Origin of the sequence: Acetivibrio mesophilus (assembly GCF_004102745.1) — a bacterium.
GTDB classification, from domain to species: domain Bacteria; phylum Bacillota; class Clostridia; order Acetivibrionales; family Acetivibrionaceae; genus Hungateiclostridium; species Hungateiclostridium mesophilum.
The window spans coordinates 57,672-100,479 of record NZ_RLII01000011.1 but is presented as its reverse complement, the minus strand read 5'-3'; the positions used below and the strand labels follow the sequence as shown (position 1 = coordinate 100,479).

Annotated in this window: 39 protein-coding genes and 5 tRNA genes (1 of these 44 running past the window's edge); 10 read left to right on the top strand and 34 right to left on the bottom strand. The window is 38.7% G+C overall.

Annotation, left to right across the window (positions count from 1 at the left end; genetic code table 11):
- Positions 1–357 precede the first annotated feature (357 nt).
- Positions 358–867 (bottom strand): hypothetical protein, encoded by a 510-nt coding sequence (locus EFD62_RS09995; RefSeq protein ID WP_069194875.1) that lies wholly within the window; start codon positions 865–867, stop codon positions 358–360.
- 279 nt (positions 868–1,146) lie between these two features.
- Positions 1,147–3,030: an endo-1,4-beta-xylanase gene (locus tag EFD62_RS09990; protein WP_069194876.1), complete on the bottom strand. Its 1,884-nt coding sequence runs from the start codon at positions 3,028–3,030 to the stop codon at positions 1,147–1,149.
- Positions 3,031–3,305: 275 nt separating this feature from the next.
- On the opposite strand from EFD62_RS09990, the gene hydE reads away from it, so the two are divergent.
- Positions 3,306–4,346 carry a [FeFe] hydrogenase H-cluster radical SAM maturase HydE gene (hydE, locus tag EFD62_RS09985; RefSeq protein ID WP_128706056.1) on the top strand — a complete coding sequence of 347 codons (1,041 nt, stop codon included), beginning with the start codon at positions 3,306–3,308 and terminating at the stop codon, positions 4,344–4,346.
- A 103-nt stretch (positions 4,347–4,449) separates the two neighbouring features.
- Here the strand turns inward: hydE and cysK are convergent, their stop codons facing one another.
- The 12 genes from cysK to EFD62_RS09925 form a co-directional block, all read right to left on the bottom strand.
- Entirely contained in the window at positions 4,450–5,385 is a 936-nt protein-coding gene (gene cysK, locus EFD62_RS09980; protein WP_069194878.1) for a cysteine synthase A, read from the bottom strand.
- Positions 5,386–5,464: 79 nt separating this feature from the next.
- Positions 5,465–6,280, bottom strand: coding sequence for an ATP-dependent sacrificial sulfur transferase LarE (gene larE, locus EFD62_RS09975; protein WP_069194879.1), 816 nt, complete (start codon positions 6,278–6,280; stop codon positions 5,465–5,467).
- A gap of 5 nt (positions 6,281–6,285) precedes the next feature.
- A complete protein-coding gene (locus EFD62_RS09970; RefSeq protein WP_069194880.1) occupies positions 6,286–7,578 on the bottom strand; it encodes a homocysteine synthase in 1,293 nt (430 codons plus the stop codon).
- Between the two features lie 60 nt (positions 7,579–7,638).
- Complete coding sequence (locus EFD62_RS09965) at positions 7,639–8,088, bottom strand: RrF2 family transcriptional regulator (RefSeq protein ID WP_069194881.1); 450 nt, start codon at positions 8,086–8,088, stop codon at positions 7,639–7,641.
- Between the two features lie 46 nt (positions 8,089–8,134).
- Positions 8,135–8,596, bottom strand: a complete 462-nt coding sequence (locus tag EFD62_RS09960) for an RrF2 family transcriptional regulator (RefSeq protein ID WP_069194882.1) — start codon at positions 8,594–8,596, stop codon at positions 8,135–8,137.
- A gap of 46 nt (positions 8,597–8,642) precedes the next feature.
- Positions 8,643–9,560, bottom strand: a complete 918-nt coding sequence (gene metA, locus EFD62_RS09955; RefSeq protein ID WP_069194883.1) for a homoserine O-acetyltransferase MetA — start codon at positions 9,558–9,560, stop codon at positions 8,643–8,645.
- A gap of 78 nt (positions 9,561–9,638) precedes the next feature.
- Positions 9,639–11,030: a sensor histidine kinase gene (locus EFD62_RS09950; RefSeq protein WP_069194884.1), complete on the bottom strand. Its 1,392-nt coding sequence runs from the start codon at positions 11,028–11,030 to the stop codon at positions 9,639–9,641.
- A 15-nt stretch (positions 11,031–11,045) separates the two neighbouring features.
- A complete protein-coding gene (locus EFD62_RS09945; protein WP_069194885.1) occupies positions 11,046–11,759 on the bottom strand; it encodes a response regulator transcription factor in 714 nt (237 codons plus the stop codon).
- A 37-nt stretch (positions 11,760–11,796) separates the two neighbouring features.
- Entirely contained in the window at positions 11,797–14,031 is a 2,235-nt protein-coding gene (locus tag EFD62_RS09940; RefSeq protein ID WP_235832625.1) for a heavy metal translocating P-type ATPase, read from the bottom strand.
- Between the two features lie 40 nt (positions 14,032–14,071).
- Positions 14,072–15,571, bottom strand: a complete 1,500-nt coding sequence (locus EFD62_RS09935) for an urease accessory protein UreH domain-containing protein (RefSeq protein ID WP_069194887.1) — start codon at positions 15,569–15,571, stop codon at positions 14,072–14,074.
- A gap of 40 nt (positions 15,572–15,611) precedes the next feature.
- Complete coding sequence (locus EFD62_RS09930) at positions 15,612–16,100, bottom strand: DUF2318 domain-containing protein (protein ID WP_069194888.1); 489 nt, start codon at positions 16,098–16,100, stop codon at positions 15,612–15,614.
- Between the two features lie 147 nt (positions 16,101–16,247).
- Complete coding sequence (locus EFD62_RS09925) at positions 16,248–16,844, bottom strand: putative ABC transporter permease (RefSeq protein WP_069194889.1); 597 nt, start codon at positions 16,842–16,844, stop codon at positions 16,248–16,250.
- A 596-nt stretch (positions 16,845–17,440) separates the two neighbouring features.
- Here EFD62_RS09925 and EFD62_RS09920 point away from each other — a divergent pair.
- Positions 17,441–17,707: a TfoX/Sxy family protein gene (locus EFD62_RS09920; RefSeq protein WP_069194890.1), complete on the top strand. Its 267-nt coding sequence runs from the start codon at positions 17,441–17,443 to the stop codon at positions 17,705–17,707.
- Between the two features lie 128 nt (positions 17,708–17,835).
- On the opposite strand, the gene EFD62_RS09915 is transcribed toward EFD62_RS09920, so the two are convergent.
- From EFD62_RS09915 to EFD62_RS09840, 16 genes are all read right to left on the bottom strand, one after another.
- Positions 17,836–17,910 (bottom strand) — tRNA-Cys (locus tag EFD62_RS09915).
- A 53-nt stretch (positions 17,911–17,963) separates the two neighbouring features.
- Positions 17,964–18,038 (bottom strand) — tRNA-Gly (locus EFD62_RS09910).
- 3 nt (positions 18,039–18,041) lie between these two features.
- Positions 18,042–18,117: transfer RNA gene (locus EFD62_RS09905), tRNA-Phe, on the bottom strand.
- Positions 18,118–18,121: 4 nt separating this feature from the next.
- A tRNA-Asp gene (locus EFD62_RS09900) sits at positions 18,122–18,198 on the bottom strand.
- A 5-nt stretch (positions 18,199–18,203) separates the two neighbouring features.
- Positions 18,204–18,279: transfer RNA gene (locus EFD62_RS09895), tRNA-Val, on the bottom strand.
- A gap of 161 nt (positions 18,280–18,440) precedes the next feature.
- Complete coding sequence (hslO, locus tag EFD62_RS09890; RefSeq protein WP_069194891.1) at positions 18,441–19,313, bottom strand: Hsp33 family molecular chaperone HslO; 873 nt, start codon at positions 19,311–19,313, stop codon at positions 18,441–18,443.
- Positions 19,314–19,437: 124 nt separating this feature from the next.
- The gene (locus tag EFD62_RS09885) at positions 19,438–19,638 is read right to left on the bottom strand and encodes a cold-shock protein (protein WP_128706055.1); all 201 of its coding nucleotides are present in this window, start codon (positions 19,636–19,638) and stop codon (positions 19,438–19,440) included.
- A gap of 158 nt (positions 19,639–19,796) precedes the next feature.
- Entirely contained in the window at positions 19,797–20,105 is a 309-nt protein-coding gene (locus EFD62_RS09880; RefSeq protein WP_069194893.1) for an MGMT family protein, read from the bottom strand.
- A gap of 3 nt (positions 20,106–20,108) precedes the next feature.
- Positions 20,109–20,858 (bottom strand): class I SAM-dependent DNA methyltransferase, encoded by a 750-nt coding sequence (locus EFD62_RS09875; RefSeq protein WP_128706054.1) that lies wholly within the window; start codon positions 20,856–20,858, stop codon positions 20,109–20,111.
- 158 nt (positions 20,859–21,016) lie between these two features.
- The gene (locus EFD62_RS09870; protein WP_069194894.1) at positions 21,017–21,190 is read right to left on the bottom strand and encodes a small, acid-soluble spore protein, alpha/beta type; all 174 of its coding nucleotides are present in this window, start codon (positions 21,188–21,190) and stop codon (positions 21,017–21,019) included.
- 117 nt (positions 21,191–21,307) lie between these two features.
- Complete coding sequence (locus EFD62_RS09865; RefSeq protein ID WP_128706053.1) at positions 21,308–22,597, bottom strand: S41 family peptidase; 1,290 nt, start codon at positions 22,595–22,597, stop codon at positions 21,308–21,310.
- Between the two features lie 213 nt (positions 22,598–22,810).
- On the bottom strand, positions 22,811–23,938 hold the full coding sequence (locus EFD62_RS09860; RefSeq protein ID WP_128706052.1) for a murein hydrolase activator EnvC family protein: 1,128 nt from the start codon (positions 23,936–23,938) through the stop codon (positions 22,811–22,813).
- 68 nt (positions 23,939–24,006) lie between these two features.
- Positions 24,007–24,891, bottom strand: coding sequence for a permease-like cell division protein FtsX (ftsX, locus tag EFD62_RS09855; protein ID WP_069194897.1), 885 nt, complete (start codon positions 24,889–24,891; stop codon positions 24,007–24,009).
- Positions 24,860–25,567 (bottom strand): cell division ATP-binding protein FtsE, encoded by a 708-nt coding sequence (ftsE, locus tag EFD62_RS09850; RefSeq protein WP_069194898.1) that lies wholly within the window; start codon positions 25,565–25,567, stop codon positions 24,860–24,862. The genes ftsX and ftsE overlap by 32 nt, the downstream gene beginning before the upstream one ends.
- 160 nt (positions 25,568–25,727) lie before the next feature.
- Positions 25,728–26,813, bottom strand: a complete 1,086-nt coding sequence (locus EFD62_RS09845) for a PucR family transcriptional regulator (protein ID WP_128706051.1) — start codon at positions 26,811–26,813, stop codon at positions 25,728–25,730.
- Positions 26,814–26,988: 175 nt separating this feature from the next.
- A complete protein-coding gene (locus EFD62_RS09840) occupies positions 26,989–28,101 on the bottom strand; it encodes an ABC transporter ATP-binding protein (protein ID WP_069194900.1) in 1,113 nt (370 codons plus the stop codon).
- 373 nt (positions 28,102–28,474) lie between these two features.
- On the opposite strand from EFD62_RS09840, the gene argC reads away from it, so the two are divergent.
- The 8 genes from argC (at position 28,475) to EFD62_RS09800 (ending at position 38,818) form a co-directional block, all read left to right on the top strand.
- Positions 28,475–29,515 (top strand): N-acetyl-gamma-glutamyl-phosphate reductase, encoded by a 1,041-nt coding sequence (gene argC / locus EFD62_RS09835; RefSeq protein ID WP_069194901.1) that lies wholly within the window; start codon positions 28,475–28,477, stop codon positions 29,513–29,515.
- 43 nt (positions 29,516–29,558) lie between these two features.
- Positions 29,559–30,473, top strand: a complete 915-nt coding sequence (gene argB / locus EFD62_RS09830) for an acetylglutamate kinase (RefSeq protein WP_172406049.1) — start codon at positions 29,559–29,561, stop codon at positions 30,471–30,473.
- 133 nt (positions 30,474–30,606) lie between these two features.
- Positions 30,607–31,269 (top strand): PilZ domain-containing protein, encoded by a 663-nt coding sequence (locus EFD62_RS09825; protein ID WP_069194902.1) that lies wholly within the window; start codon positions 30,607–30,609, stop codon positions 31,267–31,269.
- Positions 31,270–31,810: 541 nt separating this feature from the next.
- The gene (locus tag EFD62_RS09820; protein WP_128706050.1) at positions 31,811–33,013 is read left to right on the top strand and encodes an acetylornithine transaminase; all 1,203 of its coding nucleotides are present in this window, start codon (positions 31,811–31,813) and stop codon (positions 33,011–33,013) included.
- Between the two features lie 58 nt (positions 33,014–33,071).
- Positions 33,072–34,145 carry a glutamine-hydrolyzing carbamoyl-phosphate synthase small subunit gene (gene carA, locus EFD62_RS09815; RefSeq protein WP_128706049.1) on the top strand — a complete coding sequence of 358 codons (1,074 nt, stop codon included), beginning with the start codon at positions 33,072–33,074 and terminating at the stop codon, positions 34,143–34,145.
- Between the two features lie 26 nt (positions 34,146–34,171).
- Entirely contained in the window at positions 34,172–37,375 is a 3,204-nt protein-coding gene (gene carB / locus EFD62_RS09810; protein ID WP_069194905.1) for a carbamoyl-phosphate synthase large subunit, read from the top strand.
- 33 nt (positions 37,376–37,408) lie between these two features.
- Positions 37,409–38,332: an ornithine carbamoyltransferase gene (gene argF / locus EFD62_RS09805; RefSeq protein ID WP_128706048.1), complete on the top strand. Its 924-nt coding sequence runs from the start codon at positions 37,409–37,411 to the stop codon at positions 38,330–38,332.
- 12 nt (positions 38,333–38,344) lie between these two features.
- On the top strand, positions 38,345–38,818 hold the full coding sequence (locus tag EFD62_RS09800) for a GNAT family N-acetyltransferase (RefSeq protein WP_128706047.1): 474 nt from the start codon (positions 38,345–38,347) through the stop codon (positions 38,816–38,818).
- Positions 38,819–38,957: 139 nt separating this feature from the next.
- On the opposite strand, the gene EFD62_RS09795 is transcribed toward EFD62_RS09800, so the two are convergent.
- The 4 genes from EFD62_RS09795 to EFD62_RS09780 form a co-directional block, all read right to left on the bottom strand.
- Positions 38,958–40,403: a dockerin type I domain-containing protein gene (locus EFD62_RS09795; protein ID WP_456236579.1), complete on the bottom strand. Its 1,446-nt coding sequence runs from the start codon at positions 40,401–40,403 to the stop codon at positions 38,958–38,960.
- Positions 40,404–41,121: 718 nt separating this feature from the next.
- Positions 41,122–41,991 (bottom strand): metallophosphoesterase, encoded by an 870-nt coding sequence (locus EFD62_RS09790; protein ID WP_128706045.1) that lies wholly within the window; start codon positions 41,989–41,991, stop codon positions 41,122–41,124.
- Between the two features lie 109 nt (positions 41,992–42,100).
- Positions 42,101–42,457, bottom strand: coding sequence for a hypothetical protein (locus tag EFD62_RS09785; protein ID WP_069194909.1), 357 nt, complete (start codon positions 42,455–42,457; stop codon positions 42,101–42,103).
- A gap of 140 nt (positions 42,458–42,597) precedes the next feature.
- Positions 42,598–42,808 carry the 3' portion of a hypothetical protein gene (locus EFD62_RS09780; protein ID WP_128706044.1) on the bottom strand. 122 nt of this gene lie beyond the right edge of the window, so only the last 211 of its 333 coding nucleotides appear in the window; its start codon lies off the right edge, out of view — the gene reads right to left on this strand; its stop codon occupies positions 42,598–42,600.

The window sequence follows — 42,808 nt, the reverse complement described above, 5'->3', positions numbered from 1 at the left end:
ATCACACCGAAACTTTGCAGAATCACTATTTTTATGCATGTACTGACAATTTTCGCATAAAATCAAAACTTAGTAATAAACATTATAGTATAAAATAGCAAATATGCCAATATAATTTTTATAAAAACACCAAAAGGTTATCTTCAAACAGCGTAAAACTTAAATACTTCCGCTACAATTCTTTTACTTCATCGGCTTTTACTGGATCATTGTAATGATTGATAAATACCTCCTGATTTAATGCACGCTTAAGCTAGAGGCAAATATGGTTCATTACAGTTTTATTCCAATATAAACAAAATCCCCAAAAGCCTTTAAATCAAGCTCTTGAGGACTATAATCAAAATTACTTAAAGTTTATCCCTGCTGGTAAAAACTCAACACATAGACTTTATTGCCGCACTGAAAGAAAAACTGCTCCCAAGCAAATTCATCAATCCATGCAGGTTCAGTCATTAACTTGTATACCTTCAAATCTTCATCTCCAAAAAACTCTTCCAATAACTTCAGTAATCCGTTAAAAACACCATTGCTCTCTCTGTGTTTTTGGGCCGGCATTGTGTTGCCATCTTCCTCCTGGATAGACACCTCAAAATTGCGCATGCTGAATATACTGAAAAACCAGTCACTGCATGACTCAAACAATTCGCTTTTCCAATCATCCAATTCTCTCATTCCCACAACGCTTGTGCCATGTTTATTGATGGGGCTTTCTTTGAAAAACCTCTCTGCACATTCATCTATATTATTTACGTTATCGTACTCAATAAACTTGTATGTATGTGAGTAGAGAACCCCATAGAAACTTATGATATTGGTCAATCCGTCCAAATAGCCCTGAATCCTGTTATACACCTCAACCCTCATAACTCATATTCCCCCTATAAATTATATAATTAACCAAAGTGCCTGACTTTAGCGAAAAACCGTGCCGGCACATTATCTATATTTTATATATCATTAGTTTACTACCAAGAACCAAAACAGTCAAGTTATAACAGTTTATGTCGCGTTCTGTAATGAAAAACTCCTTTAATAAAAGAAGTAATAATTCATTTTAATTGTTGAAAGCTCCAGAACCCTAAAGTCCCAGAGCTTTCTTGAATATCATTAAATTTTCTGTAGCCCAATGTTCTCCAGTAAAAACTACTTATTCTCTACCGGGAAAACGTCAATAACCTTTAGAAGGTATCTTTTCATTATTGTCACATCTGTTGAGTTTATATTACCATCCCCATTAACATCTGCTGCTATTTTTCCGTTCGGTGTCGGAAAATCAGATAATATTTTCAAAACGTATCTTTTTAAATAAGTGAAGTCAGTGGAACTCACAACACCATCCTCATTCACATCACCATACTTAACTTTTACTGGTGTTGGTGTCGGAAGCTGCGGAACATTATTAACGATTGAATAAAAAGCAGGCTTTGCCTTGTATTGTCCATCAAATAACAACGGATATCCTCCAAGCCAGCTTGTGGAATCTGTTACTCCCCAGAATACCAACGCTGTAATGTTTGCTCCTTCTTTTTTCAAATCGATGAGTTTAGTTACAAGTTGTTGATAACGAGTAGCTTGGCGCTCTAAGGCCGATGGATTATTATCCGGGTTCTTAATATCCAATTCGGTAAGTTGAATTTCCAATCCCAATGCAGCATATCTTTTGATGGATTTTTCAAACATACTAATACTTGGGTAATCCATAACCCAGTGGGATTGCATACCCATACCGTCTACCAAACCTTTCTCTTTAAGTTCGGTGAGAATTTCAATAATAAAATCGCATTTTCTGTCTTCATACTCATTATAGTCATTGTAGAAGAGTTTACAACCGGAAGGAGCATATTTTCTTGCATATTCAAAGGATTTAACAATAAAATCTCTTCCAACTGTTTGCATCCATAAGGAATTTCCCGGCGTCCTGTTATTCGAACCAGGGTTTCTCATACCGGTTGAAGTATTAGGATCAACAGCTTCATTTACAACATCCCATGCATAAAACTCAACAGTGGGATATTCAGTCTCCAAAGCTTCCATTACGTTCTTTATGTAGTTTTCCAATCTTTGTAACATGACTTCTTTGGACGCCCAAGGATCATTTTCATTTTTTGAGTAATTTTCCCTGAAGAACCAGTCCGGTGTCTGGCTATGCCATACAAGGGTATGTCCTCTTACAGGAATCTTATTTTCTTTTGCAAACTCCAGCAGTGGTCTCGCTGCTCTTAAAGTTATCTGAGGATTAACCTCATCTCCTCCATTTTCTTCCATATAAGCAATTGTAGCATCGTAGTCAAGCACACTGTCCGGTTTTAATTCATTTCCAAAGGTCAAGCTGTTATAATGCTTAAGTATCAGATCTCTTGCAGGCTTCGGTGCCAATTCAGACACAGTTGTAGCCCCACCTACTTTAAAGTAACCGGCAAAGACATCCTTTAAGCTTGGGATATCTTTCTCAATTTCAGGCATATTTACAGGTGTTGCTTTAAAATCATCGATATAAAAATCCATTAAATCTTGGGGATTTGGGGAAGTTTTGTATTCAGTTTCCACATATATTTTTACGTCCTGGGCATGTGGTGGAACTGCAAGCTCTCCCTCCAATAAAGTCCATGCTCCTTTATAAACGGTAGCCGTTTTTATATTTTGGTATACGTCCCCAACTCCGTCGTTATATTGAAGTTGCAAACTGAATCTTTGTTCGTTTGAATATGAGTTGCCCACATATTTTAAGTATACACTCAACTTATAACTTTCACCCAATGATAAAACATCGGATATGTCAACCATCGGACCATTCCAAGTTTCGGTACGGTCGCTAACCTTCAAACTGCTTTTTCCTGAGTAAGCTTCCTCTGTTGTAAGTTCAACAGTTTCCGGCCCCCTCGGTCCCCATCCGTTCAGGCCTGATTCAAAATCATCGTAAATCAGGTTAGCTGCGGATACTTTGGGTAATGTCAAAAAACTTCCGCAGACACTGACAGCCAATATCGCAAAGACTGTCAAAAGAGTAATCAACTTTTTCTTCAACATACTCTACCTCCCAAATTATTTAAAATTATTTATATATCCAAGCTTTGTACAAAGCTTGGCAAAAAACTTAGCCTAGAATTACTCTTTAAAGTTATATAATCAAGTTGGAATTTCTTCTCTATAATAAATTATAACTTATTTTGAACTGTTTGTCTTATTTTTTTTATATTTAGTAAATATTTTGATTCAATCCATCCTCTAATTGATAAATTATTAACAATATGATATCATTTAATTAGCGAACATAATTTCTAATATAGATATGGTGATGGCTTATGATAAAAATAATTGACAAACTCGCAACTGAACATAATTTGTCCTATGACGAACTGCACCGGCTTATTGAACACAGAAATGAGGAATTAGCCGAGTATCTGTTCGAAAAAGCAAGGCAGGTGCGTATCCTTCATTACGGACATGACGTTTATATGCGTGGCCTTATTGAATTTACAAATTACTGCAGAAACGACTGCTATTACTGCGGAATAAGGAAAAGCAATTGCAATGCTGACAGATACCGTCTTACAAAGGATCAGATACTTGACTGCTGTGCCGTGGGGTATGAACTGGGCTTTCGCACCTTCGTGCTTCAAGGAGGAGAGGACGGTTATTATACCGACGAAATTATGGCGGATATCGTGAGCAGTATTAAGTCAAAATATCCTGATTGTGCGGTTACACTCTCTCTGGGTGAAAAAAGCTATGAAAGCTATAAAATGCTTTACGAGGCAGGAGCCGACAGATATCTTCTTCGTCATGAAACAGCGAATGCCGACCATTATTCAAAACTTCATCCGTCGATTCTGTCCCTTGAGACCAGGAAACAATGCCTTTACAATCTCAAAGAAATAGGCTATCAGGTAGGCTGCGGGTTTATGGTTGGTTCACCGTTTCAGACCACAGAATGTCTGGTTGAAGATTTGCTGTTTATAAAAGAATTACAGCCTCATATGGTAGGAATAGGTCCATTTATTCCTCACAAAGATACACCCTTTGCCGATAAGACTGCCGGTACATTGGAGCTGACATTATTTCTTCTAGGCATCATACGCCTTATGTTGCCCTTTGTTCTGCTTCCGGCTACCACTGCTCTTGGTACAATCCACCCTAAAGGCAGGGAGTTGGGTATTCTTGCCGGCGCAAATGTGGTAATGCCAAACCTTTCACCAACGGATGTCAGAAACAAGTATCTTTTATATGACAATAAGATCTGTACCGGGGATGAGGCCGCAGAATGCAGAATGTGCCTAAACCGCCGTGTTGAAAGTATCGGATACAAATTGGTTGTTTCAAGAGGCGACTGCAAAATGAGATAATAATAAAGTTGAGCTAATAGCATAGTAAAAGCGGTGGAGTATCACTCTCCATCGCTTTTAACTTTTGCACAAAACATAGGAAGGGTAAATTTATTGAAAACTGTTAAGCATCCTGAAATAATGAGGTAGACAAATATCTTTCTCCTGTATCGGGAAGCAAAGCAACAATGACCTTTCCTTTATTTTCAGGTCTTTTTGCAATCTGCGTCGCAGCAAAAGCCGCCGCCCCTGAGGATATTCCCACTAATAGGCCCTCTGTTCTTGCGAGCTTGCGCGATGTATCAAAGGCCTCTTCATTTTTAACCTTATAAATTTCATCGACAACTTCCCGGTTGAAATTATCCGGTACAAAACCTGCCCCTATTCCTTGTATTTTATGAGGACCTTTGCTTCCTCCGGATAAAACCGGCGAATCAAAAGGCTCCACGGCAACAATCTTTACTTCCGGATTACGCTGCTTCAGAACTTCACCAACCCCGGAAATTGTTCCCCCTGTACCGACTCCTGCAACAAATATATCCACCTTGCCGTCAGTGTCTCTCCAAATTTCCTCGGCCGTTGTCTTTTTGTGCATCTCAGGATTTGAACGATTCACGAACTGTTGAGGTATAAAGGAATTAGGTATCTCAGAAGCCAATTCCTCAGCCTTTTTAATAGCTCCTCCCATTCCGTCCGCTCCCGGTGTAAGCACCAGCTCAGCTCCCAAGGCTTTCAAAAGATTTCTTCTTTCAATGCTCATAGTATCAGGCATTGTAAGTATAATTCTATATCCTCTAGCAGCCGCAACAAAGGCCAGAGCAACACCTGTATTTCCGCTTGTCGGCTCAATGATAACAGTGTCTTTGTTTATCAGGCCTTTTTCTTCTGCATCCTTTATCATTGCATAACCAATCCTGTCCTTTACACTGGATGCAGGATTGAAGTATTCCAGTTTTGCTATCAATACAGCTTCCAAATTATTCTCTTTGTTATAATTGGACAACTCCAAAAGAGGGGTATTTCCAATAAGGTCTGTAAGATTCTTAGCTATTTTGGACATTTCGTCACCTCCAGATTATTAATCCTAACCATTCATATATGTTTTATTGCTTTTATTTTATTACTTTTGCACATATTTGTCAATCCTTATTTGCTAATTCTTCATTCATACTGCCGGTTCTGTAGCCCATAAGATCAAGGGAAACATGTATAAAACCCAGTTCCTTAAATCTCAAATATACTGAATTTCTGATTTGCTTATCCATAAACCTGTCGAAGTCCTCATCCTTAACTTCAATTCTTGCGAGACTGCCATGATGCCTTACCCGAACCTGCCCAAATCCCAGATCGATCAGAAACTGCTCTGCTTTATCCACCCTTTGGAGCTTTTCCTCTGTTATTCTCTCTCCGTAGGGAAACCTTGAGGATAAACAGGCAAAAGAAGGTTTATGCCAGGTTTTAAGGCCCATTTCCTTTGACAGCAGCCGGATTTCATCCTTGGTCAGCCCGGCTTCTCGCAGGGGACTTGCTATTTCGAGCTCTTCTATCGCCTTAAGTCCCGGACGATAATCCCCGAGGTCATCATGATTTGAACCCTCGACTATGAATTTATATCCTTCTTCCTTGGCAAGCTGCTTTATTTTCTTAAACAGCTCCTTCTTGCACAAATAGCACCTGTCTGGAGGGTTCTGAGCAAATTCCTCCAAATCCAGCTCTTCTGATATTATAATCCTAAAGGGAATTTGGTATTCGGCGGCAAAATTTTCCGCCTCCCGAAATTCTCTTTCTGGGAACGAGGCCGACTTTGCTGTCACAGCAAGCACTTTATCTCCTAAAACTTCATGAGCTACCTTTAAAAGAAATGTTGAGTCCACTCCTCCTGAAAAGGCGACGATAACACTTTCCATTTCCTTTAATCTTGCTTTAAGTCTTTCCAATTTAGCTTTAGCATCCATAATCCTTATGCCCCCAATGTCTTTTCCAGTGCCTGTTCAATGTCATAAATGAGGTCATCGGCGTCTTCAATTCCAATTGAAATCCTTATCTGATCCGGTGTAACTCCGCAAGCCTTTTGATCTTCCTCTGACAATTGGGAATGGGTTGTTGATGCAGGATGAATAACCAAAGATTTTGCATCGGCAACATTGGCCAGAAGAGAGAATATTTCAAGGTTTTCAATGAATTTCTTTGCAGCTTCAAATCCACCCTTGACTCCGAAAGTAAATATGGAACCGGCTCCCTTCGGGAAGTATTTTTGAGCAAGGTCATAATACTTATTGCCCTTTACGCTCGGATAATTTACCCATGATACCTGTGGATGGTTTTGCAAGAATTCAACAATCTTTTTGGTATTGGCAACATGCTTTTCAACCCTTAGTGACAGTGTCTCCAATCCTTGAAGGAGAAGAAATGAATTAAATGGACTTATGGCAGCTCCAGTATCCCTCAAGAGTTGTACTCTAGCCCTGGTAATGTATGCAAGAGACCCTAGTGCCTCGGCATATTTCAAGCCGTGATAGCTTGGATCCGGCTCGGTAAGAACCGGAAATCTTCCGCTTGCGGCCCAATCAAAGTTTCCCGAATCAACAATAACGCCTCCGATGGAAGTACCGTGTCCTCCAATGAACTTCGTTGCAGAATGTACAACAATATCGGCTCCAAACTCAATAGGTCTGATAAGATATGGAGTCCCAAAGGTATTGTCCACGATAAGCGGCACACCGTTTTCATGGGCAATTTTCGCAACCGCTTCGATATCAACTATATTGATTCCCGGATTTCCAAGGGTCTCAATATAAAGAGCCTTTGTCTTTTCATTAATAGCTTTTCTAAAATTCTCAGGATCGTCAGGATCTACAAAAACAGTCTTAATCCCGAGCCGGGGTAAAGTTGCGGAAAAAAGGTTATACGTACCTCCGTAAAGTGTACTTGCCGAAACAATTTCATCTCCAGTCCCGGCGATATTAAGTATTGCATAGGTAATGGCTGCGGAACCTGAAGCTACTGCCAGCGCCCCAACTCCACCCTCTAAGGCCGCCATTCTCTGTTCAAACACATCGGTTGTCGGGTTCATAATCCTTGTATAAATATTACCGGATTCCTTTAATGCAAAGAGATTAGCAGCATGCTCCGTGCTATCGAATACATAGGAGGTGGTCTGGTAAATCGGGACTGCTCTCGATCCGGTCGTCGGGTCAGGCTTCTGACCTGCGTGTACCTGTAGAGTATCAAATTTCAATTTTCTTTCTGCCATAATTAATTCCCCTTTCAAATGCGATTTTTCTTATTGATTTTGTCGTGTTTTGTGTAAAAATTATATATAATACATTGAATTGTCAATGCCATTTCGTTTCCTGTAATCTTCAGCCAGATCTTCCAGGGTCACAGAATCCACCAGCTCATTGAGACTGTTATTCATTTTTTCCCAAACATTGATTCTGATACAGTTTCGTATACATGACTCATTTCCAGCCAAATTCTCATCGTCTTCATCTGTAACCGAAAGAGGACCCTCAAGAACCCTTAAAATTCTTCCCACCTTTATATCCGACGGACTTTCAGACAATACATAACCTCCCTGGGCACCCTTGGCACTTTTAACCAGCCCGGATTTTCTAAGTGCAGAAAACACCTGCTCCAAATAATTTGTAGAAATGCCCTGCCTTTCAGCAATACTGGCCAATGTAACATACTCGCCGTTTGAATATACCGCAAGATCAATCATTGCCCTAAGTCCATATCTTCCTTTGGTTGAGAACTTCAATTTATCCACCTCTTCCCTTGCAAAACCTATAGGTTTCAATTTGCTGCTAAATATAATATTCCAAATCTATACTTTGAGAAAAGCTACTGTTATAGCACTTTACCAAATCTTCGATGGTAATGGAATTTGCCACTTCGCTCAAGGTATTCATTACACTCTCCCAGAAATTACGTGCCGTACAATTATCAAACCTGTTGCAAGTGGTCTTCGCACGCTTAGATTTCTCTGCAATACAGGGTACCGGCGCCAATGGCCCCTCCAATACCGTCAGAATATCTCCCACTGTTATTTGCGAAGGATCCCGGGAAAGAACATAGCCCCCTTGAGCTCCCCTTATGCTATCAACAATCCCTGCTCGCCTTAATACTAAAAAAATCTGCAATATATATGCCTCAGACATTTCACATCTTTCGGCTATACTTTTCAAATTTACACGTCCCTCAGATGAATGAATTGCAAGGTCAACAATTGCCTCCAATCCATATCTGCCCTTTGTAGAAATTTTCAACCTGATCACTCCTATTATTTGTCTGTTACCTCTCCTACCCTCTATCTTATTTTATCTCATTTAAATCAAACGGTGTCTCCTGGTATACATAATAGTTCAGCCAGTTTGAAAACAAGAGATTGGCATGTCCTCTCCATTTGACAATCGGCGCTTTACTCGGGTCATCGTCCGGAAAGTAGTTCTTCGGTACCTTTATATCAAGTCCCTTTGACACATCCCTGTCATACTCCTCTTTCAAGGTAAATTGGTCATACTCGGAATGGCCGGTCACAAAAACCTGCCTTCCGCCGTCAGTCTTCATAATGTAAACACCCGCTTCTTGCGAGTCTGAAAGAATATCAATCTCTCCTACCTTTTCAATATCTTCTCTTCTTACCTCTGTATGCCTCGAATGGGGAGCATAAAAACATTCATCAAAGCCTCTCAATAGCATTGTGTTGGGCTTGCAAATGCGATGTTTAAAAATACCGAACAATTTATCCTGCAAAGGATATTTTTTTATACCGTAATGATAATATAACGCCGCCTGAGCCCCCCAGCATATGTGAAATGTGGAATACACATTGCTAAGGCTCCAATCCATTATTTTTTTCAGCTCATCCCAGTAATTAACCTCTTCAAAATCCATTTGCTCCACGGGAGCACCGGTAATTATAAGCCCGTCAAATTTTTCATCCTTCACTTCATCAAAGGTCTTATAAAACTTCGTGAGGTGTTCCTCCGGAGTATTCTTTGATACATGGGTCTTTGGATGCAAAAGCTCAATCTCTACCTGAATAGGCGTATTCCCAATTAAACGAAGAAGCTGGGTCTCTGTAGTGATTTTTGTAGGCATCAGATTCAATATTGCAATTCTAAGGGGTCTGACGTCCTGCTGTAGAGCCCTTTGTTCGTCCATCACAAATATATTCTCGTTGTTTAGTACTTCCTTTGCCGGTAAAGTATCAGGTATTTTTATTGGCATGTATCAAACCTCCTATAGATAATTTGCCCACATCTTTGTGTCCTATATATTACATTATTAATTGCAATTATAGCACGATTAAATACCTTTTTGCAATGTTATAAGAAATTCCGTTCCCTCATTTATTTTACTGGAAACCTCTATACGTCCATTGTGAGCTTCGATGATTGTCTTGGCAATGGTAAGTCCTATACCTGCCCCTCCCGTGAGCCTGTTTCGCGACTTATCCGCCCTATAAAGTCTTTCGAATACAAAGGGCAAGTCCTCTTCAGGTATACCCTGCCCATTATCCTTCACTCGGATTTCAACCGCACCCCCCCTACCCCGAGCGCTTATTCTAACCATACCTCCCTCTTGTGTATACTTCAAGGCATTCGATATAAGGTTAATAATTACCTGACTCATTTTATCTCTGTCTGCAAAAATCTCCTCAACCTCACCCTCAAAGGCAATTTCAATCCCTCTATTTTTAAATTCCGGCTCAAAATTACATACAATTCTTCGTATCAGTTCCGATATGTCAAACCTGACTTTATTCAATACAAGGCTTTCACTCTCATACTTTGCCAGCTTTTCAAGATCTCCCACCATCTTATTTATCCTGATTATTTCCTCATGACAGCTTTTAAGTCTGTCTGCATCCGGCTCCCATATGCCGTCTATCATAGCTTCCATATGGCTTTGCAATGTTGCAAGCGGTGTCCTAAGCTCATGAGCCACATCAGCACCCATCTTTTTGCGCAGTGCTTCCTGCTTCTCAAGGGTTTGGGCCAGGTTATTGATTGTTGATGTAAGCTGGCATATTTCTTCCGTTGTAGATTCTTCGGATATTCTATCGGAAAAGTATCCCCGGGAAATCGATTGCGCACTGCTTATAACCCTGGCTATAGGTAGACTCAACCTCCTTGCCATTATGCTTCCTAGCACCAGCGATAAAATCACTGAAAAAACACCCACTCCAATAAGAATCTTGTTTAAGGTGTTTATAAAAGCAAGGTCATTATCATTCAAATAGTATGGCCCATAAGAGCCCACCTCCACCAAACCGACATTTTCTTCATTATATTTTACCTCGTAGGGTATCTCCCTGTAGGCCCCTCCTACATCAGGATAACGACTGCTCACATTGTGTGCCATATGCTCAATAATCCGCTGGCACATTCCGTTATTATGGGCTGTCGCATCCCAGATTACTTTACCGCTGATATCCTTTACCTTTATTATCAAACCATTTTCAAGCGCACTGGTACCAATAGCCTCAATCATATCCGTATTCCATTTTCCGTCTCCCAGATACTGTTGGCTTACCGATGTAACAACATCACGGTTTCTCTGTTCCTGATTCCAATTGGCATATTTTCTGAAGTGACTGTCAAGAAACATATTGGTTAATGCCATTACAAGGGCAACACTTATTATGGCAACTAAAAGATAGGAAACAGATAGCTTTATCCTCAAACTGAATTTCATCACAAATCCCCTCTTCTAATCATGTGCTTCAGAACCCTGGAACCTATATCCGACTCCATGGACCGTCATAATATATTTCGGTGCTTTTGAATCGGTCTCAATCTTTTGTCTCAAATTTTTGATGTGGGTATCCACCGTTCTATCAAAGCCCTCAAAATCATCTCCTAACGCTATGTGGATAAGCTCCTCCCGCGTAAAAGTCTTCCCGGGATATTTAACTAAAGTCATAAGAATTTTATATTCCTTCGGGGTCAAATTCACTATATTATTGCCTTTTCTCACTTCATACTTCAAGCTGTCTATGACAAGATCACCGTTATTGAATGAATAAATATTTGAAAGTGGCACCGGGTCTTCGGATGTTCTTCTAAGTACCGCCGCAACCCTTGCAACCAGCTGTTTTGGGCTAAAAGGTTTGGTTATGTAATCATCGGCGCCGATATTAAGTCCCTTAAGAATATCCTCTTCTTCCGCTTTTGCTGTCAGCATTATAACCGGTACTCTTGACCTATTTCTTATAATCTTGCATATTTCTTCTCCGCCCAAATCAGGAAGCATCAAATCAAGCACTATGAGGGACAGAGGCACTTTTTCAAATACCTCCAGTGCCTCTTTTCCGGTATAGGCTTCAAATACCTCATACCCGCTATGTTCAAGATACGATTTTACCACTTCAACAATCTTTTTCTCATCATCTACTACCAGTATTCTTTTGGAATAGTTAAGCATATTGCAAGCCCCCTATCCAGGCCAAAACTTATATAATTTACTTTTCCGGGTTGTACCTTTTCAAGCTTAAAGAGTTGGTTACTACCGACACAGAGCTAAAGGCCATTGCGCCCCCGGCAATAATCGGGCTAAGCAATCCAAAGGCTGCAAAGGGAATACCGATTATATTGTATATAAATGCCCAGAAAAGATTCTGCTTGATCTTCCTCATGGTCCTCTTTGAGAGCTTTATAGCAGTAGGTATTGACCTTAAGTCTCCCCTCATAAGGGTAATATCTGCCGCTTCCATAGCAACATCCGTTCCAGTACCGATGGCCATTCCAATATCTGCTGTTGCAAGCGCTGGGGCATCATTAATGCCGTCCCCCACCATAGCAACAATCTTCCCCTGCTTTTTAAGCTTCTCAACTTCCTCTGCTTTGTTTTCAGGTAGCACTTCAGCCAATACATTAGTTATTCCTACCTGTTTTGCGATAGCCTTTGCCGTCCTTGCATTATCGCCTGTAATCATATACACATCAATCCCCATCTTCAATAGCTGTTCTATTGCTTCCTTGGAGTTCTCCTTCACTGTATCCGCAACAGCCAAGATTGCTTCGACACGCTCATTTACTGCCATAAGCATCGCAGTTTTGCCCTCATCTTCAAGCTTTGCAATATCGGACTCTATTCTAAAAATATTAATCCCTTTCTCTTTCATAAGTTTCCTTGTGCCTATATATATGGTCTTATCCTCGATTACCGCCGCAACACCCCTTCCGGGGATCGCTTGAAATCTTGACGGATCCGGTATGATACCAAATTTGCTTTTGCCCTTTTCAAATATAGCAACACCCAAAGGATGCTCCGATGCCTTTTCAGCAATCGCCGATAATCTTATAATTTCCAACTCATCCATATCCCCAAGAGGAATAATATCGGTAACCTCAGGCTGACCCTTTGTTATGGTTCCAGTTTTATCCAAAACAACAGAATTAAGCTTGTAGGCCAATTCCAAGTATTCTCCGCCCTTAATCAGTATCCCCTTTTCTGCTCCCTTGCCCGTCCCCACCATGATGGCAGTCGGCGTTGCCAGTCCAAGGGCACAGGGGCAAGCAATAACCAGTACCGACACAGCACTGACAATAGCCAAATTCAGTTCGCGGGTTACCAAGTACCATATAGCAAACGTTACAATAGCTATTACAATGACCGCAGGCACAAAAACACCGGATACCTGATCGGCGATTTTCTGAATAGGAGCCTTTGAACCCTGGGCATCTTCAACCATCTTAATAATCTGGGAAAGAACTGTATCCTTTCCAACTTTAGTAGCTTCAAACTTAAATGTTCCGAATTTATTTATAGTCGCCCCGGTTACAAAATCCCCAGCCTTCTTCTCCACCGGCAGGCTTTCACCTGTCAGCATTGATTCATCGATAGAGGAATCCCCCTCAATTATTTTACCGTCAACCGGAATCTTCTCTCCCGGCCTCACCACAATAATATCGCCGACTTGCACATCTTCCACCGGGATATCTTCTTCAACTCCATTTCTTATGACTCTTGCGGTCTTTGCCTTGAGTCCCATGAGTTTTTTGATGGCTTCCGAGGTTTTGCCTTTCGCAACAGCCTCAAGGTACTTCCCGAGAAGAATCAGCGTTATAATTGTGCTGCTCGCTTCAAAATACAGCTCTTTCATCATGCCCATCTCCATCGAATGAGCAAAAAAGGCATTGTATATGCTGAAAAAATAAGCTGCCGATGTTCCCATTGCAATGAGTACGTCCATATTGGCACTCTTGGCCTTTAAGGCATGATAAGCATTCTTGTAGAATCGAAATCCTATAATAAATTGAACCGGAGTTGAAATAATAAGCTGAAAATACTCATTGTGCAGGAAAGGAATATCAATATTTACAAGCATAAAAATCATGGCAGCTATCAGCGGAGAACTTAGAATCGCAGAAGCAATAAGCTCCATCCTTAGCCTCTTAATTTCTTTTTCTCTCTGTTCTCTTTCCCTATCCTGGGAAACATTTTCAATCCTTTCGGCCTTATAGCCAAGGTCATCTATGGTCTTAATCAAATCGGCTGTCTTGACCTTTTCCATGTCATATTCGATGTTGGCCCTTTCCGTTGCAAGGTTTACAGACGCCTTTGCCACTCCGTCAACTTTATTAAGCCTTTTTTCAATTCTCGCGCTACATGCAGCACAAGACATTCCTGTTATTTTAAGCTCTATCTTTGCCTTATTCTCATTTTCTACCAACAATTCTTTGCTGTTCATCATTGTCACACCCTTAAACTATATATTTATTTTTTATATTAAGTCAAAAACTACAACAACCTCCACCCAACGTTCCGGACAGCTTAAACCCTTCATTATTTTCATTAATGTCATCTTGATCTGCGGCATTAATATCATCTACCACTTTTATATACCCACGAATCATTCCCATCCAACATGAATAAACAAAATTACCTTCCTTATCCGGCGTAAATTCAATTATATTATCTCCAATTCCCAGCTTCTTATTGTCTATTCCAAACTCCCGGGCAACAATTGCGTTATTGCAGCCGTTCAGGTCTTCCTTATTGGCCTTTATTGTCCATTTAACTGGTATACCCTTTTGCACGATTATCGATTCATACCTTCCCGGCTCCAACTGGGTTGCAACAACCTGAATATCATTTTCAACTTTGGCAATGCTGGCGGACTTTCCGGAGGCAGCATAGAAAGGAGATAAATTATATCCTGAAAGACTAAGCCCTCTGTTCAACATAACAATTCCCAAAACCATTACCAAAACTGCACTTACTTTCATCATCTTCTTTGTAAACTTTCCGCTGACTATTGAGCTTATTGCCCCAAGACCAAGCATAAGAGGAACAGTCCCTAAAGAAAACATAAACATAGATGCCGCACCGGCAACAAAACTTCCCGTTCCTAGAGCGTACAGCTGCATCGCCTGAAGAGGTCCGCACGGCATCAGACCATTTAGAAGTCCTACAAGCAAAGGTCCCTTGTTTTTAACATTGCTTATCTTACTGCCAAAAATTTTAGGCATTCTGGGATTAATCTTTCTTAATATTGGAAAAAGATTCAACATATTTAATCCCATAATGACCATGAAGACACCGGATAATATTGCCACCGCACCCTTTGCGGCACCCGAAAAACTAATTACAGAGCCAAGTGCCCCCACAATACCTCCAACAACGGTATAGGAAATTACTCTTCCTAGGTTGTACAAAAGACTTGGCCTAAGCCGTGCAAATTCAATCGGCTTTTTTGCCTTGCCGCTTGTCTCACCGCAAGTCCCGGATTTATCGTCATCGCCTTTGTATTGCATACATACAGACATATTAATCCCACCGCACATCGCAATACAGTGAAGTGAGGTTAAAAGTCCCACAACAAAAAGCAGTCCATAGCTCATCGACGGGTCTATCTGCGGCATAAAATCAAGTACCTGAGAATTTTTTGTAATCATAACAAAGGCAAGAATGATAATGATAATGCCGACAATTTGCCCCGTTTCCGTTCTGTTTTCGTCTTTCAGCACCGGACTATCTTTTTTATCACGGCGTGTATCCGTTCCCTCTTCGATACCTTTTACTTTATAATCAAGCTTTTCAATAGCTTTAATTATATTTTCCGGCTGTATTCTTTTTATATCATAAGCCACATAAACAGTTGAACTGCTATATTTAGCCTTTACATCCGTCACTCCATCTAATTTTTTCAGCACATTCTCTATTCTCGTCTCACAGCCTGTACAAGTCATTCCGTCTATATAAAGTTTATTTACTGCCAACTTTTCTTCCATAGTATCCCTCCAGCACATATTGTTAGCTAGCCCTAAGCCTCTACTTTGATTTCCAATTGTCAGCAAATAAATCTTTATTCTCTAATATAAAATCTTTTGAAATAATAATGTTTGTGCCATCATCTGTTTTCTCGTCTTTTGTAATCGGTACCGGGTTGCAACCGCCTCTTTCCTGTTCAACCATATCCATTTTAAAGCTGTTTCCGCAGTTTTGGCAAACCAAAAACTCCCCCTGCTGCTTGAAATATGCCCATGGAGAGCCATTACATACCTGACAAGTGTTAAAAGCCGTCCTTATTGAACCGTCGCTGGCCTTGACAGCTAACACTTCCAATTTGGTTCCATCCGCATTATATGGATAGAATTTTACTTTTTCCGTAACCTCACTCTTGGGAATTATTAAATCTCCTGTTGATACGGTTTCGCGGCCACTTATGCTTCTTGCAACAAATGTCCCCCCTATTATGATTGCAGCAATACCAATGGTAATAAATATGCCTTTTTTTGAGCTTTGCTTCTTTTTACTCATATTCTCCCCTGCCCTTTAAATATATTATAGATAAATAATAGCAGGAATTTATGAAGATTTTATGGAGGCAAATAAAAAGCCTTAATCTACTACATCCGAAATGTATGATTAAGGCTTCTTAAATATCATTTTGAACTTTTTGTGAATTTACCTATATTCATGGCTAAGTTCCTCTTGTTCTTTCTGCTCAAAACAGCATTCAACATTATTATATTTTATAACTCTAAACGCATCTGTTCTAGCCAATGTCTTGGCAGTATCGACGATTATCAACCCAAACATCAGGATGGCGGCAACCTGTTTGAATGACGGGTCTATAGCATTTACATACATTGAGAGCATAGGATGCAAGAATGACAATAATAGATATGCAAATATTCCCCATAGTAGCGAAAATTTAGCACAAATACGCCCATGTAAATTTAATTCCTCATTGCTGTAATCCCATGCCTTGATATCAAAAAATTTCTCCAATATATATCCTGTTATGTACTCTAGAATAGTGGTAATCAGAATTGCCAAAGCTACACTCGCGTATACAGGCATAGTTCCGGGCTTAATGAACACATCAATTCCTAAAATGAAAAGAGCCCCAAATCCATAGATAGGACATATAGGTCCCGCAAGAACTCCCCTGTTTACAAATCGTTTTTCCAAATAAGCAGCATAAGCAACTTCAGAAATCCAACCAATAAATGAGTACAGAACAAAGTAGATAACAGTGTCACAGAAACCTGCCCACATACCTCTTCCCCCTTCCGCTTTATCACGGTAGTTAGGTCATTGAACCTGCAACGCATTAACACTTAAGCAATAAAAAAACGCTTTATGCTCCTTTTTGTTTTTAAAGATAAAATATCAATAACGAACAAACGCTGTTAATAAATATCAATAAAGTAAAAGGTATATAAAAACGTCACATTAGCACTCTCAAATATCGACTGCTAATACTATTTTACAAAGTAGCAATTTTTCTGTCAAGTTAGTTTTTTGTAGGTTTTAATTGATCTCCATTGCATTTTTCGATATTGTTAAAGATATAACACAACTTTCACATTTGATTTTCGAAATGCTTCCTTTTTCTCTATTATATTAATAATTCCGCACTACGTATGTAATTCCACATTTAAACAATTCCACGGTTCGGATTTTGAACACTACTATTTTCATGCAAGCAATGAATAATATTGAAGGCTAATATATACTTTGATATAATAAAAAATAAATTTTCTGCTATTGCCTTTAATAGGTAACTTTATATTTAAGCATCAAGTTTAGTTTACGGCACCACTTTGATGTCAAAATTATTCATACAGTCAATAATAAAGGAGCTTTAATCAATGGGAGATCTATCTAAATTGCCGAATATTGGAGTCAAGCTAGAAAAGCAACTTTTCGATGTTGGTATTACCACAGTAGAAGAGTTAAGAAGTGTAGGTAGCCGTGAAGTGTGGCTGCGTATTCTTCAACGCGATCCTTCTGCCTGTATTATGCGGCTATCAGCATTGGAAGGTGCGATTCAAGGTATAAGATGGCATAACTTGGACAGCGACACAAAGGAATCACTTAAAGAGTTTTATCACAAGCATAAAAGTGCAATAAAATAGTAAATTTACAAGATACCAATAAAAGCTCGGGACATCGAGTCCCTTCGCTTTAGCCTCTTTCATTTCACCCCAAGAGGCTAAAACAACAAAAAACCCTTCTATGAAGGGCTTCTCATTGTATTATAATTTGGAGGCGCCACCCGGATTTGAACCGGGGAATAAAGGTTTTGCAGACCTCTGCCTTACCACTTGGCTATGGCGCCATATTTAGAAGCTAAAGACTGGAAAATGAGTTCCCAGTCTTTAGTTCTTAATTTGGAGCGGGTTACGAGATTTGAACTCGCGACTTTCACCTTGGCAAGGTGACACTCTACCGCTGAGTTAAACCCGCATATGGTGCCCAGAGCCGGAATCGAACCAGCGACACGAGGATTTTCAGTCCTCTGCTCTACCGACTGAGCTATCTGGGCTAATTGGCGACCCGGAAGGGGCTCGAACCCTCGACCTCCAGCGTGACAGGCTGGCATTCTAACCAACTGAACTACCGGGCCATGTGTGGTGGGCACTATAGGGCTCGAACCTATGACCCCCTGCTTGTAAGGCAGATGCTCTCCCAGCTGAGCTAAGCGCCCACACTATCGTGTCGTTTTTGCGACAATTGATAGTATACAAAAAATATTGATCAAAGTCAATATCAAAAACTCGTATGATCTAAATTTATTTACTTATTGCTTTCAATATCTCTACAAATCTCACCAAAACAAACTATTACTAAATGTCTATCTCATTTATTTTACCCGTCTATAAGGTTTAATAAGTCCTGTTCGGAAAACTGGTACTTTTCATTGCAGAAATGGCATTGTGCCTCTGCTCCGTGGTTCTCGTTAATCAAACTCATTATCTCGTTCTTACCCAAACTTAATATATTTCTCTCCATCCGCTCCCTTGAGCAATTACAGAAGTATCTGCATGGAGATTTGTCAATTATCTTAATATCCTTTTCGGAAAGAATCATCTCAAGAATTTCCTCAGGAGTTTTACCTTGCGCCAGTAGCTCCGAAACCGGAGGTATTGAATTTATCTTATTTTCAATAAATGTAATTGTCTCCTCATCCGCCCCCGGCATCAACTGTAAAATAAATCCTCCCGAGCTTACAACAATTTGGGTTGCATTAGTCAACACACCCAGAGCTGTAACCGTAGGAATCTGTTCAGAATAAACATAATAGTACGTAATATCTTCGGCAATCTCGCCGGAAACAAGGTCAACATATCCTATATAGGGCTCCTTTAAGCCCAAGTCCTTTATAACGTTTAAGTATCCGCTTCCGACAGCACCGGCAACATCATACTTCCCCTGACTGTTTAGAGGCAAATAGACCAACGGGTTATGAACATATCCTTTTATATTTGCAGATGAATCAGATACCACAACAATCCCGCCAATTGGGCCATCTCCCTTGATTTGCACCGTTATAGCGGCCTTTTCCTCCTTCAATGTTGTAGACATCATAGCTGCGGCAGTCATTGTCCTTCCCAAGGCTACTGTGGCAAGCGGAGATAAGCCATGCACCTTCTGCGAATCTTTAACCATATTTGTTGTGACTGCTGCGACAGCTCTTATTGTGCCCTCTCCTGCAGTAGCCCTAACAATATAATCTTTCATCTATAAATCCCACCCTCTAAAAGCATATTTATCTATTTGTATAGCGTTTTCAGGTAATTGAAAACCCCGGTATTTGAATACCGGGGTATATGGCCATTTTTATGTTAAATCTTTTAAGACTTTATTAGGCCTTTGTCACATTTGAAGCTTGAGGTCCTTTTGCACCTTCAACAACTTCAAATTCGACTTCAGCACCTTCTTCCAGTGTCTTATAGCCATCCATGTTTATTGCTGAAAAATGAACGAAAACATCATTTCCGCCATCTCTCTCGATAAAACCAAAACCTTTTTCAGCATTAAACCGTTTTACTCTTCCTCTTTCCATCCTGCACTCCTCCTGAACTTGATACTTTAACTTAGCCCGCACATTTCCATGCTATTACTAAATCTATAATAGTTTATCATATTGTGCCACTGCTTGTCAATCTGATATTTTGCACTTATTTGCATTTAATAATAATAAATAACTTATTATTGCTGGAACTAATAAGGATTCCACAAATACTTGTTCAAGTTTATTTTCCCGCTTTCATCGAAAATTATGCCTTCTTGTTCAAGCAATTTTTTCTGCTCAAACTCGCCTCCAAAAGCAAATGCCGAGCTGATTTCACCGTTTCTGTTTACAACCCTGTGACAGGGAACCTCTCCATAATATGGATTTTTGTGAAGAGCCCATCCCACAATTTTTGCCCTCCTGGGCGTGCCCAACATTCTGGCAATCTGCCCATAGGTTGCAACTTTACCTACGGGAATCATTTTTACAACCTCGTACACTTTTTCAAAATAGGACATATTCTATCCCCCGTTCTTACAAACAAAAAAAACTCTTTCACTCTTTGGCAAAGGTCGATTGAGTGTCATACTGTCATAAACATTTACAAGAGTCATGCCGCTTGAAACTATGACTTTTTTCAATTCCTCTATTTCATAGCATCTCTCATAATGAACTTCATCATACCTGTTATAGTATTGACCTTCCTTAACAAAAAACGTTATGTCAAACTCGCAAATTTTCCTTTTGCTATCAAAATTATTTTGCCATACATAGGTAATCTCATCTGAAACATCATAAAATACGTTATCCTTAAGAATATTTTTAAACTTGTAAGGCGTATTTATATCAAATATAAAGAGTCCTCCGGGATTTAAATAGTTCTTTACAAGCTTCAAAAGCTTTTTTATATCTTTTATGTAAGTCAGATAGTTTATACTATCCATGAGGGACACAATAGCATCCACCGTCCCATACAGTTCAAAATCCGTCATATCTTGGTTAAGATAAAGAATGTTCCTTCCTTCGGATTTCTTTTTAGCACAATTTAACATATCCAAGGACGAATCTATACCTATCATTTCATAGCCCTTTTTGTCCATCTCAACACAAAAATTGCCTGTACCACACCCAAGATCGGCTATTAGAGACGGCTTAACTTCATATTCTTGGAAAATTTTCTCAATATAGTCTGCCCACTCTTTATAGTCCACATCATACATTAATTTATCATATATATAAGCAAAATCCCTATAGATATTTTCCACCCCCATGCAAATGGGCCTTTGAAGCTTTGGCCCTCCAGCAGAAATAATTATAGCATAAATTCTAAAAAAGCGTCAAAACGGGATGTATTTTTCTAATACATCCCGCCACAAAGGTCATAGAAGCTTATATTATGTATCCTTCCAAAGAATAAATTCTGCCCAAATTAAGCCTGCTGACTCTTTTCCATTTGCATCATCTTTTTCCTTTTGGTAATAAGGCCGCCAATGCGTCCCGTCTCCTTAGCCGTTAGGCTCTTCCAACCATTTTTACTAACCTTGTCAAAAAGCCCTAACTCTGTTATTATTTCGTACTTCAATTTTTCGTCTATGTTTTCCAACTCGCCCTGCACCTCCTATTGTTCGTGTTAGAATTGCAATGTTTAATCTTAGTATGCCTAAAACATTAAACAATATGCAAATAAAAGTTCTTTTTCGGAGGTTTTTGCAGTTGGATATTAGTCGATTTGCCCGTGTATTACCTCAAGAGCCTTTTTGAGCTGAACATCATCCTCCCTGGGCACCTGTGAAACTGACAAATTTGAATATTTTTCATCCAGTTCAATCACTATATCCGGTTCTATTCCTTCTTTGTGTATGCACACTCCGGAAGGAGTAAAATATCTGGCTACAGTCACCTTAAGTCCAGACCCGTCCTCCAGCTTCTGCACCGCCTGAACAAGCCCTTTTCCAAAGGTTTTTGTTCCTATCAGAGTCCCTTTATCATGATCCTTTACAGCTCCGGACAAAATTTCCGAAGCACTGGCGCTATAGCCGTTAACCAGTATTACCAAAGGCATATTAAGCTCCGTTGAATCCGACCTTCTCTCGCTTCTATTTCCCAACTTATCTTCAGTATAAACAATCAGGCCTTCCGGAAGTAGTCGGTCCGCTATGGCACAAACCTCATTATAGTCACCGCCGGGGTTATCTCTCAAATCTATTATCAATCCTTTTATGTTCTTATCAACAAGCCCATTTAAGTGATTTCCGAAATATTTCGCAATCTCACTGTCAAACATATTGATTTTGATATATCCAATATTTCCGTCCATTACCTCGCTAGTGATATTCTCAATTTTTATCTTTTTCCTTATTATGTCAAAATCCAAATATGTACCCTCGGATGGTCGAAAAACAGTAATCTTGACCTTGGTATTCTCCTCACCCTTAATCTTACTAATAATATAGTCTTGATCTCTTATAGTCGTAACGTCTTCGTTGTCCACTTTGACTATCTTGTCTCCTGACATCATTCCCACATCTTTTGCCGGTGACTCAGGAAATGCTTCTACTATAGTCAATAGCCCTTCTTCGTCCATATTTAATGATACCCCTATGCCCACATAGCTCCCGGTTGTATTTTCATCAAAAACTTTCATTTGCTCTTTTGTAAAGTATACAGTATAGGGGTCTTTTAATGAATCCACCATTCCCGCAATGGACCCTTCAAGCATATCATTCTGGTTAACTTCCTCATAATAATAACCATTTAACAGCCTTTTTACTTCGTTATATTTTTGAATATTCTCAAAATCAACACTGTTTTTGTCAAAGGTTATTGCATATTCAGGATTAAACTTCTTACCAACTTTATTTTCATAAGCCTTAGCCTCATCTTCGGATAATACTACATACGCTGGGTTTTTATAATGCCATAAAAGCATCCCGTATGCAGTTGCTGACGATGCAAGTAATGCGGCCAGCAGAATTGGAAGAAACTTAGATGTAAAAATATTTTTATTCAACTTAAAAACACTCCCTTTTAGTTTTATATATCACAAATAATAATATATTCATGATTGCTGCTTAATCTGTTACCCCTGGTTTATTACACCTCGTTATATTATATCATATGCCTGATTTATTAATAATATTTTTATTGCGAAAATAAAACTCGTACCGAAAAAAGTACGAGCTTTATTGTATGATTATCCCAATTATCTTATTATAACGTTGTTTTATGGCTTTACATAGTCTAGCGGATTAACTGGAGTACCGTTTTTCCTCACCTCAAAGTGCAAATGAGGCCCGGTAGAAAGTCCAGTGCTTCCTACTTTTGCAATTGTATCTCCTGCATTAACCGAATCGCCCACTTTAACAAGCAGCTTACTGCAGTGCGCATACAATGTAGTAATCCCACCGCCATGGTCAACAACCACTGTATATCCGTATCCATCCTGCCATCCCGACATTATGACTACTCCCTTATTGGCAGCTACTATCGATTTACCGCTACTAGCCGAAATATCTATGCCTGTATGCATTTTATACACCTTAAGTATTGGATGAAGTCTGTTGCCGAAGTAGGATGAAATCGTTGAGCTACTGGGCGCAGGCCAGCGCATACTTCCACCGGCATAATTTCCGCTTTGCTGAAGTTTTCTTATCTCATTGGCAAGGGCATTCGACTTCCTTATTAACTCATTTTCCTGCTGTTCAAGTTTCTTCAGCTGTGCGTTTATACTGCTAATTTCACTATCGAGCTTTGATCTTGCAACACTCAATTCATTTATTGCCTTTAATGATTGCTCAGCCTTTTCCTTAATAATATCCCGTTTCTCTACTGCAAGCTTCTTTTTGAACTCTACATCTTCTTTAGCCTGCTTGATGTCTTCAATTATTTCCTTGTCCTTTTTACTTATGGCAGCAACAATCTCAAGCTTATTTAGAAAATCAATAAAGTTCTCCGACTCTGCCAGTGTCTCAACATATGTAGATCCGGAGTTTTGATACATTACATTAATTCTGCGTTTAAGCAACTCCATCTGTTCATTGTACCGTTTTTCACTTTCCTTTATTGCAGCATCTACTTCTGCTATATGTTCATCTAATTCTTCAACTTGTTGATTTAGGGAATTATATTCCTTACTCTTCTGCTCTTGTTCTGATGCTATTCTTTTCTTCTCACTTTCAACCGAACTGAGCTTTTGCTTCTCCTGCTTCTTCTGATTTGTAATACTGTTCAATTTGCTGTCAACAGTACTTTTCTGCTTTTGTACCTCCGAAACAGTTTCCCCAAACGCGGGTATCATCAAAGATGATAAAACTAAGGAAAACATCAAAACTATTAATACTGCCTTCTTCACAATCTAACCCCCTTGATTTAGTTTTGAATTTATCTTTTGTTCCCCATATGCATTTGCAAGCAAGTGATTTAAACACGTAAGTATTTTTGTATTGATATTACGCTTCCCAAAGCTCCAACAAACGCTCCTAACATACAGAAGGTAGAAATAAGCTGAAAACTCATGTCTCCCATGCTGACCAGCTCAAGCATAGCCATGTCGTTCCCAATACTGCCGCCCCCGATTCTGTACACTAAATATATAATCATAAAGCTTACAACGGCTCCAACCAGTCCGATTATAATGCCTTCTACAATAAAGGGCCATCTAATAAACCAGTCGGTAGCTCCTATGTATTTCATTATATTGATTTCTTTTCTTCTGGCAAATACCGTAAGTTTAATGGTATTTGATATTATAAACACAGCAATAGCCGACAATATAATTATAAGCGCAGAACTTCCAATTTGCAAGACACGAAGTATTTTGTTCACAAAATCTATAGCCTTTTTGGAATACTGGACACTATCTACTCCGGGATAATTCCTGTACTTTTCAACAATATCCTCATAATCCTTGGAATTTTTAAGCTTAATTATATATGAAACCGGCATAATACTTTCATCAAGCCCCTCAAGGATTTCACTATCATCCCCAAGCATTTTCTTGGCCTTCTCAAAAGCTGCTGTCTTATCAACCTTTTCGAACTCTTCTATTCTTTCGTCACGACTTATATTCCACTGTAGCATTCCCACCTGGTGTTCATCCAGGCTCGGGTTGCAAAACACCTGCATTTCCGGCTGTTCCTTCAAAAATCGGGTATTGTGCTCTATATTCGTTGTTATAACGAGAAAAAATCCCAGTATTATTAGAGAAGCAGAAACAACACCCATTGAAGCAAGAGACATAAGCACATTTCTATAAGTATTTATAAAACCTTCTTTAATAATATATTTGGTGGTTCTTAACTTCATCTTCGTACTGTCCTTTCTCCTGATCTCTTATTATTACTCCTTTATCAATAGCTATTACACGTTTTTTCATTGCATCCACAATGCTCTTCTCATGGGTTGCAACAATCACTGTAGTCCCTCTGTAGTTTACTTCTGCAAGAAGCTTCATTATCTCCCAAGATGTTTCGGGGTCAAGATTACCGGTGGGCTCATCGGCAATCAAAAGAGACGGATTGTTCACAAGAGCCCGTGCCAAAGCCACCCTTTGCTGCTCACCCCCGGATAATTGATTGGGATAAGCCTTGGCTTTCTTACTCAATCCAACCAAAGCAAGGGACATAGGCACCTGTCTCCTTATCTCCTTCGGAAGTGCCTCGGTAATCTGCATCGCAAACTCCACATTTTCATATACGGTTTTATTGGGAAGAAGCCTAAAATCCTGAAACACGACCCCAAGACTCCTTCTTAAGAGAGGGATATCTTTTCTGGTCATTGAAGAAAGCTCATAACCATTTACAAAAACCTCCCCTTCCGTAGGGTCCTCTTCTTTTAAGATAAGCTTAAGCAAGGTAGACTTACCGGAACCACTAGGACCTACAAAAAACGCAAATTCTCCTTTATTTATAGTAAGGTTAATATTACTTAACGCTAATGTACCATTTGGATACTTCTTTGTAACTGATCTATACTCTACCACGTTGACCTCCTTAAGGGCAATCGTCCGGATTTTAATCCAGTGTATTTAAAAGATTATCTTTCGTGCAATATTTTATCTTAAAAAATCATTTTTTGCAATTGTCAGATAGCCATTTGCAAATACCCCAAACAAGTGTAAACTTAAATAACCCCATTAGCTTCTACACAAAGTCATGATTACTGTCAAGATACTTCTTCACCAGCATGGCAACTTTGAATATTATTGCGTCATCAAACAATCTAAGGTCAAGGCCTGTGATTTTTTGAATCTTATCCAATCTATACACAAGGGTATTTCTATGAACATAAAGCTGCCTTGAAGTCTCACTCACATTGAGATTGTTTTCAAAGAATTTGGTGATCGTATACATCGTCTCGGAATCCAAAGCTTCAAAGGACCCCTCCTTAAATACCTCTTTTAAAAACAGGTTGCATAACGTCGGAGGGAGTTGGTATATGAGTCTTCCTATCCCCAGCTTGTTATAATCAATCACACTCTTTTCACTGTCAAAAATACCTCCAATGAGCAGCGCCATCTGCGCCTCCTTGAAAGAACGTCCTATATCTTTTATATTATCCACGACAGTACCGATTCCAATTCTCGCCTTAATCATCCCCTCCGTGGACAATGTGTCAATTATAACTCTGGAAATTTTATTTACTTCCTTGTAGTCATACTCAGCCTTCAGCTCCTTTATAAGCACCACTGTCTCATCGTCAAGCACTATGACGAAGTCTTTGTTTTTAACGGGAAAAAGTCCTTCTACTATCTCATGGGCATAAATATCCTTTGTCTTTTCCGTCTCTATGAGAAAAACTACCCTATTTGCATTATTTGGAAGATGAAGTTCCTTGGCTCTCAAAGTGATGTCCCCAGGAAGAATATTATCAAGAATTATTCCTTTAATAAAACTGATCTTATCATATTTTTCGTCAAAATAGCTCTTCATGTTAATGGCATTAATTGATATCAATGCAAGAAATTTGTTGCCATTTGTGCAGTCTGAGCTGATAAATGTAATAAACTCAAGCTTGTTTTTAATATACACCTTTTGAAACGTCTGCCCTTCAATTATTACGAACTGATCTTTAGACCTCATCACCTCAGATGCCAGCGGATTGCTCTGCCCGACTTTTTTCTCATTTGAGCAGGCCAAGATAAGGCCGGTATCATCCATTATTCCAAACTCCGAATCAATTACGTCCTTTATTTGATTTACGAGATTCTGATATAGCTTTATAGACATCTTAATCCTTCCCTTTTTATCAGCTGGTATAAACTGTGACCTTTGGTCTACTGATAATCATAATCTATAGTTCTTATAATATCTAAGTACTCTAAACTCTCTATTTTATTATACACAAAATAAAATAAAAAAGGAAAGATTTTAATAAATCTTTCCTTTTTATTTACATTCATTATTAGTTCATTATAGTTCTTTCTGTCTCTTTGTCAAAGAGATGAATCTTATTGGTATCAAGAGCAACCTTAATCACATCGCCCGGTCTTGCCTTTGTTCTAGGATTAACTCTTGCAGTAAAGTCAATATCATCTACTACCATATAAAGCAATGTTTCCGAACCAAGCATTTCCACAACTTCAACTCTTGAATTTATAATGCTGTCAGCCATTGATTCAAGATAAATAGCTTCGTCATGAACATTTTCAGGACGTATACCCATTACTACTTCTTTGCCTATATATTCACTTCCTTCAAGCTTCTTAGCTTTTCCTTCCGGAAGTTTGATATCTTGCTTTCCAAACAAGAGGTGAATCTCTTCTCCGCGCTTTTCAACCTTTGCATTTACAAAGTTCATTTGAGGGCTTCCGATAAATCCTGCAACGAACATATTGCAAGGTCTTTCATAGAGATTGCTTGGAGTATCAACCTGTTGAATATATCCATCCTTCATAACAACAATTCTTGTACCCATTGTCAAAGCTTCTGTCTGGTCATGAGTAACGTAGATGAATGTTGTCTGAAGTCTCTGATGCAGCTTGCTGATTTCGGTTCTCATCTGAACTCTCAGCTTTGCATCAAGGTTTGACAAAGGCTCATCCATCAAGAATACCTTAGGATCACGAACTATAGCACGACCCAACGCAACCCTCTGTCTCTGACCTCCGGACAATGCCTTCGGCTTTCTTTCAAGCAAATGTTCTATATCAAGTATCTTTGCAGCTTCAAGAACTCTTCTCTTAATCTCATCCTTTGGTATCTTCCTCAGCTTCAATCCAAATGCCATGTTATCAAACACGGACATATGAGGATACAAAGCATAGTTCTGGAAAACCATCGCGATATCTCTGTCCTTAGGTGCAACGTCATTAACCAGTTTGTCACCTATATAAAGCTCACCTTCCGAAATTTCTTCCAAACCAGCAACCATTCTTAAAGTTGTAGTTTTTCCACATCCAGATGGTCCTACCAATATAATAAATTCCTTATCTTCAATATCCAAATTAAAGTCATTTACTGCAGTAACCCCACCTGAATACCTTTTGTATATACCTTTTAGTTTAACGCTTGCCATTTCTTCCCCTCCCAATTGTTTACGAGCATTAGTTTTAATGATACTAATATACCATGTAATCCAATCCTTCAACTAGTATACAAATTCACAAAAATAATTTGTGTATTTAGTTACTTTGCATAAAGGTAAATTTCCACTTTATGTTGCTAATTCAACTGTCGCAGGGCATTTGTGAATTTACACCAGGGTGCCTTTTTACACCTTTTAACCAATTAGTAATATTTACTATATATCCATTGTTACATATAAAGAATTTGATTTAAAATCGATATTGAATTTTTATGCATAAGAATGTATAATTATAAAATCGGTTGTGCATTTAATCGGTCATTAATTTATTATTATACAGTTTTTTTGTTGGGAGGTTATTCAAATGGCTAATGTAGGAATCATAGGAGCTACCGGCTATGTCGGAATAGAAATAGTACGTCTTCTTCAAAACCATCCGGATATAAATATTTCTTCTGTTGTATCCCATAATTTTGCGGGAGAGAAGATATCGGATGTATATCCACACCTCAAAAATATTTTTGATATGGAATGCGATGAGCTTGATATAGACAAAATCGCCAATAAGGCTGAGGTCTTTGTTACTGCACTTCCCCATGGTGTATCAAAGGAAGTAATACCCAAGCTTATTGAAAAGGGTAAGAGAATAGTTGACCACAGCGGCGATTTTCGTTATAAGTCGGTTGAGGTATATGAAAAATGGTACAATACCACCCATGGTATGTCTCACCTTCTTGAACTTTCGGTGTACGGTTTGCCGGAGCTTTATAGAGAAGAAATAAAGAATGCTCAGATAATAGGCAATCCGGGTTGTTACCCTACATGTTCAATATTAGCACTGGCGCCATTAATTAAAAACAAGCTTGTTGACACAAAAAATATTATAATTGATGCTGCCTCCGGGATTTCGGGAGCCGGAAGGAAAACTGACCTTCCCTATCAGTTCTGCGAGTGTACGGAGAATTTCAAAGCATACAATGTTTCTACCCACAGGCATACCTCTGAAATTGAGCAAGAGCTGTCATTTCTGGCAGGTCAAGAACTGACGGTTTCCTTTACTCCTCACCTTGTGCCAATGAAGAGGGGAATGCTAGCTACCATTTATGCAAATTTGAACTATGAAAAATCAACCTCGGAATTAATCGTGCTGTATAAGGAATATTATAAAAATGAATATTTTGTCAGGATACTGGACGAAGGCAAGCTGCCTGAAACGAAAAATGTAGCCGGTTCAAACTTTATTGATATCAGCCTCGTTGTAGATAAGCGCTTAAACAGAGTTATTATTCTCTCAGCCATTGACAATTTGGGCAAAGGTGCTGCCGGTCAGGCTGTGCAGGATCTTAATATAATGTTTGGGCTTCCCGAACACAGAGGACTTACAAGTTCCGGTCTCTATCTATAAACAATCAGCAAAAGTATATTATTAACGTTTGGAGGGTATTAGTTTGGAAATATCAATGGAGACAGTCATAAAAAAAGCAGAAATACTTATTGAGGCTCTTCCCTATATTCAGAAACTTTTCGGTAAAACAGTGGTTATAAAATACGGCGGAAACGCAATGATAAACGATGAGCTTAAAACCTCCGTAATGGAAGATATAACTCTACTTAAATATATTGGAATGAATCCGGTAGTTGTTCATGGTGGTGGACCGGATATTAACAAAGCTCTTGACAAATTCAATATCAAAAGCCAGTTTGTCAACGGTCTTAGGTTGACTGACAAGGCAACAATGGACATTGCCCAGATGGTCCTTGTAGGAAAAACCAACAAAGAGATTGTTTCACTATTGAATCAGATGGGCGGAAAAGCCATTGGCCTTTGCGGCATTGACGGAAGTATCATAGAATGTGAGCAATATAAGACAACAGTTGACGGCGTAGAGACAGACCTTGGATATGTCGGAAAAATAACCAACATCAATTCAAAGCTGATTGAGCTTCTGGCAAAGGATGAATACATTCCTGTCATTGCTCCTATAGGAATCGGCAAGGATGGCCAAAGCTACAACATTAATGCTGACACCGTTGCCGGAGAAATATCCGCTGCTTTAAAGGCAGAGAAATTGATGCTCCTCACCGATGTTGCAGGAGTCAAAAAAGGTAAAGACGCCGATGAAATAGTTCCTGCCCTAACTTCAGCAGAGGCCCTTGACCTAATTGACAAAAAAATCATTGATGGCGGTATGATTCCTAAGGTATTAGGATGTATTGATGCTCTCGAAAAGGGAGTTGGAAGAACTCATATCATAGACGGTAGGATTCCCCACTGTCTGTTGCTCGAAATATTTACCAACAAAGGAATCGGGACTATGATTATGAAGGAGAAAATACTCTATCATAATCGAGAAAAACTATAAAATCTATAAAATCTATAACATAATAAATAAATAGTAATGAAATTTATCAAATTTTGAAGGATTTTATACTTTTATAAAGAATAATTTAACTAAAACTATCCAATCACCATTACCACGGGGAGGATTGATCCTTTTGAAGAAAGACGTAGTATCAAGGGTTCTTAAAGAGGGAATGGTTGTAAATACAAAGCTTAAAAACGGTAGCATCTGGATTCAGAACATAGTTTACAAGGTTGAAAAACACCTGGTATCCATTGCACTTTTAAGCGAATATCTCGAGAACATTATAATGCTGGGACAGTCCATTACGGTAAAGTACTCCAGCGAACATAGTGAGATTTTGTTTGAAGGCGAGGTAGTAAAAATCAGGCCTGAATACCCTAGTTACGTGACAATAGATATTAAACACGTTAAGGAAATCAAAAATACAAGAATTTTCCCAAGACATGATGTTTACTTAGGTGCGACCGTAAGGATCTCAGACTCCCCCGCGGAGCGGTTTGTAATAATACATAATATAAGCCTTGTCGGAATGGCATTTTACTCCAAGGACTATTTCGAAATTGACAGTGGTGAACATGATTTTTCTATTTTCCTTCCAAACAGGAAATCAATAAATTCCCGCGGAAAAGTTAATAGAAGATCTCCTAAGAGTGACTTTACCGATTATGGTTTGCAATATACCGATATGACGGAAGAAAGCAACAACACCCTTTCTTGCTTTTTCAATCTAGTTGAAGAAGAAAAGATGAAGCTTCGCGATCAATTCGTAAATTGCGTTAGAAGACATCTTTGATATTGATTATGCTTGCTCTATATAATGAATTAGCTTGTTTACGGCATTTTATTTGATAGCTGAAATATATTTTGATATATTCGTTATTATCTGTTTTTGCAAATCATATTCCAAATTTTACCTTAGGCATTCCAAACATCTCTTCAATTTCATCTCTTCTCTTTTGTTGCAATAACTTTGTGAAGCATTTTTCTTCCATTTGAGCCAAAGTTTTTTTCCATAGTTCTTCCCTCCGGATTACTCTTCTATAAACTTATATCCAACAGAGTTAGTGAGTAAAAATATATTTTTAAGTCAATAATACCAATCAAAATTATATCATTTGTCTATAAATCTTCTTATACGAATGCTATATTTGAATTAATTCGCTTTCCTGTTAATACTCAAGTAGTGATAATTCTGAATTTCCAGCATAATATCATGCAGTATCGAAGTTCACTTTTGAGAATTAATTACGGGTGAGAGTTTAATATTATCTATTGCATTTTTATACATTTTTATGTATAATTATTAGTATTATTTTTATCAGGGAGGGTTTTCTATGAAATTAGATGAGATTATCAATCTGGACAAAAAATACTTTATGAATACATTTGGAAATAGAACCCCTGTATGCTTTTCTTACGGAAAAGGAGTTAATCTCTGGGACATAGACGGAAATAAGTACTATGATTTTCTAGCCGGCATAGCGGTAAGTGCTTTAGGACATTCGCATCCTAAGCTTGTAGATGCTATAAAGCAGCAGGCAGAAAAGCTCATACACTGTTCCAATCTCTATTACATAGAGTCTCAGGCAAAGCTTGCAGAAAAACTTGTCAACAATTCCTGCGCCGACAGGGTGTTTTTCGCAAACAGCGGTGCAGAAGCAAACGAAGGAGCCATAAAGCTTGCACGGATCTATTTTAAAAAGAAGGGAATGCCGGAGAAGTTTGAAATTATAACTTTAGAAAAGTCTTTCCACGGAAGGACCCTTGCAACTATCGCTGCCACCGGCCAGGACAAATACCAAAAACCCTACTCACCTCTCACCCCCAGCTTTTTGAAAGTGCCGATAAATGATCTTGATGCTCTTGAAAAGGCAATAAACGGTTCTACCTGTGCAGTAATGATTGAGCCAATACAGGGTGAAAGCGGAGTAAATCTTACCTCAGTGGAGTATATGAAGGGTGTCCGCAAGCTTTGTGATGAAAAGGGTATATTCCTTATCTTTGATGAGGTTCAGTGCGGTTTGGGTCGTACAGGAAAGCTATTTGCTTATCAGCATCTCGGCGTAGAGCCTGACATATTCACTCTTGCCAAAGCCTTAGGGGGCGGATTCCCAATAGGTGCTCTCTGTGCTAAGGAACATGTAGCAAGTGCTTTTGAACCCGGGGATCACGGATCAACCTTTGGAGGTAATCCTCTCGCATGTGCAGCAGCACTGGCTGTTCTGGATGTCCTTATAGACGACGGACTCGTGGAAAACTCGGAAAAAATGGGAAGCTACTTTATGAATAAGCTCTCAGATCTTGCCAAAAAGCACAGTACCATTCAGGATGTGAGGGGTAAAGGCCTCATGATAGGTGTTCAACTATCAATAGATGCAGCAGTGGAAGTTAAAAACAAATGCTTTGAAAAAGGGTATTTGGTTGGAAGCGTCGGTAAGAATATCATAAGGATGTTGCCTCCTCTGATTGTTACAGAGCAAGATATTGACGGCATGGTAGAAACTCTGGATAGCATACTCCAAGAATATGAACTATAATTAGAAATATAAAAATAAAAATTTTAATACTAAATTATTATTTTAAGGAGCTAGAGAAATGAAATCAGTTTTACTTTTAGAAGATGGAACTTATTTTACGGGGGAAGCCTTCGGCAAAGCTGGCGAAACAGTAGGAGAAATTGTGTTTAACACATGCATGACAGGTTATCAGGAAATACTTACAAACCCGTCGTACAACGGTCAAATAGTTGCTATGACCTACCCATTGATTGGAAACTACGGTTTCAACCGATATGACAACGAATCTGACACAACTCATGTTCAAGGATTTATCGTTAAGGAGCTTTCGGACACTCCCACCAACTGGCGTTGCGAAATTACTCCGGAAGAATACTTCGTTGCAAATGGAATTGTGGGCATTAAGGGTATTGATACAAGAACTCTTACCAAACACATCAGAAGCAAAGGCAGTATGTACTGCATAATTTCGACTGAGTCGGGAAATATAGATCTACTTCTGGAAAAGCTTATGAAAAAGAAGATGGAAAAAAAGAGCCCTGTTATGGAGGTTTCTACAAAGTCTCCCATCCACAAACCCGGCAGAGGAAAACGTGTGGTGGTAATGGACTTTGGTGTAAAGCACAGCATTATAAAATCATTAGAGAAAATCAACTGCGATATATATATCCTTCCGGCTTCATCCTCCGCAAATGAAATTATGAGCTATAATCCCGACGGCATACTTTTATCCAACGGACCGAGTGACCCGTGCGAACTTCCGTTTGTTAAGTCCACCGTCCAGGAGCTCATAGGTAAAAAGCCAATGTTTGGAATAGGATTAGGACACCAGCTTTTAGGCCTTGCCCTAGGTGGCAAGGTCAGCAAGCTTCCGTTTGGTCACCATGGATCAAATCAACCGGTCAGGGATTATATCAAAGGAAGATGCTATGTAACGTCTCAAAGTCACAACTATGTACTGGAGAATGACTTTAGCGATGACGTACTTATTACTCATATAAATATTAATGATAATACTGTAGAAGGATTTAAGCACAAACATTATCCTATCTTAGGGGTTCAATATCACCCTAAGGCCGTTTCGGGACATGATGATTCTTCTTACGTTTTTGATGATTTTATTGAAATGATGGACGGACAACCTATAGTTTAATTGATTCTTTGTGCATGGAGGTAATTATGCCAAAAATAGATAAAATAAAAAAGGTCCTTGTTATTGGCTCAGGACCTATAGTTATCGGCCAAGCTGCCGAATTTGACTATTCGGGAACGCAGGCCTGTAAATCATTGAGAGAAGAAGGCATTGAAGTCGTTCTTGTAAACAGCAACCCTGCAACGATAATGACCGATACACAATCAGCAGACAAAGTATATATAGAACCTATTACCCTTGATTTCGTTAAAAAAATAATTAAGAAAGAAAAGCCCGATGGAATTTTAGCCTCTTTGGGCGGGCAGACAGGCTTGAACATGGCCGTTGAATTGGCAGAAGACGGGATTTTGGAGGAAATGGGAATTGAGCTTCTGGGTACATCCTTGGAGTCAATTAAAAAAGCCGAAGATAGAGAGCTTTTTAAGCAAACCATGCAGGAAATAGGTGAAAAAGTACCCTTAAGTACAATTTCAACCGATCTTGACAGCGCTATTAAGTTTGCCGAAGAGGTAGGCTTCCCTATCATTATACGTCCAGCCTATACATTAGGAGGCTCCGGTGGCGGTATTGCCCATAACATGGAGGAATTTAAATATATTTGCGGTAAAGGCCTAAAGCTCAGCCTCATACATCAGGTCCTTCTGGAGCAAAGTGTTGCAGGATGGAAGGAAATTGAATATGAGGTTATAAGGGATGGAGCCAACAACAGCATTATCATATGTAATATGGAAAACTTCGACCCTGTCGGGGTTCACACCGGTGACAGCATTGTAGTTGCTCCCTGCCAGACCCTATCGGATGTTGAAGCCCAAATGCTGAGATCAGCTTCATTGAAGATTATTCGTGCCCTTGATATAAAAGGCGGCTGCAATATTCAGTATGCATTAAATCCCAACAGCTTCGAATATGTAGTAATTGAAGTAAACCCAAGGGTAAGCCGTTCCAGCGCGCTTGCATCGAAGGCAACCGGATACCCCATAGCACGTGTTGCGGCAAAAATTGCCATTGGTCTTAATCTTGATGAGATCAAAAACTCCGTTACTCAGAATACTTATGCATGCTTCGAACCTTCAATTGACTATGTGGTTACAAAGGTACCCCGTTGGCCTTTTGACAAATTCGTAAATGCCGACAGATCATTAGGTACCCAGATGAAGGCAACAGGTGAAGTAATGGCAATAGGAAGAACCTTTGAGGAGTCACTGCTAAAAGCTATAGACTCGCTCGATATAAAAATGAACTACCAGCTTGGTCTCAGTCTTTTTGACAACCAATCGGTGGAGGAGCTTATTGATTTTATCAACACACCAAGAGACGAAAGAATTTTTGCTATCTGCAAGGCACTCCAAAAGGGAGTATCTTCAGAGGAAATCAGCAATATAACGAAAATTGACATATTCTTTGTAAAGAAGCTTGAAAAAATCGTTCAGATGGCAGAGGAGATTAAAAATGCCGGTATTGCATGGCTCGATTACGATCTTTACTCCAGGGCAAAGAAGACCGGTTTTGGAGATTCGTATATCGCAAATCTCATAAATGTGCCTCTTGATACAGTTTTAGAGCTTAGAAGCAAATACCCTATTCGCCCGGTATATAAAATTGTTGATACATGTGCCGGTGAGTTTGAAGCCGTAACCCCGTACTACTATTCAACTTACGAAAAGACGGATGATGTAATTGTATCCGATAAAAAGAAGGTTATAGTTATAGGCTCAGGACCTATAAGAATAGGTCAGGGTATCGAGTTTGACTACTGCAGTGTACACTCGGTGAAGACTTTGAAGGAGCTGGAAATTGAGTCAATTATAATAAACAACAATCCTGAGACGGTCAGCACCGATTTCGATACATCGGATAAATTATACTTTGAGCCCCTTACAAAGGAATGTGTGCTCGATATAATTGAGAAGGAAAATCCCCTTGGAGTAATTGTCCAATTCGGAGGCCAAACTTCAATAAATCTTGCAGGAACCCTGGCAAAAGAAGGGGTAAATATCCTTGGCACCTCGGTTGAAAGCATTGATATTGCTGAGGACAGGGATCGCTTCCTAAATCTCTTGGAGGAATTAGGAATACCATTACCGGAAGGAGATACCGCCTTCTCCTATGATGAAGCAAAGGCAATTGCTCAAAAAGTTGGATATCCTGTTCTCGTAAGACCTTCATATGTTCTTGGTGGCAGAGCAATGGAAGTGGTATATAATGATGAGACCCTTAAAGAATATATGAAGCTAGCCGTCGGCCTTTCAACGAAGCATCCTATTCTGATAGACAAATATGTAGAAGGCAAGGAAGTCGAAGTGGATGGTATTTGTGACGGTGAGGATGTACTTATTCCCGGCATTATGGAGCATATTGAAAGAGCTGGAGTTCATTCCGGAGATAGTATTTCGATATACCCTCCCCAAACCCTTGACGAACAGACAAAAAACACCATTGTAGACTATACCATAAGGCTGGCAAAGGCATTAAAAATAGTCGGTTTGTTTAATATCCAGTTTGTTATAGATCGCAATAACAAGGTATATGTAATAGAGGTTAATCCTCGTGCAAGCCGTACAATTCCTGTAATGAGCAAGGTGACCGGCATCCCTATGGTTGATGTTGCCACAAAGTTTATTATGGGATATAAAATGAGGGACTTAGGTTATACTCCCGGGCTTCACAAAGAATCTGAATTTATAGCTGTTAAAGCCCCTGTATTCTCCTTTGCAAAGCTTACTACCGTTGATACATTCCTTGGACCGGAAATGAAGTCCACCGGTGAAGTAATGGGAATTTCAAGGGATTATCATATAGCACTATACAAGGCGCTTGTTGCGTCAGGACTTAGAATCCCGTCCGGCGGGAACGTACTTCTTTCGGTAGCCGACAGAGATAAAACGGAATGTATAGAGATTGCTCAGGCTCTTTCAGACTTAGGCTTCAACCTAGTTGCTTCTGAGGGCACCTACACCAATCTCTCCGGTGTCGGCATAGAAGTGGAGCTGGCATCGGATGATGAAATGATTGAGATGATAAAGAAAGATAAGATATCTCTGGTAATCAATACTCCAACCCGAGGAAAAATACCCGAAAGGCTTGGTTTTATACTAAGAAGAACATCCATCGAGTATAATATTCCATGTATTACTTCTCTAGATACTGCCAGATCAATGCTCTCAATACTAGAGCACATGACATCGGGAGAAGAAACTGAAATACATTCGCTCGATGAATATTCAAATTAAAACGCACTACAAAATAAACGGGAGGTGTTTTTATTGGAACATTTAATTAGTCTTCACGATTTATCAACCGAGGATTTTGAATCCATTCTCAAACTTGCAGAAAAGCTGAAAAGGCAGCAAAAGGAAGGTGTACCGCATCACCTGCTCAAGGGCAAAACACTTGGTATGATTTTTACTAAGTCATCCACAAGGACTCGTGTATCCTTTGAAGTTGGAATGTATCAACTTGGAGGTTATCCTCTTTTTCTCAGTTCAAATGACATACAGTTAGGCCGTGGCGAAACCATTTACGATACCGCCCAGGTTCTTTCAAGATATATCGACGGAATAATGATCCGGACCTTTGCCCACAGTGATGTAGAGGATCTCGCTCGATACGGAAATGTGCCTGTCATTAACGGTCTTACGGACTTAATGCACCCATGTCAGATTCTTGCGGATCTTTTCACGATCTATGAACATAAGGGAACTTTAAAAGGGCTCAAGCTTGCATATATTGGAGATGGAAACAATATTGCCCACTCACTCCTCCACGGTTGTGCAAAGGTTGGCATGGACATAGCAGTTGCTTCACCAAAGGGCTATCAGTGTGACAGCCAGATAATATCGGAAGCTCAGGAAGACGCGAAAGCCTCTGGTTCAAATATTTTATTGACTGAAGACCCGGAAGAGGCAATTAAGGATGCCGATGTAGTCTACACCGACACTTGGGTAAGTATGGGACAGGAAGATGAGAAGGAAGAAAGAATTAAGCTGTTTATGCCTTATCAGATAAACAGCAATCTGTTCTCAAAGGCTCAGGAAGATGCGATATTCCTGCATTGTTTGCCTGCCTACAGGGGCTATGAGGTGACCGAAGATGTAATCGATGGATCCCAATCGGTTATTTTCGACGAGGCTGAAAACAGATTGCATGTCCAAAAGGCAATAATGGCATTGCTTATGGGGAATAGATAGTCGGTGATTAATATGAACTATTCATTTGTTATTAGAAAGGCTAATTTGGATGATGCCGAAGCAATTCAAAACATCACTAAAGAAGCCTTTAAGAAATATATGAAGGACACAGGGCTTACCGGTACCATGGAAGCCCTGGAAGAGTCTTTAGAAGATATAAAAAGGGATATAGAATCTAAGGAAGTTTTTATTGCAATTATTGATAATATTCCAGTAGGAACAATTAGAGTTCATATCCTTCCGGACAATACAGCTTACATAAGTAGATTCGGGGTACGTCTTGAATATCATAATATTGGTATCGGAAAGTCCATGATGAATCTTGTTGACAAGCTCCTCATAGCCAAAGGCATAAAAAAGGTTCGTCTGCATACTGCATCAAAGTATTCGGAACTTATGCAGTTTTATTACGGCAGAGGGTTTTATGTAGATTCGACCACCAATGAAAGGGGTTATATAAGGGCCCTATTGGTAAAGGATTATTAGTGATTTTGTTTTGCGGGATGGTTTAAATAAAGCCGTTTTAGTGTAGATTGATTTGATTTTTGATGAATATAAAAAATGGTATGAGAATCCAAAATAGTTCTCATACCATTTGTCTTGTAACTAACCTGACTCCTAATAATCATTTCCAATTACTAGGAATGTCTTTATAGTTAGACAAGTTTGTACAACCTGAAAAACAAGAACCAAAATCTATCACATTTGTACGCAACCACAAAGCTGGTGCTAAGCCCATTAAGTTTTTACACTTATAAAAACACCCATAGAAGTTAGTGACCTCAACATTGTTATCAAACAGCCCTTCTGGAATTTCCATTAAGTTCGTACAATCCTTAAAGCACTCTCTAAAATTAGTTACATTAACATTATTCGCAAATAGTATCTCAGGAATTTCTGTTAGGCTGCTGCATCCATTAAAACAACTTGCAAAGCTAGTTGCATTAATATTATGTGTAAACAGTCCTTCCGGTATTTCTGTTAAGCTACTACATCCACTAAAACAACCACCAAATCCTGTTGCATTAATATTATTTGCAAATAGTCCTTTCGGTATCTCTATTAAACCACTACAACCTCTAAAAGAATCTGCAAAGTTATTTACATTAGTGTTATATACAAACAGTCCTTCAGGTATTTCTGTTAAACTGCTACAACCTCCAAAACAATCTCCCAAGTCTGTTGCATTAATATTATTTGCAAATAGTCCTTCAGGTATTTCTATTAAGCTGTTGCATCCAGCAAAGCAACCAGCAAAATCTGTCGCATCAATATTGTTCATAAATAGTCCTTCGGGTATTTCTGTTAAACTGCTGCATTCAGCAAAACAACCTCTAAAGCTAATGGCATTAATATTACTTGCAAACAAATCTTCAGGAATTTCTGTTAAACTAACGCAATTATTAAAGCACCAATAAAAGTCTGTTGCATTTACATTGTTTGAAAAAAGTCCTTCGGGAACTTTAGTTAAGTTACTACAACCGCCAAACCAAGAGCTAAAGTCAGTCACTCCCATGTCAGGAAAAGGCGTAAGCACTTCAATCACATTTCTATCATATGTAAAACAAAGGGGCGGTATATAATCAAATGAGAGTACTTTTATTGTATATATACCTGCTTTTTCACATATATGCCTTCCCGTTAAAAAATCAGTTACTTCGCTTAGTGTACCATCGCCCCAGTCAACAACAAAATTAAAATCTTCTGATGAATATCCAATGGGAAATATATACATTTGATTATCCATAGTTGTTTTAATCTTGAATGCAAATACTTCTTCATTGGTTCCTGTAGGAGTTGGTGTTACCTCCACTGTGGGAGTTGGTTCTATTGTCGGATCTATATCCTCAACTGGGAACCTGCTTATTTGCTTGGGTAAGTACCTTTTTAGCAACATATAATCTGTTGAGTTTACTTTGCCATCACCATTTAAGTCAGCAGCAACAGTATCATCAATAGTTAATTGTTTGAGCAGTACTCTCTTCATCATCGTTAAGTCTGTTGAGCTAACTGAACCATCTCCGTTTAAGTCACCGTATAATGTAGCAGCATCGGCAGACATCATGCTAATAAAAACAGTTGTTGCAATCATTACTAGTAGTAATAGTAATCCTTTTTTCTCATTGTACTTCCTCCCCTTTTCATTTTTATTTTGAGTGTATCACTCAAACCTTAATTGCTATTGAGTCATCTTCTGAAAAAGCAAATAACACAAAAAAACAGTTTTATACTGTTTATAATAAAACGCTTGCACAAAGATACATCTTCTACGTTTTTGCAACAGAATTAAGTTTATTACCATATTTAGTTTTAGTACAATTTAATGCTGGACATGCGAATTGATAAAATGCCCCAATTTAATCTAATACACAAATAAATATATTTTCCATCTATAGTGATTATAGTTACTTTTGGTACACTTGATATATCGTTGTAAATAGTACCATACCAACAACAAGTGTCAATACGTTCTTTGAACAAAAAGTATGATAATCCATTACAAAGGCACTTTCTCAGTTTCTTCAAGTACTCTTTCTTTTTCATTTCTATATTTTGCACCTATTTGCCATGTTGTCATAAATAATTATTACAGTATTGCAAATCTCGGTGTATCGAGCTTCTTAGAGCAGAATTTGAACCAAAATTAGCATATTAAGAGATGATATAATGAAAGAAAGGTTAGAAAAGACTCTATCCAAAGACACACAAAAACACAGTGCAGCAAATGCGGTACCTCAAGAAATATTCGACTGAGCTACTAAAATAAAAAAAGGGATTATATGATATGACTAATTTGAAAGCATAATTACCGATATTTCCGGCTGATTGAATACCCTAATTCCAAAATCACCATTGCCCAATCCTCTATTTACAATTAATGTTTTGCCATTAATTTGATATTCGCCTCGATCATATTTAGGGAAAAACTCTCTTTCAGGAGAAAGCAAGCCGCCAACAAAAGGTATTCTTATCATGCCTCCATGAATATGTCCAGACAGGGTCAAATCTACTCCCCAATCGGAATAGGTATCAGCATAGAGTGGATTATGAGTCAGCAAGATGTTATATGCATCAGTATCCAAACTGCCTAAAATAGTTTGAATTTGATCTGTTCCAAAAAATACGTCCTTTGTATATTCATTACTCAAATCTTTATAATATCTTAGATTAAACCATAATCCGTATAAGTTAATACTATCCTGACCTCTAGATATTGCAACTTTTTCATTATCAAGTACCTTAATCCCAACCTCATTAAGTTTACCAATTAATATTTTCTTCTTATTGTCATTTAAATTCTGCTCATGATTACCGACAATATAATATACATCAAAGCGTTTGCTTATCTGTTCGGCAAAACTAATAAAGACTTCAAAATCCGTATCTTTTGCATTAACCATATCTCCCGTCATAACAACAATATCAGGATTTTCGCTGATAATTTTCTTTACAAGTCTATTATTGTTATCTCCGAAGCTCTTACTGTGCAAATCCGATAATTGCAGTATTTTAAAACCTTTAAATGATGTTGGGATTTCATTTGATGATACCGTATATTGGGATACTTCTATAAAGTTATTACCATAGTATACCCTTACTGCAGCAATTATGATCAACAAAAGCACGACAATTAGAATCTTTTTTCTCTTAATCTTCATTCTTATCCACCTAAATATTCTCCATATGTTTATCAAAATGCAAGTGTAAATTCATAATATCTACACTATTAAGGTTATTATATCAAATTTCCGTTTATTTGAGATATTATCATATTCCATAGTGAATTAGATACTTGTTTGCTTTTATTGCCTCAGCTATTTTTTCAAGAAGAAGCTCAAGATCTCTTGCTTTGAACTGCTTATTTGCCTTTATAATAATATCTATAAATTGTTCAAGGGACTCTGGCGGAATAAGTGTTACCCCACAATAATCCAATCCATTTCCTGGCTGGGTCGAACCTATAAAATAGGTATTCATATTAATAAAATCGATCCTATACTCTATAATTATTTGCTCTAATAAATCATCATCAATAGAAATACAATTGTATTTTTCAGGCTCATAATTACTATACCACTTGCCCTCTTCAAAAAAATCTATTATTCCAAAATCATGCTTTGCCAAACTATCCTCCCCCAATAATATCTAATAAATCCTCCCGAAAAATATCATATTAAGCCTTTAAAAGCAAGAACCAGCATCAAAATTAGACAGTAAATACCTTTAGATATATTTGATATATCAAATTTACCTTAATCCACATTTTATGAATGGTATTCATATGTTTGTTTTATTAACCTCACTGCCTCATCCACCTGCGAATTATCACCAACAATTATTTCCACCCATTCTTTTCCGTTGTAGTTGTGTTTAGGAAGTCTATTGATTGGAAGAATTGAAGATGACAACCTAAGCCCATCAGTTCTTATGTGTATTCTAATTTTCTGCTCTCTTACCAATAAAGTGATTAAGCAA

Coding starts and splice junctions, on each gene's coding strand:
- EFD62_RS09875 (WP_128706054.1), bottom strand. CDS start 20,858: ATGGGGGTGGAAAATATCTATAGGGATTTTGCTTATATATATGATAAA.
- EFD62_RS09790 (WP_128706045.1), bottom strand. CDS start 41,991: ATGAAGATTAAGAGAAAAAAGATTCTAATTGTCGTGCTTTTGTTGATC.
- EFD62_RS09920 (WP_069194890.1), top strand. CDS start 17,441: ATGGGAGATCTATCTAAATTGCCGAATATTGGAGTCAAGCTAGAAAAG.
- EFD62_RS09800 (WP_128706047.1), top strand. CDS start 38,345: ATGAACTATTCATTTGTTATTAGAAAGGCTAATTTGGATGATGCCGAA.
- EFD62_RS09880 (WP_069194893.1), bottom strand. CDS start 20,105: ATGTCCTATTTTGAAAAAGTGTACGAGGTTGTAAAAATGATTCCCGTA.
- EFD62_RS09945 (WP_069194885.1), bottom strand. CDS start 11,759: ATGCTTAACTATTCCAAAAGAATACTGGTAGTAGATGATGAGAAAAAG.
- EFD62_RS09840 (WP_069194900.1), bottom strand. CDS start 28,101: ATGGCAAGCGTTAAACTAAAAGGTATATACAAAAGGTATTCAGGTGGG.
- larE (WP_069194879.1), bottom strand. CDS start 6,280: ATGGATGCTAAAGCTAAATTGGAAAGACTTAAAGCAAGATTAAAGGAA.
- cysK (WP_069194878.1), bottom strand. CDS start 5,385: ATGTCCAAAATAGCTAAGAATCTTACAGACCTTATTGGAAATACCCCT.
- argC (WP_069194901.1), top strand. CDS start 28,475: ATGGCTAATGTAGGAATCATAGGAGCTACCGGCTATGTCGGAATAGAA.
- EFD62_RS09995 (WP_069194875.1), bottom strand. CDS start 867: ATGAGGGTTGAGGTGTATAACAGGATTCAGGGCTATTTGGACGGATTG.
- EFD62_RS09930 (WP_069194888.1), bottom strand. CDS start 16,100: ATGAGTAAAAAGAAGCAAAGCTCAAAAAAAGGCATATTTATTACCATT.
- EFD62_RS09940 (WP_235832625.1), bottom strand. CDS start 14,031: ATGATGAACAGCAAAGAATTGTTGGTAGAAAATGAGAATAAGGCAAAG.
- EFD62_RS09925 (WP_069194889.1), bottom strand. CDS start 16,844: ATGTGGGCAGGTTTCTGTGACACTGTTATCTACTTTGTTCTGTACTCA.
- EFD62_RS09935 (WP_069194887.1), bottom strand. CDS start 15,571: ATGGAAGAAAAGTTGGCAGTAAATAAACTTTATATAGACGGAATGACT.
- carA (WP_128706049.1), top strand. CDS start 33,072: ATGAAATCAGTTTTACTTTTAGAAGATGGAACTTATTTTACGGGGGAA.
- EFD62_RS09820 (WP_128706050.1), top strand. CDS start 31,811: ATGAAATTAGATGAGATTATCAATCTGGACAAAAAATACTTTATGAAT.
- hslO (WP_069194891.1), bottom strand. CDS start 19,313: ATGAAAGATTATATTGTTAGGGCTACTGCAGGAGAGGGCACAATAAGA.
- EFD62_RS09845 (WP_128706051.1), bottom strand. CDS start 26,813: ATGTCTATAAAGCTATATCAGAATCTCGTAAATCAAATAAAGGACGTA.
- hydE (WP_128706056.1), top strand. CDS start 3,306: ATGATAAAAATAATTGACAAACTCGCAACTGAACATAATTTGTCCTAT.
- EFD62_RS09990 (WP_069194876.1), bottom strand. CDS start 3,030: ATGTTGAAGAAAAAGTTGATTACTCTTTTGACAGTCTTTGCGATATTG.
- EFD62_RS09970 (WP_069194880.1), bottom strand. CDS start 7,578: ATGGCAGAAAGAAAATTGAAATTTGATACTCTACAGGTACACGCAGGT.
- carB (WP_069194905.1), top strand. CDS start 34,172: ATGCCAAAAATAGATAAAATAAAAAAGGTCCTTGTTATTGGCTCAGGA.
- metA (WP_069194883.1), bottom strand. CDS start 9,560: ATGCCAATAAAAATACCTGATACTTTACCGGCAAAGGAAGTACTAAAC.
- EFD62_RS09885 (WP_128706055.1), bottom strand. CDS start 19,638: ATGGAAAGAGGAAGAGTAAAACGGTTTAATGCTGAAAAAGGTTTTGGT.
- EFD62_RS09950 (WP_069194884.1), bottom strand. CDS start 11,030: ATGAAATTCAGTTTGAGGATAAAGCTATCTGTTTCCTATCTTTTAGTT.
- ftsX (WP_069194897.1), bottom strand. CDS start 24,891: ATGAAGTTAAGAACCACCAAATATATTATTAAAGAAGGTTTTATAAAT.